Consider the following 57,223-nt stretch of genomic DNA (forward strand, 5'->3'; position numbering starts at 1 on the left):
GTGCTGTGGACACCCTCCACGGGGGACCTCCTCTTCGGTCGGTCGCCCGCGTCCGTGCGCTTGATCACACTCGCTGGGGGCACGCGCCGGGCCGAGCGGCGATCTCGCCGCGCTCGGCCGGGTCCGTCCGTGCCGGCTCCCCGTCATGTGCAGCGCCGGTCTTCGATCGAAGCACCCGGGTCGCGGCGGCACGCCGTCGACATCCGGAAGCCACTACCGAGGACCGGCCCGCAGGCGTCACGGGGACGCTTGTCGTTCTGTGCGGACGCGGGCCACTTACTCGGCTGTTCAGTTGTCTGGTAGGCCAGTCTGCTCACCGGCGGGCCCGGACGCGTCACGACGCGCCGTCCGCCCCCGGTCCCTATCGGGGAGGCCTTGCCCTGATATGGGAGGGAGTGGCGCTCTGCCACTCCCTCTCACACTATCGGCCGTGTGCTATCGGCGCAGGCCGAGGCGCTCGATGAGGCTGCGGTAGCGCGCGATGTCCTTGCTCATCAGGTACTTGAGCAGGCGGCGCCGGCGGCCGACGAGCAGCAGCAGCCCGCGGCGGCTGTGGTGGTCGTGCTTGTGGGTCTTCAGGTGCTCGGTGAGCTCACTGATGCGCTTGCTCAGCAGGGCGACCTGCACCTCGGGGGACCCGGTGTCCCCGTCGCCGGTACCGTACTCGGCGATGATCTGCTTCTTGGCTGCGGTGTCGAGCGACACGGCTCTCCTTTTCGTGGCTACGGGCACACGTGACGTGATTCCCACGAACGACCGTGTGTGCCTACAGTCGCCGTGACCGGCCAGTGGGCAGCGCGCAGCGCGCCGGAACCGGGCCGACACGTCAGGCTACCACCGCCGCGGAGGGCTTCGCGCTCACCGCGCCCCAGGTGCCGATCAGGCGTTCCCGCCGGTGAGACGGCGCGCCTCGGCGACGTCACGGTGCATCTGCTCGATCAGCGCCTCGATGGAGTCGAACTTGACCGTGTCGCGCAGCCGCGTGCCGAAGTCCACGACGACGTGCACGCCGTACAGGTCGAGGTCGTCGCGGTCCAGGGCGTACGCCTCGACGGTGCGCTCGACGCCCTCGAAGGTCGGGTTGGTGCCGATGGAGATCGCCGCGGGCCACCGCTCCCCCTCGTACGGCGAGGGGGACTGGGTGCACTCCAGCCACCCGGAGTAGACGCCGTCGGCGGGGATGGCGGTGAACGGGGGCGACTCGACGTTGGCCGTCGGGTACCCGAGCAGGGCCCGGCCCCGCTGGTGGCCGCGCACCACCACGCCCTCCACCCGGTGCGGGCGGCCGAGTGCGTCGGCGGCCTCCGCGACGTCGCCCGCGGCGAGCAGCTCGCGGACGTGGCTGGAGGAGATCGCCTCGCCGTCGCTGACCAGGGGCACCGCCTCGGCCACGAAGTCGTACTTCTCGCCGAGCTCGCGCAGGGTGTCGACGTTGCCCGCGGCCTTGTGGCCGAAGCGGAAGTTCTCCCCCACCACGACGCCCGCGGCGTGCAGGCGGTCCACCAGGACGGCCTGCACGAACTCGTCGGGGGTCATGCGGGAGAACTCCAGCGTGAACGGCAGCACGCACACCGCGTCCACGCCGAGGGCGCCGAGCAGCTCGGTGCGGTGCCGGGCGGTGGTCAGCCGCGGCGGGTGCGTGCCGGGGCGGACCACCTCGTCCGGATGCGGATCAAAGGTGATCACCACCGAGGGCACGCCGATGCGCCGCGCCATGGCGACCGCGCGCTCGACCATCCGCTGGTGACCGCGGTGCACACCGTCGAACACCCCGATCGTGACGACGGACCTGCCCCAGTCCCCGGGCACGTCGTCGAGTCCGTGCCAACCCTGCACCTCGACCTCGTTCCTGTGCTGACGGCCGCGCTCGCTGCCCCCAAGACTGCCATGAGCGCCGGGTTCGATGCGCCCCCGGCACGAGGGTAGCCGAGCGGCCCGCGCGGCCGGTCATGGGGACGTGCCCGGCGCGGCGTCACCCGGTGGCGCTCACAGGGACGCCTTGAGGCCGGAGCCGCACAGCGGGGCGACGACGGTCTCGCCGGGAGCGGCGCCCGGGAGGGGACGGCGGGCGGCGGCGTAGGCGACCGCGCCGGTGGGCTCCACCCACAGGCCACGCGCGGCCAGGGCGGCGTGGGCGGCGGCGATCTCGTCCTCCGTCACGGTCACCACGGCGCCGCCGGTCTCCCGGACGATCTCCAGCACGCGCGGGCCGCGCACGGGGGCGGCGATCGCGATGCCCTCCGCGACCGTGGGGCCGGGCCGCACCGGGCGCACCTCGCGCTCGCCCGCCGCGTACGCCGCCGCCACCGGGGCGCAGCGCTCGGCCTGCACGGCGACGATGCGGGGGACGCGCTCCACCAGCCCGGCGTCGCGGAGCGCGGCGAACCCCAGGTAGGCGCCGATGACCAGCGTGCCGTTGCCCGCCGGCAGCACCAGCGTGGCGGGTGCCGTACCGCCGAGCCGCTCGAAGATCTCCAGCGCGTAGGTCTTGACCCCGTCGTGGAAGTACGGGTTGTACACGTGGCTGGCGTAGAAGGCGCCGGTCTCCTCGACCCGGGCGGCGGCCGCGGCGGCGGTGTCCTCCCGGGAGCCCTGGACCACGGTCACCTCGGCGCCGTGCCCCCTGATCTGCTGGAGCTTCTTGCCGCTGGTGCCCTCCGGTACGAAGATCTCGGCCCGCAGGCCCGCTCTCGCGGCGTAGGCCGCCACGGCCGTGCCCGCGTTGCCACTGCTGTCGGCGACCACCCGTCCGGCGCCGAGCAGCCGGGCGAGGGTGACGAGCATCACCGCGCCGCGGTCCTTGAACGAGCCGGTGGGGGAGGCGTATTCGACCTTGAGCAGCAGCCCGGGCTCGCCGTCCGACGTGGCGCGGATCAGCGGCGTCAGGCCCTCGCCGAGGGTGAGGCCGAGGTCGGGCAGGACGAGCGCGCCGGCGTACCTCCACAGGGTGTCGTCGTCGAGGTCCGGCGTCCAGGTCAGCGGCACCGGGGCGAGGTCCAGCGGCCCGCCGCACTCGCACCGCCAGCGTGCCGCGGCGGGCGGGTAGGACCGCCCGCAGGCGCAGATGTAGTCCGGTAGGCCGTCGCGCATCGGGGAGCCTCTCACAGGAGCCGCGGGGACGTGATCAGCCTAAGGCAGCCCCAGCGGAACATTCTTCCGGTGGATCGGATATCGAAGGCTACTGGCGGGTAGCTATGTGGCGAGACGTCGACGGCAGGACCCGCCGCAGGAGGTGGCGATGAGCGATTACGACAAGGCACGCGAGGTCGCCGAGCAGGCCCGCGAGAAGGAATGGACGCGGCCGAGCTTCGGCAAGCAGCTTTTCCTCGGCGACTTCCGCCCCGATCTGGTCCACCCCGCGCCGCGGCTCAGCGAGCGGGACACCGAGAAGGGTGAGGAGTTCCTCGCGGCGCTGCGCCGTTACCTCGCCGAGAGCGTGGACCCGGCGCAGATCGAGCGGTCCGCGGTGATCCCGGACGAGGTGGTGAAGGGGCTCGGCGCGCTCGGCGCGTTCGGCATGACCATCGACGAGGAGTACGGCGGGCTCGGGCTCAGCCACCTGTACTACACGCGGGCCCTGATGATGGCCGCGTCGTGCTCCCCCGCGCTCAGCGCGCTGCTGTCGGCCCACCAGTCCATCGGCGTGCCCCAGCCGCTGCGGCTGTTCGGCACACCCGAGCAGAAGCAGCGGTTCCTGCCCCGGTGCGCGCGGGGTGAGATCTCGGCGTTCCTGCTGACCGAGCCGGACGTCGGGTCCGACCCGGCGCGGCTGTCCACGACGGCGGTGCGCGACGGCGACTCCTACGTGCTCAACGGGGTCAAGCTGTGGACCACCAACGGCGTGGTGGCCGACCTGCTGGTGGTGATGGCGCGCACCGGTGCCAAGATCTCGGCGTTCGTCGTGGAGGCCGGCTCCCCCGGCATCACGGTCGAGCACCGCAACGCGTTCATGGGGCTGCGCGGCATCGAGAACGGCGTCACCCGCTTCCAGGACGTCCGGGTGCCGGCCGGCAACCTGATCGGCCGTGAGGGACAGGGCCTGAAGATCGCGCTCACCACGCTGAACACCGGTCGCCTGTCGCTGCCCGCCACGTGCGCGGGCGCGGCCAAGTGGGCCGCCAAGATCGCCCGGGAGTGGAGCGGTGCGCGGGTGCAGTGGGGGCACCCGATCGGCGAGCACGAAGCGGTGGCCCGCAAGATCGCGTTCATCACCTGCACGGCGTACGCGGTGGAGGCGGTGGTGGACCTCGCCAGCCGCCTGGCCGACGACGAGACCAACGACATCCGCATCGAGGCCGCGCTGGCCAAGCTGTACGGCTCGGAGATGGCGTGGCGGGTCGCCGACGAGCTGGTGCAGATCCGCGGCGGCCGGGGCTACGAGACGGCCGAGTCGCTGCACGCCCGCGGCGAACGCGGCGTCCCCGCCGAACAGGTGCTGCGCGACCTGCGCATCAACCGCATCTTCGAAGGCTCCACCGAGATCATGCACCTGCTCATCGCCCGCGAGGCCGTGGACGCCCACCTGTCCGTCGCCGGCGGCCTGATCGACCCCAAGGCCGACATGAAGGCCAAGGGCCAGGCGTTGGCCAAGGCGGGCTCCTTCTACGCCCGCTGGCTCCCCACCCTGGTCACCGGCCCCGGCCAGCTCCCCACGTCCTACGCCGCGTTCGGCGCCCTGGCCGTCCACATGCGCTACGTCGAACGCACCAGCCGCAAGCTCGCCAGGGCCACGTTCTACGCCATGTCCCGCTGGCAGGGCCGCCTGGAACACAAACAGGGCTTCCTCTCCAGGATCGTCGACATAGGCGCCGAACTGTTCGCCATCACCGCCACCTGCGTCCGCGCCAAGGAGGACTCCCGCACCCACGGCCCCGCCCCCGTGGAACTGGCCGACACCTTCTGCCACCAGTCCAGACTCCGCTGCGAAGCACTCCTGTCCCGCCTGTGGGACAACTCCGACACCAGAGACGTCCGCCTGTCCCGCCACACCCTGGAAGGCCGCTACACCTTCGTGGAGGACGGCATCATCGACCCGTCCATGGACGGCCCCTGGATCGCGGCGTCCACCACACCCACAGGCAACGACGTCCATCGCAACATCCACTGACTCATGTCGTGGTAACGGATATCTCACTATCGGTTGCGGTACCGGATCGGCCCTACGAGACTCACTGTCGACGGACACGGAGGGGTGGGGGTCAGGGCTCCGATGGCGAAACGTTCCGTGCATCGGCGGGCGCCACGTCAAAGACGACCCCGCCGGTGGTGGGATCGGCCCGCCGTGAAATGGACGGGTAGCGCCATTGGAGCCCCTTTGCTGGTCGGTGTGCTTCTCCTCGCCGCCCAGCAGTCCTTCAGCCCTGAGCCGGAACCGGCCGGCGCCCCGGTGGCCCCGAGATCGTCGCGGGCGTCCACAGCCGGCCCCGGCCCGCCCCTCACGGTCGACCTCGTGCGCGAGGAACGCTTCGGCGACGGCAACAGTTGGGTCTTCCCCAAGGCGATGACCTTCACGGATCAGGAACTGGCGGAGCTCAACGCCCTGCCGCAGTACTCCGAAAAGCAGCACGAGTGGCTTCGGCGGCACGGTGCGGTGCCCCCGAGCCTCCTCCACGCGAAAGTGGTCATCCGCGGGAACGCCGATCGCCCTGTCCGTGTCGTTGGGATGAGAGCGGAAGCGGACTGCGGACCTCCCCTGACCGGGACGTACTTCGAAAGCCCCGGAGGCGGGGACGACGACAGTGTCGTCATCGGTTTCGACCTCGACAGCCCGGACCCTCGGGGCCAGGAAATCGTCGACTCCATCGAATGGCGCGGCGATTACTTCCAGAAAAAGACGATCTCGCTCGAACGGGACGAAGAGATCACCGTCCAGATCGTTGGGGTGACGGAGAAGCACTACTGCGAGTTCGTCGTCGTGATGGAGGTGCTCAGTGACGCCGCGCTCGTGAGACAGCGCGTCGACAACCACGGGCGACCGTTCAAAGTGTCGGCTGTAGTTGCCCACGACGACTCAGGGATCCCGCGGGTGGACTATCCGGCCTACGGGGCACTGTACGTGGGCGGCCTGGCCAGCCCGGGAACCAAAGGCAAGTGGACCAGGCGAGACCCGCGGGCCTACAGCGGTCCCTGAATCCCATTGCCCGGGTTCCCGGGCCGGTAGAGGCGGTCAGACGAAGACGGCCAGCGGGCGGGCGGTTCTGCCCTGTTCCTCCACGAGGGCCAGGAGGGTGCCGTCGGGGGCGAAGACGCCGATGGGGCCGGCTCCGAGGCCGGGGGCGGGGAGGCGGGCGCCGTGGGAGACCATCCTGGCCTGGTCCTCGGTGACGTCCAGGCGGGGGAAGGCGGCGGCTACCGCGTCGGCGATGGGGAGGATGGTGCAGTCGGACGTCAGTTGGTCGACGGTGCGGGCCATCGGGAGGTCGTAGGGGCCGACGCGGGTGCGGCGCAGGGCGGTGAGGTGGCCGCCCACGCCGAGGGTGGCGCCGAGGTCGCGGGCCAGGGAACGGATGTAGGTGCCGCTGGAGCAGCGGATGGTGGCGTCCACGTCGACCACGTCGCCGGGGCGGCGTATGCCGGTGACCTCGAAGGAGTGGACGGTGACGGGGCGGCCCTCGAGCTCCACCTCCTCCCCGGCCCTGACCCGCTTGTAGGCACGCTCGCCGTTGACCTTGATGGCGCTGACCTGGGGCGGGACCTGCGTGATGGGGCCGGTGAGCGCGGCGGCGCCGGACAGGACCGCGGAGTCCTCCACGTGGGAGGCGGGCACCGACGCCAGCAGCTCGCCCTCGGCGTCGTCCGTCGTGGTCGTCACCCCGAGGCGCATCGTCGCCTCGTACACCTTCTCGGTGAGGGCCAGGTGGCCGAGGAGCCGGGTGGCCTTCTCCACGCCGACGACGAGCACGCCGGTCGCCATGGGGTCCAGCGTGCCGGCGTGGCCCACCCGGCGGGTGCCCGCCAGGCGGCGCAGTTTGCCGACCACGTCGTGGGACGTCCACCCGGCGGGCTTGTCCACCACGATCAGGCCGCTCGGCGGCACCGGCCGCGCACTCGTCATCGTCGTTCGCTCCAGTGAACGTCAGTGAACGTCAGGGGGTGCGGGCGCCGAGCTCGGCCACGACCTCGCGGAACCGGGCCACGGTGCGGTCGGGCGGCTCGTGCGAGGTGTACCCGGCCGCCAGCGTGTGACCGCCGCCCCCGAGGAAGGTACAGGCGCGGCCGACGTCGACCCCGCCCTTGGACCGTGTGGAGACCTGCCAGGCCCCCTCGTCGTCCTCCTTGAGCACCACCGCGACGTCGGACCCGTCGGTGCGGCGCACCACGTCGATGATGCCCTCCACCTCGTCGTACGGCAGGCAGTACGCCGCACGGTCGGCCCGGGGCACGAACGTCCACACCATGCCGAGCCCGCCCGCGGCGTCCTCGTCCAGGGCGCACCGGTCCAGCGCGGCGCCGAGCACCTTGAGGTACCCGAACGGCGAGCGGTCCCACAGCTCGCGGGCGATCTCGTCGGTGCGCAGCCCGGACTCGACCAGGCGCGCCGCCATGCGGTGCACGGCGGGCGTGGTGCAGGCGTGCCGGAACGACCCGGTGTCGGTGACCAGCCCGGTGTACAGGCAGGTCGCGACGTCCCGCCCGATCGGCAGGCCGAGCCGGCCGATCAGCTCCTCCACCAGGGTCGCGGTGGACGCCGCGGAGGGGTCCACCAGCGGCACGGTGCCGAAGCCGGTGTTGGACGGGTGGTGGTCGACCACGATCAGCTCGCGGGCCTTGCCGGCGTTCGGCGCGAGCAGGCCCAGCCGGTCCACCGTCGGGCAGTCGAAGCTGATCATCAGGTCCGGCTCCGCGGGGTAGCGGGCGGGTGGCACCAGCAGGTCCTGGCCGGGCAGGAACCGCAGCAGCCGCGGCACCTCGAACCGCCGGTCGCCGAACGACGCCACGACGTCCTTGCCCGCGCCGCGCAGCGCCAGCCCCAGGGCGAGCATCGAGCCGAGCGCGTCGCCGTCCGGGGACACGTGGCACACCAGCGCCACCCGGCGGGCGTGGCCGATCAGCTCGGCGGCCCGCTCCCAGGTGGCGTGCGGCACGGGCGTGCGGGTATCCGGGCCGTCCATCACGGTGCGGCCGGGCGCATGTGGGACGTCCCGGCCTCTCCCGTCAGGTCGTCCTCCGCCAGGTCGCCGTCCTCGTCGTCCGGCTTGCGGTAGGGGTCGGGCTCGCCCGCGTGCACGGCGCCCTCGGCCTTCTTGGCGATCTCCTCGTCCCGGGCCCTGGCCTCGGCGAACAGGTCCTCCATGTGGCGGGCGTTGTCGGGGAGGGGGTCGTGGCTGAAGGTCAGCGTCGGGGTGTGGCGCACGCCGGTCTGGCGGCCGACCTCCGACCTGATGATGCCCTTGGCGCTCTCCAGGGCGGCGGCGGTGTCCGCGCGCTCGGCCTCGGAGCCGAACACGGTGTAGTAGACCGTCGCGTCACGGAGGTCGGCGGTGATGCGGGTGTCGGTCACCGTCACGAAGCCGAGGCGCGGATCCTTGATCCGGCGTTCGAGCATCTCGGCGACAACCTGCTGGATGCGGTCCGCAAGTTTGCGGGCGCGTGCTGCGTCCACGATCGCGTTCCCCCTCTTTGCCCTCTTTGCTCGCTTAACACGCTTAACGGCCAGCGGGAAACCGTGCTTCCCGAAGACCCTTAATCCTCGTCCCCGTTGTAGAGCGACCGCCGCGCGGACAGCAGCTCGATCTCCGGACGGGACGCGACCATTCGCTCGCACGCCTCCAGCACCTCACCGCAGTTGCCCGCGGACGCGGAGACGACCGCCACGCCGATCTCGGCACGGCGGTGCAGATCGAGATGCCCGGTCTCGGCCACCGCGACCGCCGGGAACCGGCGGCGCACCTCGGCGACGAGCGGGCGCACGACCGAACGCTTCTGCTTCAGCGAGCGAACGTCGCCCAGCAGGATGTCCAAGGTCAGAGCACCTATGTACATGGCAGTCGCCACGACGTCGTCGGCGGGGCGGGACGGCGTGGTGCCCGCGGGCGGACCCGCGGGCACCGATCGCCGTGGCCTCGCGTCAGACGCGCGGCTTCTCCCTCATCTCGAACGTCTCGATGACGTCGTCGATCTTGATGTCGTTGTACCCGACACCGATACCGCACTCGAAGCCCTCGCGGACCTCGGTCGCGTCGTCCTTGAAGCGGCGCAGCGACGAGACGGTGAGATTGTCGGCCACCACGACACCGTCGCGGATGATCCTGGCCTTGCTGTTGCGGGTGATCGTGCCGGCGCGGACCAGGCAGCCCGCGATGTTGCCGATCCGCGGGACCTTGAAGACCTCGCGGACCTCGGCGGTGCCGGTCTGGACCTCCTCGAACTCCGGCTTGAGCATGCCCTTCAGGGCCGCCTCGATCTCCTCGATCGCCTGGTAGATGACCGAGTAGTACCGGATGTCCACGCCCTCGCGCTCGGCCAGATCGCGTGCCCGGACCTCCGGGCGCACGTTGAAGCCGATGATGACGGCGTTGTCGTCGGCGATCGCCAGGTTGACGTCGTACTCGGTGATCGCGCCGACCGCACGGTGGAGCACCCGCAGGCGCACCTCGTCGCCGACGTCGATCTTGAGCAGCGCGTCCTCCAGGGCTTCCACCGAACCGGAGACGTCACCCTTGATGATGAGCTTGAGCTCGTCGACCTGGCCCTTCTCCATGTCCTTGAACAGCTCTTCCAGCGTGCGCCGGCGGCTGGACTTGGCCATGTCGGCGGTGCGCTGCCGCGCGGCCCGCTGCTGGGCGATCTGGCGGGCCATGCGGTCGTCGGAGACCACGATGAAGTTGTCCCCGGCGCCCGGCACGGCCGTGAGGCCGAGCACCTGGACCGGAGCCGAAGGCCCGGCCTCGGCGACGGTCGCGCCCGTGTCGTCGTGCATCGCCCGGACGCGGCCGAAGGCCTCGCCACAGACGATGGAGTCGCCGACCCGCAGGGTGCCGCGCTGGACCAGGACGGTCGCCACGGGGCCGCGGCCCCGGTCGAGGTGCGCCTCGATGGCGATGCCCTGGGCGTCCATGCTCGGGTTGGCCCGGAGGTCCAGCTCGGCGTCCGCGGTGAGCAGGATGGCCTCGAGCAGGTTGTCGATGCCGGTGCCCTGCTTGGCGGAGATGTCGACGAACAGCGTCGAGCCACCGAACTCCTCGGCCACCAGACCGTACTCGGTGAGCTGGGCCCGCACCTTGGTGGGGTCCGCGCCCTCCTTGTCGATCTTGTTCACCGCCACGACCACCGGCACGTCGGCCGCGTGGGCGTGGTTCAGCGCCTCGATGGTCTGCGGCTTCACGCCGTCGTCCGCCGCGACCACCAGCACCGCGATGTCGGTGGCCTGCGCGCCTCGGGCACGCATGGCGGTGAACGCCTCGTGACCCGGGGTGTCGATGAACGTGATCTTACGGTCGGCACCCTCGTGCACCGCGCCCACCTGGTAGGCGCCGATGTGCTGGGTGATGCCGCCCGCCTCACGGGCCACCACGTTGGTGTTGCGGATCGCGTCGAGCAGCTTGGTCTTACCGTGGTCGACGTGACCCATGACGGTCACGACCGGCGGACGGGACTCGAGGTCGCTCTCGTCGCCCTCGTCCTCGCCGAACTCGATGTCGAAGGACTCGAGAAGCTCGCGGTCCTCCTCCTCCGGGCTGACGACCTGGATGACGTAGTTCAGCTCGGCGCCGAGCAGCTGCAGGGTCTCCTCGTTCACCGACTGGGTGGCGGTCACCATCTCGCCGAGGTGCAGCATGATCTGCACCAGCGACGCCGGGTTCGCACCGATCTTGTCGGCGAAGTCGGACAACGAGGCACCACGCGGAAGGCGCAGCACCTGGCCGTTGCCGCGGGGGACCTGCACGCCGCCGATCGACGGCGCCTGCATGTTGTCGAACTCTTGACGCCTCTGGCGCTTGGACTTGCGCCCGCGGGTCGGCCGGCCGCCGGGACGCCCGAAGGCACCCGCCGTGCCGCCACGGCCACGCGCGCCGCCACCACCGGGACGGCCGGCGAAACCGCCGCCGCCACCGCCACCGCCGGCGCCCGCTCCGGGGCCACCGCCGGGACGGCCACCGGTGCCGGTGCGGGGACCGCCGAAGCCGCCACCGCCACCACCGGGACGGCCACCGCCGCCGCCACCACCGGGACGGCCACCGCCGCCACCGCCGGGACGGCCGGCGCCGGCCGGACGGCCACCGCCGCCACCGCCGCCGCCCTGGCCGGGGCCGGTCGGACGGGAAGGCATCATCATCGGGTTCGGCCGCGGGCCACCGGGACGCGGGCCACCGGCACCAGGGCCGGGACGCGGGCCGCCGGGGCCGGGCCCCGGACGCGGACCCGCCGCTCCGGGCGGGCCGGGACGCGCCGAAGCCGGACGCGGCATGCCGCCGTCGCGCGGGGCACCGTCACGACGCGGCTCGCGAGGGCCGCCGTCACGCCGTCCGTCGCGGGGACCGGCGTCACGCGGGCCACCGTCACGGCCGGGACCACCGTCACGGCCCGGACCGCCCTCGCGGCCCGGACGCGGCGGGCGCTGGCCCATGCCGCTCGCGTTCGAGGAGAACGGGTTGTTGCCCGGACGCGGGCCACGCGGGCCGGGCTTCGGCCCGCCGGGACGCGGCACGCCGGGACCACCCGGACGCGGGGCACCCGGACCGCCGGCGCCGGGACCACCCGCAGGGGCGGGACGCGGCGCGGGGGCGGGACGGGGACCCGGCTTCGGGCCGGGAACAGGACGGCCGCCGCCGGACGGGCGCGACGCGTCGGCGCGAGGGCCGTCGCCGCGGGGACCGTCACCACGCGGACCATCGCCACGGGGACCGTCACCACGGGGACCGTCACCACGGGGACCGTCACCACGCGGGACGTCGCCACGGGGACCGTCGGGCCTGGCCGCCTCGGGACGCGGCGCGTCGGTGCGCGGCGCCTCGAACCGCGGGGCCTCGGTGCGGGCCGGCTGCTCCGGGCGCGGTTGCGCCGGACGGGGCACCTCCGGACGCGGGGCCGCCGGACGCGGGGCCTCCTGGGCGGGCTGCTGCGCCGCCGGCTGCTGGTTGACATGGGGCATCGGGACCGGCGGACGCTGGCCCTGCTGCTGGACGGGGCCGGGCTGCGCCGGACCGGGTCGCGGACCCGGCCTCGGCCCCGGCTTGGGTGCCGCCTGGCCGTTGCCCTGCTGGCCGTGTGACGGCCGCGGACCTGGCCTAGCCGGCCCTCTGGACGACCTGTCGCCGCCCCTGGAATCGGAGGATCCTCTGGAGAACGCCTCCGTAAGCTTGCGGACCACCGGCGCCTCGATCGTTGAAGACGCCGATCGCACGAACTCGCCCATTTCCTGGAGCTTGGCCATCACGACCTTGCTCTCTACTCCGAACTCCTTGGCGAGCTCGTAGACTCGGACCTTCGCCACTGCACTCCCTTACTCGGCCCGGGAGGCAGGTGCCGCCGGACCGTCGCTACCTGGACGTACTCATCGCCGCATGCTCATCAGGCGCTCATCGCTATCTGACCCGCCTATCGACTCGGCGTCCTACATGACAGTTGGTAACCATTCACCCGGTCCTACTCTGCGTCAACCCCCGCGAGATGAACCCGCAGACACGACACATCGAGCGGCCCCGCGACCCGGAACGAGCGCGGGAACGCCCGGCGGCGCTCGGCGAGCTCCAGGCAGCGCAGGTCGGGGTGCACATAGGCACCACGGCCCCGCAACCTGCCCAGCCGGTCGGGGACGATGACACCCTCGACCGCCACCAGGCGGAGCAGCTCGGACTTTACCGTGCGAACCCGGCAGCCCACGCACGTTCTCAGCGGGGCCGCCCGGCCACCGTATTCAAGCTTACCTTGTGGAGGCATCGGCGGGGCCGACCGCGTCCCCCGCCGCCGTCGCCTGGGTATCGGGCCTGATGTCGATGCGCCACCCGGTGAGACGGGCGGCCAGTCGGGCGTTCTGCCCTTCCTTGCCGATCGCCAGCGAGAGCTGGTAGTCGGGCACCGTCACCCGGGCCACACGGCCGTCGAGATCGATCACCTCGACATGGGAAACCCGCGCCGGCGACAGGGCATTCCCGACGAACTCGGCGGGATCGTCGGACCAGTCGATGATGTCGATCTTCTCGCCGTGCAGCTCGGTCATCACGTTGCGCACCCGCGAGCCCATCGGGCCGATGCAGGCGCCCTTGGCGTTCACGCCGCCGCGCCGCGAGCGCACCGCGATCTTGGTGCGGTGGCCCGCCTCACGGGCGATGGCCGCGATCTCGACGGTGCCGTCGGCGATCTCGGGCACCTCCAGCGCGAACAGCTTCTTGACCAGGTTGGGGTGGGTGCGCGACAGCGTGACCGACGGCCCCTTGTGCCCCTTCTTCACCTGGACCACGTAACAGCGCAGCCGCTCGCCGTGGACGTAGTCCTCGCCGGGCACCTGCTCGTTGTGCGGCAGGATGGCCTCGATCTTGCCGAGGTCGACCAGGACCACACGCGGGTCCTTGCCCTGCTGGATGACGCCGGCCACGAGCTCCCCCTCGCGGCTGGCGAACTCGCCGAAGTTGATCTCGTCCTCGGCGTCCCGCAACTGCTGGAGTATCACCTGCTTGGCGGTGGTCGCGGCGATGCGGCTGAAGTTGCCGGGCGTATCGTCGTACTCCCGCAGCACCCGGCCCTCGTCGTCGAGCTCGGCCGCCCAGATGCTCACGTGGCCGGACCCGCGGTCCAGCTCGGCCCGCGCCTTGGCCGCCGCACCTTCGGTACGGAAATACGCGATGAGCAGGGCGTCCTCGATGGCCTTGACGACCAGGTCGAAGGAAATGTCCTTTTCTCGCTCCAGGCTGCGCAGGACGCTCATGTCAATGTCCACAAGGCTCCCCCCTAGCCCTCGTCGCCGTCGTCGTCGCCGGCGTCTTCCTCGTCGAACCGGTCCTCGTCGTCGAGCCGGCGGAACTCCACTTGCACCCGCCCCTTGCCGAGCCGCTCCCACTCCAGCCGGCGCGGGACGCCCGCCGCCTCCAGCTCGACGCCGGAGTCGTCGGCCGACATCACGCGGCCCTCGATCGAACCGCCGTCGCGCAGGTCGGCCCTGACCAGCCGGCCGGTGGCCCTGCGCCAGTGGCGGGGCTCGGTCAGCGGCCGGTCGACCCCGGGCGAGGTCACCTCCAGGACGTACGGGCTGCCGCCCATCACGTCACTGTCGTCCAGCGTCTGGGAGACGAGCTGGCTGACGTCGGCGACCTTGTCGAGGCTCACCCCGCCGTCGCCGTCCACGACGACTCTCAGGAGGCGTCGCCGGCCCGCGGGCATGATCGTGACGTCTTCGAGATCGAGACCCTCGGCGGCGGCGACGGGTGCGAGAAGCTTGATCAGGCGGTCACGTCGAGCATCGGCGCCCATGCTGACCTCCCAGGTGAAATTGTCGGCCCCCGCGCACGGCGGCCGAAGGCGTACCTCGCCCCAACGGTTCTCAAGCCTATCGACACCCGGACGTTGAAAGAGCGTCACTCGGTCACCCACCCGGTACCGCGCCGTACGATGCTATGTGCGAGTCCAGGACAAGACGTCACCTCGGGAGGCCGCACCGTGCGTCAGCGTGCCCTGACCCGGCGCGCCGTGCTGCGCGGCACCGCCGCCGGTGCGGTCGCCGCGGCCGCCGCCGGCTGCACTGCGCCCGCGCCCGCGCCGCCGAAGCCCGCACCCCCCGACCCTGAGACCGTGCTGCTCACCAAGGTCATCGCCGCCAAGGAGGAGATGGTGGCACTGTACCGCCGCGCCGCCGAATCCGGCGGCGGCCTGGCCGCCGAACTGCAGCCCTTCCAGCGCCGCCACGAAGCCCACCTGACCGAGCTGCGGCGCCGCCTGCCTCCCCGTGCCGCCTCCTCCTCCCCCGCCTCCTCCACCCAGCCGTCCCCGTCGCCGCCGGCCACTCCCACCCCCGCCCCGAAGGTGTCCCTGAGCCGCCTGCGCGAGCTGGAACGCGAAGCCGCCGCCACCCGCCCCCGCCAGATCGGCGGCGTCTCCCCCTCACTGGCGCAGCTCCTGGCCTGCATAGGCGCCTGCGAAGCAGCCCACGCCGTAGCCCTGGCGAGAGCGTCATGAGCCCCGTGAGCGCCCTGAACAAGGTCCTGGACGCCGAACACGCCGCCGTCTACGCCTACGGCGTCGTCGGCGCCCGCACCGCCGCCTCCCAGCGCGCCGCCGCCACCGCCGGCTTCAACGCCCACCGCGCCCGCCGCGACCAGCTCCGCGGCCTGATCACCACCAGATCCGGCACCCCCTCCGAGGCCGCCCCCGGCTACACCCTCCCCTTCCCCATCGTGACCAGCACCGACGCCGCCCGCCTCGCCGCCTACATAGAGGACCGCGTCACCTCCGCCTACCTGGAACTGACGTCGACAGAGGACCCGGACCTCCGCCGCCTGGCCGCCCACGCCATGCAGGAATGCACCATCCGCGCCTACACCTGGCGCCCCACCATCGCCGCTCTCCCCGGCTGGCCGGCCACCCCCACCCCCTCCTCGGCCCGCCCGAGCACCTCTCCCCCGGTGTCCCTGAACCAGTAGCCGTACCGGCCTCGACCGTTTCGACCGCCGTGGCCGGCGCCCCCCGGTGGTCCTTCGCCGGGCAGGCCCCCCGCGTCGTCGCGGCGGGCCTGCGGAACCGTGCGGGCGGCTCCCTGCCGCACACGGCTCAAGTCCGCCGGTAGGGCGATTCAGCTTTTCTGTGCATCGATGGACCGGCGGGCGGACCGGCGGACCGGTTCACGTCAGGGCTGGATATTGATGTAGGGGTCCCAGTAGTAGTAACCCTGCTTCTCGCCCTTGTGGTTGAGAATCATGAAACTGAAGTTGTAGGTGACCCTCCCGGTGTCAAGTACCTCGCACTCCCAGTAGTAGTTGTTGATTTTCTGGATCGTGGGGTTCAGCGGGTCCCGGCTGTTCGGCTGCGGCTCGTTGAGGACGATCGACCTCGGCACGGGGGTGCTGATCAGATCCTGTCCTGAAAGGGCGTTGAACCGGTAGAGGATGCTGGTGTACTCGGAGTTCAGGGACAGTGTCGTCTCACGCCACCTGATGATGTCCATGGGGGAGGCGTTGACCGTCAACTCGGTGCCCGGAGTGCTCCCGATCTGGTTCTGCCGGGTGGTCATGTAGATCAAGTTGCCGCTGTCGGGGATCGACGTGGGGCTGTTCGGATCAGTGTTCCTGCCGTATCTTCCGATAATGGTTTCCGCGTCGACGGCGATGAGGACGTTGATGAATTCCGACATACAGAAATTCTCCCTGTGGCGTCCGTAAAAGCAGACCCTGGTCCAGGATCCTGCAATCGCGACCTGATCGTGAATCGCCCTTACCGGAAATCTTGCCGAGCGGGTCAGCCATTGTCAATATTCATGCGGCATGATCCTGGAGGGGCTTTCCATAAGGGCGCCCGGCATGGATGTCAAGGGGTCGCGTCCCCTTCTTTTCCGGCAACATGATAATTGCCGTTCCGTATTGCCGTTAAGTGCGAGTCCATACACCGCAGGACAGGAAGAATAGAACCATCGATTCATGGACATCTCGATAAATATCGAGACTGGGATGGTGAATAAAGGCGGTCGCGTAAGCGGGTGCCGCTTGAGGCCAGGGACCGGGGATGCCACCGGCGGGGATCAGGGCGCGGCCACCACGCCGGCGCCGAGGTGACCGGAGTACGGGCGGCCCCAGCGGATGCGGGCACGTTCGGCCGGTGATGGGGGTGTGCCGCGTGGGTGGCGAGCGGGGGAAAAGGGGTGCTGAGCTATCCATGGGGATTTATCGGGATAGCTCTATGTTTGCAGTTCGTGGATCGGGTAGTTCGGGGGGCACCGGATACCACGGAGGAACACAATGGGCTGGAGTTACCGTAAGTCGATCAAGATGGGCCCGTTCAGGCTCAACCTGTCGCGGAGCGGTGTCGGACACAGCTATGGCGGTCGTGGATTCCGCGTCACCAAAACGGCTGACGGGCGGCGCACGATCACCGTGAATCTGCCGGGCGGCCTGCACTGGAAGAAGACGCTGGGCAGCAGCAAGAGCTGACACCCACGAGCCGGCCGGCCGCCCGTCCTGCCCGGGCCGGCCGGTCCTTTCCTCCCCGCCCTGACCGCCGGGTCACCCGGCGGGGGGCGGGCTCCAAGAGCGACCAGGCAGGCGACGGGCGCCCCCGGAAGCTTCCGGGGGCGCCCGTGGACGTTCGCACCGGCGGATCGGCGGTCAGGGCGCCTGGAGGGTCAGGAGCTGATCGCTTCCAGGACGCGGGTGGCGGCTTCGGTGAGCGGGATCTCTTGTTTCTCACCGGTGGTGCGGTCGCGGAGTTCCGCCACCCCTTGGGCCAGGCCCCGGCCGATGATGAGGATGGTGGGGACGCCCAGGAGTTCGGCGTCCGTGAACTTGACGCCGGGGGAGACGCCGGGGCGGTCGTCCACGAGGACGCGGACGCCCTGGGCGGACAGCTCCTCGGCCAGGCGGAGGGCCACCTCCACCTGGTTGTCCTTGCCGGTGCCGACGATGTGGACGTCGGCGGGGGAGACTTCGCGGGGCCAGACGAGACCCAGGTCGTCGTGGCGCTGCTCGGCGAGGACGGCCACGGCGCGGGAGACGCCGACGCCGTAGGAGCCCATGGTGATGCGGATGGGCTTGCCGTCGGGGCCGAGGGCGTCCAGGCCGGCGGCGTCGGCGTACTTGCGGCCCAGCTGGAAGATGTGGCCGATCTCGATGCCGCGGTCGATGGCGAGCGGGTTGCCGCATCGGGGGCAGGAGTCGCCGGGGCGGACCTCGGCGGCCTCGATGGTGCCGTCGGGCCGGAAGTCGCGGCCGGCGACGACGTGGGCGGCGTGGCGGCCGGCCTCGTTGGCGCCGGTCACCCAGGAGGAGCCGTCGACCACGCGGGGGTCGACGAGGTAGCGGATGCCGAGCTTCTTGAGGACCTGCGGGCCGATGTAGCCGCGCACGAGCCCGGGGTGCCGTTCGAAGTCGGCGGCCTCGAAGATCTCCGGGACGCCGGGCGACAGGGACGCCTCCAGCCGCTTGAAGTCGACCTCGCGGTCGCCGGGCACGCCGACGACCAGCGTCTCGGCGTCCTTGACGCCGGGGGTGCGCACCTTGACCACGACGTTCTTGAGGGTGTCGGCGGCGGTGATCCCGAGACCGTGGTGCTCGTTGACGTACGCGACCAGCGACTCGATGGTCGGCGTGTCGGGGGTGTCGAGCACCTGGAGCGGCGGGTGCGAGCCGGTCACGGCGGGCGGTGCCGGCGTGACGACGGCCTCGGCGTTGGCGGCGTACCCGCATTCGCGGCAGGCCACGAAGGTGTCCTCGCCGTTGGGCGCGGGCGCGAGGAACTCCTCCGACGCCGAGCCGCCCATGGCCCCCGACATCGCGAAGCAGATCTTGTACTCGATGCCGAGCCGGTCGAACAGCTTGATGTACGCCTCGCGGTGCTGCTCGTAGGACCGCTTGAGGCCGTCGTCGTCGAGGTCGAAGGAGTAGGAGTCCTTCATGACGAACTCGCGCCCGCGCAGGATGCCCGCCCGGGGCCGCGCCTCGTCGCGGTACTTCGTCTGGATCTGGTAGAGGACGACCGGGTAGTCCTTGTAGGAGGAGTACTCGCCCTTCACCATGTCGGTGAACATCTCCTCGTGGGTGGGCCCGAGAAGGTAGTCGGCCCCCTTGCGGTCCTTGAGCCGGAAGAGCGTGTCGCCGTACTCCGACCACCGGCCGGTGGCCTCGTAGTACTCGCGCGGCAGCAGGGCGGGGAACAGGACCTCCTGGCCCCCCATGGCGTTCATCTCCTCGCGCACCACGCGGGTGACGTTCTCCATGACGATCTTGCCGAGCGGCAGCCAGGAGTACACGCCGGGCGCGACGCGGCGGATGTAGCCGGCGCGGACGAGGAGCTTGTGACTCGGCACCTCGGCGTCCGCCGGATCCTCACGCAGGGTGCGCAGGAACAGGGTGGACATACGCAGCAGCACGGCTACTCCTCGGTCGCGGGGGCGGTGTGAAAGGTTCGGGAGGTCCCGTTGGTTGATACCTACGGATAGTCCTACAGGTTATCGAGTCCCCGGCGGTGGCCGCCCGCGTCGTGCGGCCCTCCGGCCGGACCCGGAGGAGAGGAGAGGGTAACGGTACCGGATTATCTCGACGCCTTCGCCGTGTGCGACTGGCCGGGAGCGCCGGGGTGAACGACAATCTGCACCATGACCCCGCGGGGCCGGTGAGCTCCGCTGAGGAAGGCCGCTAAGGAGGCCCGATGCCACTGCGCGTGGCGGTCGTGGGATCCGGTCCAGCCGGCATCTACACGGCCGAGGCACTGACCAAGCAGGCGGGTGGACCGGTCGAGGTCGATGTGCTGGACCGGCTGCCCACGCCGTACGGACTGGTGAGGTACGGCGTCGCCCCCGACCACACGTCGATCAAGTCGATCGCCGGCTACCTGCGCCGGGTGCTCGAGCAGCCCACGGTGCGGTTCCTCGGCGGGGTGGAGCTCGGGAAGGACGTCTCGGTCGCCGACCTGGCCGCCTGCTACGACGCGGTGGTGTACTGCACGGGCGCCATGGTGGACCGGCGGCTCGGCATCCCCGGCGAGGACCTGCCCGGCAGCGTGGCCGCCACGGACTTCGTGAACTGGTACTGCGGCCACCCCGACGTGCCTCCGGAGACGTTCTCGCTGGACAGCACGGACGTCGCGGTGATCGGGGTCGGCAACGTCGCGGTGGACGTGGTGCGGGTGCTGGCCCGTTCGGCCGAGGAGCTGCGCGCCACCGACGTGCCGCAGGAGGTGCTGGACCGGCTGACCAAGAGCCAGGTGCGCACGCTGCACATGATCGGCAGGCGCGGGCCCGAGCACGCCAAGTTCACGCTCAAGGAGCTGCGTGAGCTCGGCGACCTGGAGAACTGCGACGTGTCGGTGCGGCACGACGAGGCGGGCGACAGCGACGTGAGCGCGTTGTCGCGTCAGGTGCGGGGCAACGTCGAGGTGCTGCGTTCCTGGTGCGCGCGGGCGTCGGCGGGGCGGCCGCGGCGGCTCGACGTGCGGTTCTGGCTGCGCCCGGTGGAGATCCTCGGCACGGGCCACGTGGAGGGGCTGAAGCTGGAGCGCACCGTGCTGAAGGACGGCCGCGTCACCGGCACCGGGGAGTTCGAGGTCATCCCGGCGGGCATGGTGCTGCGCTCGGTGGGGTACCAGAGCGTGCCGCTGCCGGGGGTGCCGTTCGACGAGTCCACCATGACCGTGCCGAACGTCGCGGGGCGGGTCGCCGAGGGGCAGTACGTCGCGGGGTGGCTCAAGCGGGGCCCGACCGGGGTGATCGGCACCAACAAGTCCGACGCCGCCGAGACCGTGCGCACCCTGATCGCCGATCTCGCGGCCGGCCGCGAAGCGCCCGCGTCCCGGCTGGACGACGTGCTGGCCGCGCGCGGGGTGAGCCCGGTGACGTACGAGCAGTGGTTGTCCATCGAGGCGGCCGAGGCGGCTCTCGCGGCGTCGCTCGGCCGCGGTGAGCACGTCAAGCTGGTCGGCCTCCCCGCCATGTTCGAGGCCTGTGGCCGCACCTCCCTGCCCGGCCCCTCACTCTGATCGAGGGCGGTGGTCACGCGTCGGTGCCGTCCAGGGCGGCCTCGGCGCGGTGGAGGGCGGCGAGGAGGGTTCTGACGGTGGCGGGCTCGTCGAGCACGCCTCCCCCGGCGTCGCGGCGGGCCTGCCAGGCCGCGACGCGGGCGGCGTACCCGGCGTAGGTGGCGAGATGGAAGGCGTACACGGCGGCGTAGCGGCTCACCAGGTGGGAGGGGTGCATGTCCCACCCCTGGGAGAAGCCGTTGCGCAGTGAGTGGCGCACCGTCGCGGCGTGCGCCCGCCACAGCGCGTGCGCGTCGGAGGTGGCGTCGGAGGCGGGGGCGGCGGCCAGCGAGCCGTCCGACAGCTCCACGCCGGTGCCGGCGAGCGTGGTGCGCATGACCTCCCGCGCGTGGTCGCACGCCGGGTGGTCGAGGCGCTGCTCCGCGGGCGGCAGCCCGCACGCGGCGGTGTAGTCGAACACCCCGAAGTGCGCCGCCGCGAGCCGCCCGCCGAGCGAAGGCACGAGGTCCGGCGAGCGCTGGAGGAACAACACGGTCTGCGGCGCCTCCACCTGCATCTCGAACCGCAGTGTGTCGGCGGCCAGCCCGAGCCCCGTCTCCAGCCCGGCGAGGCACGAGGCGAACTGCCCGAGATAGGCCTCCATCAGCACCTTGGGGAAGGTCACCGCGAACCCGGGCGGCAGCTCGCCCACCCGGTCGAGGACACCGGTGAGGAACAGATCGAGCGTGCGCAGCGACCGGCCGGGGTCCCCGTCGGCGAACGACTTCACCCGGGGCCCCCAGCGGCGCGGCAACGTGCCGTCCGCGTGGGCCGCGGCCACCGCGCCGGCGGCGGCGACGGCGTGGGCGTCCTCCTCGGCGGCCGGCCGCACGCCGTAGCCGTCCTCGAAGTCGATCCGCAGGTCCTCGACGGGTTCGGCGGCCAGCTTGCGCGCCACCCGGCCCCGCACGTCCGCCGCGAGGTCGCCGGGCAGGCCGAACACCTCGGCGAGGGACCCGGCGGCGGGCAGGTGCCGCTCCAGCAGGCCGAGCGCCACGTCGCCCCACTCCCGCGCGGTGCCCGGCCCGAACCGGTCCGCGGGCACGTAGACGGTGTGCACCGGCTGCCAACCGCCTGGCGGCCCTGGGAACCGTTCCGACTGCTCCCGGTGCGCGGCGGCGAACCCGGGGACGTCGTCGTGGCGGCCGAGTGTGGTGCGCACGGTCAGACCGTGTCCACCAGCTCGCGCCACCGCCGCACCCGCTCGCGGTCGACGGGCGCCGACCACGACCCGCGTACGGCCCGGCCGACGTGGAAGGCCCGCACACCGTAGTCGAGCAGCGGGGGCACCAGGTGCGGCTCCAGGCCGCCGCCGGCGAGGATCAGCGGCGCGTCCCCGGCCTCGGCCCTGGCGCGCAGCACCGGCAGCCCGCCCGCGATGCCGGACGGGTCGCCGGAGGTGAGGACGGTGGCCAGGTTCGGCAGCAGGCGGATGGCCCGCCAGCCCGCCTGCACGTCGGCGGCGTGGTCGACCGCCCGGTGGAACGTCCACGGCAGCGGCGTCACCGCGTGGATCAGCGCCTCGGTCGCCGCGAGGTCCACCACGCCCGCCGCGTCGAGGAACCCGAAGACGAACCCGGCCGCGCCGGCGTCGGCGAGCGAGCGCGCGGCACGGCCGAGGCTTTCCAGTTCGTCCGGGGTGGCCGTGTAGCCGGGGTTGGACCGGAGCATCACCATCTGCGGCAGCGCGGACTGCTTGGTGATCGCTTCGACGGTCTCCGGTGCCGGGGTGAGTCCTCCGGTGGAGATGTCGGCCACGATCTCCAAGCGGTCCGCACCGCCGTCTTCTGCGGCCACGGCGTCGCGCACGTCGAGCGCGATCACCTCAAGCAGCGAACCGGTCATGGGTTCAGAGGTTATCCGACCGTCCTGTCCAGAGTTGGACCGCTACCAGATAGAACCCGGCGGCTGTCCGGAGTTGCCACTCTGGACCGGATCTGACCATGGTGACGCTCAGGCCGGTGAGTAGGACGGGCGTAGGGCCTGGGCCTCGGACGCGACCCTGCTGACCCTGCTCCAGCGCAGCGCGGCCTCGGCCGCGCCGGGCAGGCCGGCGGCCCGCTGGAACAGCGCGCCGGAGGCACGGTGCGGCAGGTCCACGGTGCGTACGTGCCGGAAGCCGAGCCGCCGGTAGTACCCCTGGAGGCCGGGGTTGTCCTTGGAGCAGTCCAGCCGCAGCCAGTCCAGCCCGGCCGCGGCCACGCGCAGCGCCGCCCAGTCGAGCAGGGTCTCGCCGAGCCCGCGCCCGGAGAACGCCCGGCCCACCGCCAGTTTGTGCACATAGAGCGCGGACTCCGGCCGGTCGGCCACGGTCCAGAACTCGGCGTCGGCGTTGTCGTCCAGGGCGAGCGTCGCCGCGGGCACCAGGCCCTCGCCGCCGGTGCCCTCCTCGGCGCCGTCCAGCACGAAAAGGGTCTGGGCTTCGATCAGCGGCTCGATCCGCGCGGCGGGGAAGCCGGCGGCCGGCCACTGCCGGATGCCGCGTCCGTGCAGCCAGCCCGCCGTGTCGGCCAGCAGCCGCAGGACTCCGGGGAGGTCGGCGGGGGTGGCGGTACGGAGCGTGAGCGACCTGGCCTGCTGGAGGGTGTGGGGAGACATGGAGGATCCTTTCGTGACCGCTGGTATCGCCTCGAACACGGAACGTGCTCGAACTTGGCGTACGGCTTTCTCAGTCAAAGCCCGGGTGAAGTCCGGTCACCGCACGCGTCACTGGCGTGTCCGGCCACGGCGGGACGCGGCGCGTGCGAGAGAGGGGGACCGGCCACCCCCACAGGGGCCGGTCGGGCCGGGCTCAGGTCAGCTCAGCGCGAGCTCGTACCTGATCAGATGCTTGTCGGCGGGCAGGACCGAGACGGCAACCCGGACCGGCAGGTCCTCTGAGTCGAAACCGACCCGGACATATACGACAACAGGCGTACCAGGTTCAAGTTGCAGCCGCGCGGCTTCCTCCGGAGTCGGCATACGCGCGGAGATGTCGTCGACGACACGGACCTGCCGATGGCCCAGCTCTTCCAGCACGCGGTTGGCGCCCCGCGTGATGTCCGCGGGCCGGGCGATCTCCGAATCGCGCACCAGCGTGTAAGGGAAGTAGGAGTCGTTGGTGTTGTAGGGCTGGTCGTCGACGAACCGCAGGCGGCGCCGCACCACGGCGACCGCGCGCTCCTCGAGCTGGAGCCGGGTGGCGATCTCCTCGGGCGGCTCCACGATGGAGACCTCGATCTCCTGGCTCGGCTTGCGGCCCTCTTTGCCCACCGCCTCGGCGAAGGCTTCTCTGCGGACGATCCCCGGGGCGGCGTTCAACTCGTCCTGCGGCCGCATCAGCAGGGCACGGCGGTCGCGGACGAAACTGCCGCGGCGGCGCATCCGGGTGATCAGGCCCTCGTTCTCCAGCTCGGCGAGCGCCAGGCGCACCGTGTTGCGGCTGACCTCGTGGCTGTCCATGAGGTCCATCTCCGTAGGCAGCTGGGCACCCGGCCCGAGCTCGCCGGAGTAGATCGCCTTGCGCAGCTCGCCGGCCACCTGCTGGTACAGCGTCGACCGTGCCAAATCTCACCTACGGTTGCGTCCTTTTGTACCTACGAATCTAGACGATCTCGATCTGACAGCAAACAACCCCTTGACCCGAGCCGCGCGGACCCGCATTATCCAAACGTTGGTACAAATCCATCAAAGAGTCGGCGAGGGGAGGGGCCTGTGCTGGCGGTCCGGGCGGGAACGGCATATCTGCCGTGGCATGATCCGCGGGAGGCGACGCGGTTGTTGCGTTACGCGTTGCACCGCGAGGGGTTCACGCACACCTACCAGAGCAGCGGCAACGGGATGGCCGTCCTCTCGGTGACCACCGAGCTGACCGTGTGGTGCAGGAAGGGCTCCTTCGTCTGGACCGAGGACGGCCTCACCGTCACTCACCCGTCCGGCGACCCCGCCGGCGCGGCCCAGCTCATCAAGCGTCATCTCCGCAGGCCGGCCGAGGAGGACCCCCAGGACATCTGGGAGGACGACTCCGCCGGGCGGCCGCCCCAAGGCTCCGTGCGCTGAACGTCCGCCAGGACCCCAACCCTCGCCGGGGTCCTGGCGGTCGCGCCGGGGCGGAACGTGTCCTGGCGGGTCCCCCACGCCCGCCAGGACACGTTTCCGTTATCGCGGCTGGTTTCCCATTCCCGGTGAAGTGCGCGGGAACACCGTCCCATCTCCATCCGGCATGACCGGTCCGGCATCGCCGTAAACCGACCGGTCGGTATGGACGGCTGGTATGCCGTGCGGCATCATCGGAGGGCATGACCCTTTTCTCCGTCGAAGGCAAGGCCGTCGTCGTCACCGGGGGCTCGCGCGGCATCGGCAAGATGATCGCGGCGGGGTTCGCCGCCGCCGGGGCGAGGGTCTACATCTCCTCGCGCAAGGCCGCCGACGTGGAGAAGACCGGGGCCGAGCTCGGCTGCGTCGCCGTCCCGGCCGACCTGTCCACCCCCGAGGGCGTCGAGACGCTGGCCTCCGCGGTCGCCGCGCGGGAGGACCGGCTGCACGTCCTGGTCAACAACGCCGGGGCGACCTGGGGCGCGCCGCTCGCCGACTACCCCGAGCACGCCTTCGACAAGCTCTGGGGCATCAACGTCAAGGGGGTGTTCCTCCTGACCCAGCGGCTCCTGCCGCTGCTGCGCGCCGCCGCCACGCGCGAGGACCCGGCCCGGGTGATCAACATCGGCTCGGTGGACGGCCTGCGCGTGCCCATCGTGGAGAACTACGCCTACTCGGCGGCCAAGGCGGGCGTGCACATGCTGACCCGCCACCTCGCGCGGGTGCTCGCCCCGGAGTCCATCACGGTGAACGCCATCGCCCCCGGGCCGTTCGAGTCGAAGATGATGGCCTACGTCCTCGACGACCCGCAGGGCAGGGCCGCGGTGGAGGCGCACGTGCCGCTCGGCCGCATCGGCCGGCCGGACGACATGGCCGGGGCCGCGATCTTCCTGGCCTCGCGGGCGGGCGCGTACCTGACCGGTGCGGTCATCCCGGTGGACGGCGGCGTATCCACGTGCTGACACAGAAACTTTCGCCGGATTTGTAACACAAACGGCAAAAGATCACTCTTGTCGTGGTTATCGGTTGATGCCACCGTGATCACATGGTCAAGCGTCTTCCGGCGATCCTGCCGGTCGTCACCGCGCTCGCGTTCGCCCTCACCACGGGCGTCGCCGACGCGCACCCCTCCCCCAAGCCGACCACTCCCCCGGCGTGCGACCCCACCGGGACCGCACCCGTTCACCTGAACAAGGTTCCCACCCCGGCCAGTGTCCTCGGGTTCGACCTCGGCTCCCGCGAGGTCACCTCCGCCGAGTCCGACACCCTGCTGGCCGCCATCGACCGGGCCACCGACCGCGTCGTCACCGGCACCCTGGCCACCACCGCCCAGGGCCGCCCCCTGAAGTACGCCATCGTCGGCAAGCCCGGCAACGTCACCAAGCACGGCCTCGCCGCCATCGAGAAGTCGATCAAGACGCTGCGCGAGCCTCTCACGCCGCCCGCGCTCGCCAAGCTGATCGCCGCGAGAACCCCCGCCGTCCTGTGGGTCACCGGCAACGTGCACGGCAACGAGGAGAGCGGCGCCGACGCCGCGCTCAAGACGCTGTACGACCTGTCCGACCGGGACGACTGCGCCGCGCGCCGCATCCTGGACAACGCGATCGTGGTCGTGCTGCCGGTGCAGAACCCCGACGGCCGCGAGGCCGACGACCGGCGCAACGCCTACGGCTTCGACATGAACCGCGACTGGTTCGCCCGCACCCAGCCCGAGACCGACGGCAAGCTGGAGATGCTGCGCAAGTACCCGCCGCAGGTCTACATCGACGCCCACGAGCAGGGTGGCACCGCGTACTTCTTCCCGCCGAACGCCGACCCGATCCACCACGAGATCGCCGAGCCCGCCTACTCGTGGATCAGCGACGTGTACGGCCCGGCGATGATCGACGAGTTCACCGAGCGCGGCATCCCGTTCACCAACCGGGACGTCTACGACATGTTCTACATGGGGTACGGCGACACGGTGCCCACCACCGGTTTCAACGCGGCCGGCATGACGTTCGAGAAGGGCAGCAGTTCCCCCATCGCGGCCCGCACCGCCGAGCAGGCCCTCACCCAGTGGGTGACCCTGTCGGCCGCCGCGGCCCGCAGGACGAGCATCCTCACCGCCTGGCACGGCATGTACGCCGAGGCGCTCAAGCAGGGCCTCGCGGGCGAGCTGGAGCCGAACCAGATCTACAACCCGGGCAACGAGATCATCACCCAGGTGCCGGACCGCAAGATCCGCAACTACTTCCTGCGCGCCGACGACCCGGCCAAGAAGGCGGCCGTCGACTCGATCGTGCGCAGGCTCCAGCGCATGGACGTGCGGGTCTACACGCTCACCAAGTCGCTCACCGTGCCGGACTTCAAGGAGTACGGCCAGGCCGAGGCGCGCACCACCCTGCCCAAGGGCACGTACTGGATCCCCATGGCGCAGGGCCAGAAGCACTGGATCCAGGCCATGCTGGGCGAGGACAGCTACACGCCGTTCCCCTACTTCTACGACGTGACCGCCTGGAGCCTGCCGCTGCTCGCCAACGTGTCCGGCGGGTCGTCCGGCGTGCCGCTGCACGTCCACGGCAGCCCCGCCAAGGACGTGGCGCCGGTCGTGTCGCCGCCCGCGCCCGCCGCCGCGCCGGCGATCGGCGTGCTGCGGCTGTCCACCTCCACCTCGGCGGTGGAGTCCACCGGCTGGCTGCGGCACCGGCTGGACCGCGACTGGAAGCTGCCGTACACGCTGCTGACCCCCGCGGACGTCGCGGCGGGCAAGCTCGCGGGCCTGGACGTGGTGCTGGCCCCGGCGGGCTCGGCGACCGCGGCCAACACCGCGCTCGGCCAGGCCGGCCGGGACGCGCTGCGCGCCTGGGTGAACGAGGGCGGCCGGTACGTCGGCTGGAGCGGCGGCGCCCAGCTCGCCTCCCTGGCCGGTGTCACCACCGCCACCTTCACCGCGGCCACATCGGACGTGCCCGGGTCACTGTTCCGGGTGAACGTCGCCAAGGGCCCGCTGTCGGCCGGCGTCGGCGCCACGGCCTGGCAGTTCTACTCCTACGACGCGCTGATGCGGCCGTCGGACCCGGCGCACGTGGTGGCGTCGTACCCGGCGGCCGGGTCGGCCGACTGGTTCGTGTCGGGCTTCCAGGTCGGCGCGGAGGAGCTGGGCGGCACGGCCGCGATGCTGGATGAGCCGCTCGGCGCCGGTCATGTGGTGCTGTTCGCCGGTGAGCCCAACTTCCGGGCGTTCACCGACGGCACGGCCCGCCTGCTGACCAACGCGATCGGCGCGGACCTGCCCGCCGGGCCCGCCGCGAAGGCACGTCTCGCCGCGCCGTCCGCCGCGCCGTCCGCGCTGCCCGCTTTCGAGTCGCCGATCCGGGTGACCGCCGGGGCGGCCGACACGGCGAAGGTCGCCCAGGTGCTGGCCGGGTTCGGCGCCCGGTGGACCGAGGAGGCGGCGCCCGGCGGCGCCGTCCGGCTGGTCGTGGACAACCCCGAAGGGTTCGGCCTGCACGAGCACCCGTGGGCGTCCCGGCTGCCGAAGGCCCTTCAGGACGCGGGGGTGCGGCCGCTGGCCGTCGTGCTGCCCTAGCCCCGTTTTCCGCACATCGCCCTCGACGACCTGCACGGATCACTCACCGCACCGAATATCACAGAACACCTGACCAGGGACATTCGGGCCCTGCGGAAAACAGGCCTAGCCACCGGCGCTCGCCGCCGCCCCGCCCGGTCACAGCAGGCCGAGCAGGGCGGCGGTGAGCCGGTCGGCCGCCCCCGGGGAGTCGGCGAGGTACAGGTAGGGCTCCACCAGCTCCAGCTCGATCACCGCGGGGGTGCCGTCCGGCAGGCGCACCAGGTCCACCCGGGCGTACAGCGGGGGCACGGCCAGGGTGGCGAGCACCCGCGCGGCCAGGGCGAGCTGGTCGGCGGCGGGCTCGCGGGCCGACGTGCCGAGGTGCCTGCCCTGCGGGGCCGCCGGGGCGAGCATGGCGTTGCGGCGGCGGGCGTGGCTGAACTCGCCGCCGAAGTAGACCAGGGAGGTCTCGCCCTCGGCCTCCACCATGGCGAGGTACGGCTGGACCATCGCCACCCGCCCGGCCGCGGTCAGAGAGCGGGCGTGCTCCTCCGCGGCGGAGCGGACGGCGGTGCGGACGGTGTCGCGTGCCCCGGCCGACACCGAGGGCTTGACGACGTACTCGGCGAGTTCCGGCAGTTCCACCGGCTCGCCCGGCCGGACCCAGGTGGTGGGGACCGTGGGCACGCCGAGGTCGCGCAGGTAGGACTTGTCGGAGTTGAGATCCAGCAGGCCGGCCGGGTTCAGCAGCCGCGTGGCGCCCTCCGCCTTGTACGCCCAGGCCACGAACTCGTCGCGGCGGTGCACGTAGTTCCACGTCGAGCGCACCACCGCGGCGTCGAAACGCTCCCAGCGGACGGCGGGGTCGTCCCAGCGGACGGCGCGGCCGTCGATCCCGGCCCGCGCCCAGGCGTCCAGCAGGACCGCCCGGTCGTCGTCCGGACCGTCGTAGGTGACATACGCGACCTTCAGCACAGCTCTCCCACCCTGGCCTGTCAGCATCGTGAGCATCGTACGGACATGTCGCGAACGGCACGTTCGCCGGTACGCGTCACCAGGCGTTTGGCTGTCAGGTTCTTCGAGAGGCGGTGGTGTGGGTAGACAAATATCATGATGGGGGGGATGTCATGAAGAACGTCGCCATGGTCGTCACGCTCGCCAGCATCGCCCTGTCCGGCACGCTCAGCGCGGCGAGCCCGGCCGGGGGTCCGCCGGGCGCCGAGGAGAAGACGTACGTCAGCCGCGACCAGTACAGGGTGCTCCTCGGCCAGTGCCGGTACGCCGACACCCCGGCCATGCGCGCGGAGTGCCGTACCCGGGTCGCGCAACGGTACGCCGTCGGCCGACAGGCCCGCGTCTCCCTCGACTGCCGCACCTACTCCAGCGTGACGGTCTGCGGCGAGCTCACTCTCAGCCCTCGCGAGCAGGCCTGCGTCCGCAGGGCCGTCGCCCAGGGCCTCACCGCGCGCCGCGCCGAGGTCGAGTGCTACGCCTTCTACTGATCCGCGACCCGCCGGCCCGTGCCCCGCTCGCCGTCACTTGGTGCCGTACACCGGTTCCGCGACCGGGGCCTCGGCGATGAGCTTGGCGACGGCCTCGCCCGCCTCCTCCGGGCGCCACCGCGCGCCCTTGTCCACGCCGGGGCCGTGCTGCCAGCCGGTGGCCAGCGAGATCATGCCGCCTTCCAGCTCGAACACCCGTCCCGTGACGTGCGCGGACTCCCGCGACCCGAGCCAGACGACCAGCGGGGCGACGTTGGCCGGGTCCATGACGTCGAAGCCCGTCTCCGGGGGCGCCACCATGTCGGCGAACACCTCCTCGGTGATGCGGGTGCGGGCCGCGGGGGCGATCGCGTTGACGGTCACGCCGTACCGGCCGAGCTCGGCCGCGGCCGTGTGGGTGAGCGCGACGATCCCGGCCTTGGCGGCGGCGTAGTTGGCCTGGCCGACGCTGCCGAGCAGACCGGCGCCCGAGGAGGTGTTGATCACGCGGCCGTCCACAGGGTCGCCGGCCTTCGAGCGCTCCCGCCAGTACGCGGCGGCGTGCCGCAGCGGCAGGAAGTGGCCCTTGAGGTGGACGCGCACCACGTCGTCCCACTCGTCCTCGGTCATCGAGACGATCATGCGGTCCCGGACGTAGCCCGCGTTGTTCACCAGCACGTCCAGCCCGCCGAAGGCGCTCACCGCCGTCTTGACCAGCCGCCCCGCGCCGTCCCAGTCGGCCACGTCGTCGCAGTTGGCGACCGCCTCGCCGCCGAGGTCCCTGATCTCCTCGACCACCTCACGGGCGGGCTCGCCGGAACGTCCCCCGCCGTGGGGCCCGGTCCCGAGGTCGTTCACCACCACCTTGGCGCCCTGGCGCGCGAACTCGAGAGCGTGCGCCCGCCCGATCCCCCGGCCCGCTCCGGTCACCACGACGACCCGGTCCGCACAGATAGCGCTCATTCACCGTTCCTCTTCCACAAGATCATGGGAAGTTTCCCGATAAATCACGCTTTATGTATATCCAGCGGAGTTGCCGCGAAGCCGCAACAATCCTGGCGTGTCGCGCGCGTGCGCCGGCGGGCCTCGCGACGTCCGGTCAGGCGCCGTCCAGAAGAGCCAAGAGGGTCTCGGCGGCGGCCTGGCCGCAGACGCGGGCGGCGCCGTGGGTGGCGATGTGGACGGCGCCGAGGTCGGTGCGGCCGGGCAGGCCCATCTCGACGACGGCGGCGTCCGGGCGGGCGGCGAGGAGCCGGTCGAGGGCGGCGGTCTGCCAGGGCACGCGGTGCGCGTCGCGGGCGACGATCACCAGCGGGCGCCCGGCCGCGGGGGTGAGCACGGCACTCCCCACAGCGGGGCCGAGGGCCGCCCAGGCGTCCTCCTCGAAGCGCGCCACGGTGGTGCCGGGGAGCAGCTTGGCCAGCGGCTCCCCCACTCCCCACGGGGTGTGCTTGTCGATCGCCAGGTTCATCACCCGCGCCAGCTCCACCACGTACGGCGCGGCGCCCCCGTGCGGCGCCTCCCAGCCCCGCCGGGTCACCCGCACCGCACGCCGCGCGGCGACCAGCCCGAGGGCACGGTCGGCCTCGGAGGTGGCGCCCGCGGACCTCCCGGCCCAGGCCGTCAGCTCCGCGGTGCGGCGGGCGGCGTCGGCGAGCCGCTCCTCGGTGAGCAGCCCCTCGGCGACCGCGTCGGCGACGGCCTCGCGGATGGCGACCACCACGTCCTCGCCCGCGTTCTCGCCGCCGACGCAGACCAGGTCGGCGCCCGCCGCCACGGCACGCGCGCTCGCCCCGCCGATGCCGTACCGCTCGGTCACCGCGGCCATCTCGATGGCGTCGGTGACGACGACGCCGCCGAAGCCCATCTCGTCGCGCAGCAACCCGGTCAGCACCCGGCGGCTCAGCGTGGCGGGCATGCCGGGGTCGCAGGCCGCGACGAGCAGGTGCCCGGTCATGATCATGCGCACGCCCGCCTCGACGGCCGCGCGGAACGGCCGCAGCTCCACCTCGCGCAGTCGCCCCGCGGTGGCCGTCAGCGTCGGCAGCCCGTGATGGGAGTCCACGCCGGTGTCGCCGTGGCCGGGGAAGTGCTTGGCGCACGCCGCGACCCCCGCCGCCTGGAGCCCCCGCACCCAGGCGGCGGTGTGCCGCGACACCAGCGCGGGGTCCGCGCCGAAGGACCGCAACCCGATGACCGGGTTGCGCGGATTGTTGTTGACGTCGGCGGAGGGCGCGAAGTCGACGTTCACCCCGAGGGCCGCGAGGTCGGCGCCGAGCCCGCGGGCGATCTCCTCGGTGAGCGTGACGTCGTCCACCACGCCGAGCGCGTAGTTGCCCGGCCGGGAGCTCCCGGTGCGCGCCTCCAGGCGGCTGACGTCGCCGGTCTCCTCGTCCACGCCGATGACGGCGTCCGGCCGCTCGGCGCGCAGCGCGGCGGTCAGCTCGGTGAGCTGGCCCGCGCCCGCGATGTTGCGGGAGAACAGCACGACGCCGGCGAGGCCCTCACCGAGGCGGCGGCGCAGCCAGTCGGGCGGCGTCTCGCCCTCGAACCCCGGCAACAGGACCGAATCGGCTAGACGCAGGAGCTCGGGGCTGCGCTTCATCACTCTCCTCGCCTGGCGGTGCGTGCGCGGCGCACGCGGGAACCGTGGGGCCCGCGCCGCGGACCTGACCCGGCCGCGCGTCCAGCGGGACGCAGGCCAATCTAATAGGAAAGTTTCCTATTTTCCATATCTCCGACCATTGCATTTCCCTGCACGGGTGGTCTCAGAGGCGCTCGATGATGGTAACAGCGGCCTGATCGAGACCCGTGGACACGACCTGCAGGCCGTACCGGCCGTCCACGCGCTCGAGCTCGTGCAGCAGCGACGTCAGCAGCCGGGCGCCGTGCGCGCCGAGCGGGCGGCCGAGCGCGAGGGCGCCGCCGGAGGGGTTGACCCGGTCGGGATCGGTCCTGGTCTCCCGCAGCCAGGACATCGCGAGCGGCGCGTACGCCTCGTCGGCCTCCACCACGTCGATGTCGTCGAGCTTCAGCCGTGCGGCGCGCAGCGCGTGATCGGTGGCGGGGATGGGGGCGGCGAACGGCGCGGCGGGGTCGCCGCCACGGGCGGACATGTGGCGCAGCCGGGCCCTCGGGGTCAGCCCGTGCGCGCGTACCGCCTCGGGGGAGGCGATCAGCAGGACGGCGGCGGCGTCGGCGGGCGGGGCGGCCAGGGCGGCGGTGGTGCGGTCGCCCTCCTCACGGGGCGGCAGGGTCGCCAGCTTCTCCGGGGTGACGTCGCGGCGCGGGATCTCGTCCTCGCGCATCCCGAGGGCGGGCACGAGCTCGCGGGCGAAGCGGCCCTCGTCCGCGGCGGCCACCGCACGGCGGTGGGACTCGATGAGGTACTCCTCCATGTCGCCCCGGGACAACTCCCAGCGCCGGGCGACCAGCTCGGCGGCGCGCCACTCGGAGGTCTCCTTGCCGCGGTACCTGGCGGCCCAGCCCTTGGAGCCGGCGGCGGGCGAGGGCTCGGGCGTGCCTCCCGGGATGGCGCTCATGTTCTGCACGCCGCCCGCGACGACAAGGTGGGCGTCGCCGGCGCGCACCGCCTGGGCGGCGAAGTGCACGGCCTGCTGGCCGGAGCCCGCCCCGTGGTCCACGGTCACGCCGGGGACCGCCTCGGGTAACCCGGCGGCCAGCCAGGCGACGCGGGCGACGTTGCCCGTGCGCGGGCCGGGGACGCCGGCGCCGCCGAGCACGACCTCGTCGACGGCCGCGGGGTCGGCCCCGGTACGATCCATCAGCGCGCGCAGCACGTGGGCCGCGAGGTCGGCCGGGTGCACCGCGGCCAGGCCGCCGCCACGCCGCCCGGCGGGGGTCCGCACCGCGCCCACGATGTACGCGTCCGCCATCACGCGCCGCCTTTCGGATCTTCCGGCCGCGCGGCGCGCGGCTTAACATTTCGGTCAACGGCAGCCTAACAAGCGCTTGGTAGCCTCTGGCACCGGGGGTGAGCTGCCGTCTCGTCCCCGTCAATAGGCGAACAAGCGATTGCGTGGAGGCTCATAATGGGGGACGTGAACACGCGAAAGAACTCCGGCGGCACGGTCGCGGACACGGCCGCGGACGGTTCGGCGCCGAGGCGCCAGGGGGGCACCCGGCGGGCGGGGTCGAGCGGCCCGGCCTCCGAGCGCCGCGACCACCTGGTCAAGCTGGCCGCCGAGCTCTTCGCGCGCAAGGGCTTCCAGGCGACCACGGTACGCGAGATCGCCGACGAGGCGGGCATCCTTTCCGGCAGTCTCTATCACCATTTCGACTCCAAAGAGACCATCGTCGACGAGGTCCTGTCCACCTTCCTCAAGGACCTCATCGGGCGCTACCGCGCGGCACTCGACCACGGCGCCGACGCCCGCACCGTGCTGTCCGAGATGGTGCGCATCGGCTTCAGCACGCTGGAGCCCCACCGCGCCGCCATCACCGTCATGCAGAACGACTGGAACTATCTGCGCTCGCTGCCGGGCGACCGGTTCGACTACCTCATCAAGGCCGAGGACGAGGTCGAGCGCATGTGGATCGAGCAGATCAAGCGCGGGCAGGCGGAGGGGCTGTTCCGGCCGGACGTCGATCCCAAGCTGACCTACCGCATGATCCGCGACACCATCTGGGTCGCCGTCCGCTGGTTCCGCCCCGGCGGGCGCCTCAACACGACCACCCTCGCCGAGCACTACATCACCGTGCTCTTCGACGGGCTCGCCACCGGGCACCGCACCAGCCAGTCCTGATCAGATAGCTCTGCTATCCAATCGGCGGTATGCTCGTCCCATGCGCATCTCCGAACTGAGCGCCACCTCCGGGGTCCCGGTCCCCACGATCAAGTACTACCTGCGCGAGGGCCTCCTCCCCCACGGCACCCCGACCGCCGCCACCCGCGCCGAGTACGGCGAGACACACCTGCGCCGGCTCCGGCTGATCCGCGCGCTCCTGGAGGTGGGCGGCCTGCCGGTGGCGGCCATCGCCAAGATCGTCGCCGCGGTGGAGGACGAGAGCGTCCCCGTGCACACGATGCTCGGCACCGCCCACTACGCCCTGGCGCCCGTCATCGAGACCTCCCCCGGCGACGAGGAACTCCGCGCCGCCCGCGCCCGCGTGGACGAGCTGATCGCGGAGCTCGGGTGGCAGATCACCCCCGACGCCCCCACCCGCACCGAGCTGGCGTGGATCCTCGCCCGCCTGAGCCACCTCGGCCGTCCCGCCCCCGAGGAGGACCTCCGCCACTACGCCCGGGTCGTCATGGACCTGGTCAGCGGCCACGAGATGGCCAAGGTCCCCTTCGACGGCCCGCGGGAGGCCGCCGTGGAGTCCCTGGTCGTCGGCACCGTCCTCTACGGCAAGGTCTTCGACGTGCTGCGCAGGCTCGCCCACGAGTCCGCCTCCGCCCGCCTGCTCGGCGCCTGACCGAGGAGCCACAGGGCGGCGCGCCGGAGCAGGGTGCGGTGGGAGTCGCTGTCGTAGGAGCGGGTGTCGTGGCCGAGGGCGTCGTAGACGAGGCGGCCCCGGCCCATCTGGCGGGTCCAGAGCAGCGGCTGCCCCTGGGAGACGGCGAGGGGCCGGATGCCGGGGAGGAGGACCAGGTCGGTGTAGACCTCGTCGAACAGCGTGAAGTCTTCCAGGCCGGAGACGAGGGGATCGTCCCCCTGGAGGTGGACCTCGACGTCCCCCAGGGGCGGGTGGTAGGACGCGCCCCAGCGCCAGGTGGCGCCGAGCATGTGGTACCAGTACGGCCAGTCGTCGAAGCAGATCGACGCCGAGTGCATGGCGAGCACCCCGCCCCCGCGTTCGACGTGGTCGAGCAACGCGGCACGCGCCACGGGGTGCAGCCGGAAGACGGAACCGCCCTGCGCCGCCGACCAGCCGTCGTCCCCGTGGCAGCGCAGCGCGTTGACGGTGATCAGATCGACGGCCGGCCGCTCACGCAAGGCCCCCGCGATGTCCTCGGTGACGGTGGACTCGACGCCCACCTCCGCCAGCACCTCCGCCAGGGCCGCCGACGTCGCCGGGAAGTCATGAGCGACCCCCCCGGACAGGATCAGGTTCGTCGCCACCCCGCAAGCCCATCACGAACCAGCCCCAGCCGCCACACCCGTGCCATTAAGACCCGCCCACCGGCCCCGGCCCGGGGTTGTTAGGCTCGCGCCCAGTAAGCGCTCCCTTTCGCCAGGAGGTCCCGATGGCCGCACAGGGACACTGCGCCCCCCGCTTCAGGCGGGTCCGCGAAGTCTTCGAGCAGAACTTCGCCGCCGGAGAGGAACTGGGCGCCGCCTTCGCGGTGTACCTGGACGGCGAGCCCGTGGTGGACCTCTGGGACGGCGTGGCCGACCGCCACACAGGCCGCGAGTGGCAGAAGGACACCCCCGTCCTCACGTACTCCTGCACCAAGGCCGTCACCGCGACCGTCCTGCTCCGCCTGGCCGAACGAGGCGCGGTGGACGTCACCGCCCCCGTCGCCGGCGTCTGGCCGGAGTTCGCCGCCGCGGGCAAGGCCCAGGTGACGGTCGAGCACCTGCTCACCCACCAGTCAGGCCTCCCGGTCCTGGAGCACCCGATCCCGGCGCAGGACCTCGGCGACCTCCCCGCCATCGCCGCCCACCTGGCGCAGCAACCCCCCTTGTGGGCCCCCGGCACGGCCCACGGCTACCACGCCCTCACCTACGGCTTCCTGACAGGCGAGGTGGTCAGAAGAGCCACCGGCAAGACCGTGGGAACCCTCCTGTCCGAAGAGATCGCCACCCCCCGGGACCTGGACATGTGGCTGGACGCCCCCGAGGACGTCATCCCCAGGGCCGCCCGCCTCTCCGCAGGCGACCGCACCCCCACCCCCAGGAAGAGCGAGGTCCTACCCGCGCGCCCCGCCGCGGCCGCCCCCGCGCCGGCGGAGGACGAGGTCCCGCCCGCCCGGCGCGGCCCCGCGGCCGGGACGGACGCACGGCGGTTCCCGGGAACGGGCACCGAGGCGACGGCGGGCACCGGGACGGGGGTCGAACGGGCGGTCGCGGACGCCGTGGTCATGTCGGAGGGGCCGGGGAGAGCGGGGAACCCTCGGGACGTGGCCGTGCTGGCGGCGTTGGACAAGGACAGTCTCATGAGCAGGGCCATGGGCAATCCGAATCCCAACCTGCTGAAGGGCGGGGCCAACCACCCGGTGATCATGCGGGCGGGGTGGCCGGCGATGGGGCTGGTCACGACGGCGCGGGCGCTGGCGGGGTTCTACCGGGACCTCGTGGCAGGTGAGCTGCTCGCACCGGAGACGTTGCGGGACGCGACGCGCCGCCGCGTCCAGGGGCCGGACCGGGTGCTGGTACTCGACAGTTCGTTCGGGCTCGGGTACATGCGTCCCTCCCTCACCTTCCCGGTGCCGCGGGCGGCCCAGGAGAGCGCGTTCGGCCACACGGGACTGGGTGGGTCGCTGGGCCTCGGCGACGTCCGTCACCGCCTGGGCATGGCGTACACCATGAACAGGCTGTCCCAGGCGATCACGGGGAGCTTGCGCGCCTACCGGCTCACCGAAGCCGTCTACGCCTGCCTGGAAAAGGACTGACCACCCCAAAAAGGGTGCGTTCCACCACCCACAACCTTGCACTATGCCCAACAGGCATACCTTCCGTAATCGAATCGTCACCGGGGCGATCCGCTGTTCCCGTGACAATCCGCCCATCCAATGAGACCTTCGTCTAGGACAGGGAGCGGCAACTCCGAGGGGACGACGATGAACGCCTGGTCCGTTCCTGGTTACCGGGAAGAACGCGTGCTCGGCACGGGTGGAAGCGGCAGGGTCGTGCTCGCCACCTACGAGGAGACCGGCGCCCACGTCGCCATCAAGTACTTGTCGGACGAGTTACGCTCCGACCCCCGCTTCCTCGCCGCGTTCCGCGAGGAAGCCCGCACGATGGTCGAGATCGACAACCCCAACATCGTGCGCTTCTACGAGTACGTCGAGAGCCCTCTCGGCGCCGCCATCGTCATGGAGCTCGTGGACGGCGTGGCCCTGCGCCGCGTCCTGCTGGAGAACGGCTCCACCAGCCCCGAGGCCGCCCTGGTGGTGCTGAAGGGCTCCCTGCTCGGCCTGTCCGCCGCGCACGCCTCGGGCGTCGTGCACCGCGACTACAAGCCCGAGAACGTCCTGGTCCAGGCGGACGGCGTCAGCAAGCTCGCCGACTTCGGCATCGCCACCCCGGCCGGCGTGCCTGGCATGTCCGCCGGCACCACCACCTACATGGCCCCCGAGCAGTGGAACGGCGGCCCCGCGACCCCCGCGACCGACGTCTACGCCGCCACCTGCGTCTTCTACGAGTGCCTCACCGGCCGCAAGCCGTACCGCGCCGACACCGCCGCCGCCCTGCGCCACCAGCACCTGAACGCCGCCATCCCCGTGGACGCGGTGCCCGCCTCGGTGCGCACGCTGGTCACCCGGGGCCTGGCCAAGAACCCGGCCGACCGCCCCACCACCGCGCGGGCGTTCGTCGGCGAGCTGGAGACGGCCGCCCGTGCGGCGTACGGCCAGGAGTGGGAGCAGCGGGGCCGCCGCCACCTGGCCGAGCTGGCCGCCCTGCTGGCCCTCGGCTTCCCCCTGGCGCGCCCGGCGCCGGACACCAGCACCAGCCTGGCCCGCACCGTCCTCCAGAACCCCCTCAAGTACGCGCCCCGCGTGCTCGCAGGCGCCGGCGTCGTCGCGGCCGGTGTGATCATCGCGGTGCTCGCCGCCAACCGCGGCACCCCGGTCCAGGGCGTGTCGCTGGCCACCTCCCCCAAGCCGACCCCGGCCGTCGTCGAGACCGTCATCGACCCGGCCCCCACCGCCACGCCGTCGCCGAGCGCCGAGCCCACCGGGACCGGCCCGGCCGTGGTGATCACGCCGAACCCGACCGGCGGCACTCCCGGCCCGTCCGCGTCCCCCACCGACGGCGCGACCACCGGCCCGACCACCGGCCCCACCCCGGCGCCGACCACGACGTCCCCCGCCCCCTCGCCCACCCCGCTGCGGGTGAGCGGCCTGGCCGTGGCCGGGTTCGACGGCAACGCGGCCACCGTGCGGCTGCGCGCCACCACCGCGCAGAACGTCACCCTCACCGCGCGCTTCGCGCAGGGCTCCTCCGCCAGCTCCCTGACCCCGGTGAGCACCCGCACCCTGGTGCTGACCGGCGCCACCACCTACTCCCGGGTCGTGGACGGCGGCTTCACCGCCCCCGCGTGCGGCACCACCGTCGTCCGCCGGGTCACGGTGTCCACCAGCCCCGGGTCGTCGGACGGCACGGCGGAGCGCACCGCCGAGGTGAAGGGCCCCGAGTGCCCGCCGCCCGCGGTCGAGAACGTCTCGGTGGACTGGAACGGCCGCAGCGCCGGCGTCGGCGTGCGCGCCGCGGGCCCGGGCCCGGTGCGGGTGGCCGTGGAGTTCACCCGCAGGGAGGGCGAGGGCGCGGCGCGCGTGGTGGACCAGGCCTCGCGCACCCTGACCGGCGACACCACGTACGCGTTCACCGTGTCGGGCGACCTCGGCGAGGTGGCCTGCGGCACCACGGCGATGTTCGGGGTGCGGGTGACCACCGACCGGCCCGCCGCCAACGGCACGGTGTTCAAGGAGACCCGGGTGTCCGGGCCCAAGTGCGCCCCGCCGGCCGTCGCCATCACGTCGTGGAACGGCGGCACGGTCACCGTGCGGGTCACCAGCGCCACCCGGGACGCGGTCGCGCTGAGCGCCGCGTTCGTGCAGTCGGTCACCGCCGGGGAGCGCACCACCACCCGTGAGGCGTCCCGCTCGGCCACCCTGTCCGGCGGCACCACCTACACCCGTTCGTTCAGCGTGCGGTTCCCGGTGCCCGCGTGCGGCTACGTGGACACCCGGCGGGTCACCGTGCGGGTCTCCTCCGCCCTCGGCACGGGCAGCGACTCCGGCAGCTTCACCCGCCGCGGCCCGGCGTGCCCGGACCCGGAGCCGACCGAGGAGCCCACGCAGGAGCCGACCAAGGAGCCGCCGTCGCCGGAGCCCACCCGGGAGCCGACGCGCAGCCCGAGCCCCGAGGGCGGCGACGGCACGATCCTGAACCTGAAGCTGAAGGTCAAGCTGAAGCTCACCCTGTGACCCGAGCCCGCCTCCGGGCGGCGACCCCACGATGGAGGACAGTGTGCCGCAGCACGCCCAGAAGGTCGGCAACGTGCTGATCCCGGTCGGCGACCTGGACAAGGCGATCGCCTTCTACTCCGAGGCCCTCGGCCTCGCCGTGAAGTTCCGCGACGGCGACCGCTTCGCCGCGCTGGACGGCGGCGGGGTCACCGTGGCCCTGGTGGCCGGTCCCGAGCAGGTCGCGGGGGCGGTCACCGCCCCGTCGTACAAGGTGGGCGACATCGAGGCCGCGGTGAACGACCTGACCGGCGCGGGCGCCGAGCTGGTCACCGGCCCCGAGGCGGGCCCGCACGAGACCCGCGCGGTGCTGCGCGACCCCTCGGGCAACGTCCTGGTGCTGTACTCCCCCATGTGACCGGCGGGTCCGTGCGCCGGGTCACGGGGACGGCATCGGGCCGGCGACCGGCCGGCGACCGCCGACCGGCAGGGGGTGCTGGCCGAGGGCGGGCGGGCCGTACGCGAGGGAGAACCAGATCGTCTTGCCGAGGCCGGTCGCGACGGGGACCACTCCCCAGCGGTCGGTGAGGGCGGCGACGATGCGCAGGCCCCGGCCGTGCTCGCGGTCGGTGCCTGCCTCGCGGATGCGGGGCCAGCCGGGGCCGCGGTCGGTGACCGCGCCGGACAGCACGCCGCCCGCGGCGCTCAGGGTGAGCAGGATCGGGGGGCCGCCGTGGATGAGGGCGTTGCCGAGCAGCTCGGAGACCACTAACACCACGTCGTCGGCGATACCGGGCATCTGCCACCCGATCAGGGTGTCGCGCACCAGCGCACGGCATTTCGCCGTGACGCTCGGGTCGGCGGGCACCTCCCAGCGGACCTCACGATGGCGGGGCGGAGTGCTGGTCATCATGATCTCCCGGGCCCTTTCACGCTCAGGACGGCTCGGCCGCATGACGGCCTTCCGTCACCGGGCGGCGTCGGCCCGGTGACGTGGCGGACCTTTACCTTCCGGTGGACGGCATGCGCGCCAACAGGCGGCCGCGTGGTGGGCGTCTGTAGGCCGCGGCCCCTTTTCCCGCGCCCACGCGGCCGGTGGTGACAGAAACCGGTGGTCTGAGCGCCGATTACCGGCAACCCTCCGTAGCCGCCACGATCCTTTGGCTACTCTCGGTGTCGGCAGTACGCATCCACGGGGGTCGGAGGGTACGCGATGCCACGTAAGCCACGCAGTCTCAAAGAGGAGATGGACCGCCTCACCGCGGAGCTCCGCGAACGCGGCGCGACGTGGACCGAGATCGCCCAGGAGTTCCGCAGGCGCTTCCGCCTGAACGCCCGGCAGGCGTTCCGCGAGGCGCACCGGTACACCCAGGAGCGGGTCGTCGAGGAATGGAAGACACGCTGGCCGGCGGAGCCGTTCAGCGTGCGCAAGCTGGGCTCGTGGGAAGCCTGGCCCGGGCTCACCGGGAACGAGCCGCCGCTCGCCGGACTGAACCGCCTGGCCCGCATCTACCGGTGCCGGGCCTGCGACCTGGTGGACGGCGAGGACCACACCGCCGCCGACGAGAACCTCGCGGTGACGCGCAGGCGCTCGGCACCGCCGGCCCTCACCGGCATTTCCTTCAGTGACATCAAGGGCATCCTGCCGGGCGAGCCGCTCACCGGCGCGATGCCCCCAGGAGAACAGCGTGATCGGGAGTTCGAACAGCTCGTCCACGCATTCACGGATTGGGCAACCCAGATGAATCGACGTGACGTCCTCGCCCTGATCGGGGCGGCCGCCACCTCCGCATACGCCGCGCCGTCCATGGACCGGCCGAACGGCGAAGAGTCGCAGCGGCTCACGCTGGCGGCGGCAGACCCGAGCCGGGTGGACGAGGCGACGGTCGGCCACATAGAGGCGGCGCTGCGCCACTGCATGCGCCAGGAGGACGCGCTCGGGCCGCAGGCGATCGTGGCCACCGTGCTGGCCCAGCAGCACCTCGTCACGTCGCTGCTGTCGGCCGGGGTGGACGACCGCATGCGCGGCAGGCTGCTGTCGCTGCTGGCGGACATCCGGCGGTGCGTCGCGTGGATGTTGTTCAACCTCAACGACTTCCGCGGCGCGGACTACTACTACGCGCAGGCCAGGAACGCCGCTCACCAGGGTGACGACGACGCGATGTGCAGCATGGTGCTGGCCAACTGGAGCCAGCTCGCCACGTGGCGGGGCGACCCGCGCCTCGGGGTGGAGCACGCGCTCGGGGCGCTCGCCTGGGCGCAGCGGGCGGGCAGCAGGATGCTGACGGCGTACGCCTGCGACGTCGGCGCCCGGGCGTACGCGGCGGTGGTGCGGCGTTCCCCGAAGAGCGAGCGGCGCAAGGACCAGGCGCGGTGCTTCCGCTCGGTGGACCAGGCGCAGCGCGAGCTGGCGAGCGCCGACGAGAGCGACCCCGCCGCGGGGCTGGTCCCCTTCTACGGCGAGGGCCAGCAGCTGTCCACCCGGGCCGGGTGCCTGCTGGACACCGGTGACCCGGCGCAGGCGCTGGAGGTCGCGGCCACCGCGGCGGCGGGCATCGACCCGTCGTTCGTCCGCAACGTCGCCTACATCCGGCTGAAGACCGCGCAGGCGCACCTCGCGCTGCGCCACATCGAGCAGGCGTGCGAGGAGCTCGGCGAGGCGGCGCGGCTGGCGCGGCACAACACCTCGCCGCGGCTGGTGCGCTCGGTCGTGGAGACCCGCGAGCAGCTCAGCCCGTGGCAGCGCACCGGCAGTGTCGCGGCCCTGGACGAGCGGCTGCACGCGGCCCGCCTCATCGCCTGACCGCCCGTTTACCTGACCGCTTTTCCCGGATTCCTCCACTTATCCGGTCCTTATCTCGATTGGATAACTTCCCTGACACGGCACGCTGATCGCGGCCGTGCAGGGGAAATCGGGGAGGGCGAGAATGGGCCTCACATCGGCAACGCTGATGATCCTGGTGACGGCGCTCGCGGTGGGGGGTCTGGTGTGCTCGGCACTGTGGCTCTGGCCACGGCTGAGCGCCCGCACCTGGGGCGCCGTGGCGGGGCGCGTCGGGGTGCTGGCCGGCACGCAGGCACTCACACTGATGGCGATCGGCCTGCTGGTCAACAACTACTTCGGCTTCTACGGCTCCTGGGGCGACCTGCTCGGCACCCACGCGGTGCCGGCGCCCGGGGTGCGGGAGGGCGGACGGGCCGGGACGCTCCGCGGCGAGGAGGTGCGGCCGGAGACGAATCTCCGGGTGATCCGCACCGCGAATGTCCATATCAACGGAAATTTCCGGCGGTCCGCGGGACAGTTGAAAGAAGTGATGATTCCCGGCCCCTCGACGGGGTTGAGCACGCTCGCCTACGTTTATCTGCCTCCGCAGTATTTTGCCAAAGAATACGCGCGTACCCGGTTTCCGGTGATCGTCGGGCTGACCGGATACCCGGGTGACCCGCGCAACCTCATCAGCCGCATGAACATGCCGGCGGTCGCCGCCCGGGCCATCGAGGAGGGGCGCATGCCGCCCACCGTGCTGGTGCTCACCCGGCCGACCGTCGCGCCGCCGCGCGACACCGAGTGCATGGACGTGCCGCGCGGGCCGCAGGTCGAGACGTTCTTCACCAAGGACCTCAAGGAGGCCGTCGCCCGGTCGCTGCGGGTCGCCACCACACCCGCCGCCTGGGGCGTGCTCGGCGGGTCCACCGGCGGCTACTGCGCGCTCAAGCTGAGCATGCGCCACCCGGAGGCGTACTCCGCGGCCGTGTCGCTGTCGGGCTACTTCCAGCCGCCGGTCGACGCGACCACCGGTGACCTGTTCGGCGGCAGCCGGCGCCTGCGCGAGGAGAACGACCTCATGTGGCGTCTCGCCCACCTGCCCCACCCGCCGGTGTCGGTCCTGGTGGCCAGCAGCAGGCAGGGCGAGTCCAACTACCTGTCGACCCTCCGCTTCCTGGACGCCGTCCGCCCGCCCATGCGCGCCGCGTCCCTGATCCTGCCGAGCGGCGGTCACAACTTCACCACCTGGAACCGGGAACTCCCGCAGGCCCTCCCGTGGCTCGCCAACCGCCTCACCACCCGCGCCGGGGCCCGTCCCGCCGCCCCGGACCCCGAGCTCGTGCCCGCTCCCCGCCGCCCGGGGCCGTCGGGCTGACGGCGTCACCGCTCCCCCCGGCCCAGCACAGCCGACCTCCTTGCGGGGAGATGTCGGATTTAGTCATGTTTGAGTAAAGTTTTCAGCCGAACGGTAAGAGGTGGCGCTGAGCTTCATCGCCTCGGAACCCCGGCGGCGTAAGGGTTTCCGTCTCCCTGCGACCGGCAGAGCCGCGTGCACAGCGGAGGTTTGCCGGACTTGGCGCCCTTTTGACCTGCGCTTTTCCTGGCTAACGTGCCCTTCCAACCTGTTGTTCCCCGGCGCGGCCCCAGCGTCGGCAGCACGTGGAAGGATCCCTCGACTTCCCATGTCCCCAGAACTGCACAACATGATCCAGTTGCTCAGGTCCCAGCTCGGCTACACCGAGCAGGGCGGCGGCTACACGAAGTTCGGCGATTGGTACGGCAACACGGTCGAGTTCGACTCGGACTACTCCGCCCAGCCCTGGTGCGACATGTTCCTGTCGTGGGCCGCGCACCAGCTCGGCTACGACGAGTGGTTCGGCCAGTTCGCCTACACCGTGGCCCACGCCGAGTGGTTCGCCTCGCACGACGCCTTCGGCGACACGCCCAAGCCGGGAGCGGTGGTGTTCTTCGACTGGAGCGGCGGCAGCAGCGTGGACGGCATCGACCACGTCGGCATGGTGATCGACGTGGACGGCGACACCATCCACACCATCGAAGGCAACGTGGACGGCCAGTACGTGCGCGAGAAGACCCGCGACCAGAGCTACGTCGTCGGCTACGGCTACCCCGACCAGGTCAAGGCCCAGATGGACGCCGAGTCGATGGCCGCCGCCCCCTCCCCGGCCCCCGGCGTCAGCAAGGCCGTGCACGCCTCGCACCTTCCCGCCACCCACGCCGTCACCGGCGCCGGCCCCTCCGGCGTCGTCGCCGCCGCGTACACCCCCGGCCCGGAGCCGGCCCTGCCGGGCGGCGTCGCGCTCCTCATCCCGCTCCTGCTCGCCCTGCTGGCCGTCACCGCCTGCCTCAAGGCCCGCCTCAGCCGGTAGGACGCCTCAGCGGCGGTACCCGCTCCAGCCGGCGGCACCCGCCTCAGCCGGTGATCTGCCCCGCCTTCACGCCCCGCACGAAGGCCGCCCACGCGCCGGCGGCGACCGCCAGCACCGGCCCGTGGCCCCTCTTGGAGTCGCGCATCAGGTAGACCGGCCCGTTCCCCGGGCTCACCCCCCCGCGCACCACCGCCACCTCGACACACTCGCCTCCGGTGGTCGCGCTGCGCGAGCTCTTCCGCCACCGGACAGGGGCCTGGTCCATGGGGTCTCCTTCGTCGGGGGCCGTCACGTCATCTGGTCGGCCAGTCGCGAGATCAGGGCACGGGACTCCTCCGGGTCGAGCGCCCGTGCGCACAGATGATCGAACAGCCGGACATATGCCTCTTTGTCGGCCTGCCTTTCGAGATACAGGCTTCCCTGCCGGTATTCGACGTACACCACATCCCGGTCCCCCTCCTCGGGGAACCCGAGCACGGTGAACGCGCCGTGCATGCCCGGGTGTGCCCCCGCCGCGAACGGCAGCACCTGGACCGTGGTCTCCGGCGTCTGCGACACCTTGACCAGGTGCCGCAACTGCTCCCGCATCGTGGCCCGGCCGCCGACCTCACGCCACAACGCGGCCTCGTTCACCACGGCCCGCGCGCACGGGGCGTCGCCGGCGGCCAGGCGCTCCTGTCGCTTCATCCGTACCGTCACCTGCCGCTCGATGTCGTCCTGCGACACGTCCGGCAGCTCGGCGGTGAACAACGCGCGGGCGTACGCCTCGGTCTGCAGCAGGCCGCCGATCACCTCCGCCTGGTAGGCGCTGATCGAGGACGCCTCCTCCTCCAGGCCCACGTAGACGTCGAAGCCCTGGTGGAACGTGTCGGCGTACTGGTACCACCAGCCGCGTCTGCGGGCCTCGCGGGCCAGGGCCATCAGCTCGTCCCGCAGCGTGCCGGTGACGCCGTACAGCTCCAGCAGCAGCGAGACGTCCGCGGGGCGGGCGGTCGCCGAGCCGTTCTCGATCTTCGTGACGGTGGCGGGCGCGCAGCCGACCCACTCCGCCACCTCCTCGCGCGTCCGGCCCGTCCCCTGCCGCAGACGTCGCAGTTCTGCGGCCAATCTCCGGCGACGCACCGTCGGGCTCGTTCGGCTTGCCATGATGTGCCTCCTGAAGGGCAATTCGTCGACGCAAGAGAACAGGGCTCGGAACAGTTCCGACAGCACCGCTTTACAACCAGCGACACCAGAGTCATCATCGCAAAGTAATCAGATGACTGCGTAGAGTTTCGACTAATGAATTCCCTGGTCAACGGTTCGAGGGACCGATGACCTGGAGAAGAGAGCGAGGACGTCAATGGCGACGGTTCAGCTACTCGGCGACTTCACGTTCCCCGGCAAGGTGGACGAGGTCTCCCCCGCCCGCCGCACGGTGCGCCGGGCCGCCGCCGCCCACCTGAAGGTGCCGGAAAGATCACAACGGACGGTCCTCGACACCGTGGAACTGCTCACCTGCGAGGTCATCACCAACGCCCTGCGCCACACCGTCTCCGGCCTCGACGGCGGCGAGGTCCGCGTCCGAATGCTCGCCACCGAGGACACCTTCCGCGTGGAAGTCCTGGACCAGGGCGCCATCGGCTCCATCCCCGAGATCTGCGCCCCCGACCCCATGTCCGAATGCGGCCGCGGCATGTTCCTCGTCGAGGCCCTCGCCAAGGAGTGGGGCGCCATCCGCAACCGCACCGGCACCCGCACCTGGTTCGAGGTCCCCTTCTAGGCGATCCCGGCGGAGCGCAGGAGGGGTAACCATCCCGGAATCCAGGGATTGGCGCGACAAAACCAACCGGATACTGTACGACGCGTGCCGGCAGAGATCGCCGCCCGGGTGGGCCTGACCGAGGACGTCTCGGCCCGCCGGCGCCGGACCTGCCGCGGGGGGCGATGAGGGGTGGACGAGCACGGTTCCGGGCGTCCCGCCATGCTCCGCGCCGTCGAGTCGGCCCTGCTCAGGCCGCCGGTGACGATCCTCGTGCACGGTGAGGCCGGCATCGGCAAGACGCATCTGCTGGCCGAGGCCGAGGCCCTCGCCAAGGGCATGGGGTACCGGGTGCTGCACGGCCAGGCGCGCGACTTCGGCAGCGGTCTCGCGTACGCCTCGCTGACCGACGCGCTCGGCGCCCTGCACTCCGACCCGGCCGCGCGGGAACCGCTGCGGGAACTGCTTGAGGCGATCGACCAGGCCGCGCTCGGCACCGCCGGTTCGGCGCCCGCGGTCCGCACCGCCAACCTGCTGGAACGGCTGCCGGGCCGCACGCTGCTCGCCGTGGACGACCTGCACCTGGCCGACGCGGACACGCTCGGCGTGTTGTCCTACCTGCCGCGCCGGGTGCGCGACCTCACGGTGGCGGGGACGGCGCGGCGGCTGCCCGCGATGGACGCCGACCTGGTCGTCCGGCTGGAACCCCTGTCGCTCACCGAGGTCACCGCGCTGGTCACCGGCCTGCTCGGCCGCACCCCGAGCGAGACGATCGTACGCCAGGTGCACAAGGCCAGCCGCGGCAACCCGTGGTTCGCACGCGAGGCCGTGCTCACCCTGGTGCAGGGCGGCGCCGTGCGCTCCGAGCACCCGGCGTCGCGGCGCGGCGCCATCCTCACCCGGCTGTTCCAGCGCGACCAGGGCGGCAGGAACCTCGCCCGCGTGCTGGCCGCGCTGCGCCGCACCCGTCCCGCCGGGCCGGACGACCTCGGCGCGCTGGCCGAGGTGGCGGGGCTCGGCGCCGGTGAGGCCGAGCGGGCGTTCGACGGGCTGGTGCGCGACGGCATCGTGGTCGCCACCGACGACGGCGCCTTCGAGTTCGCCCACCCGCTGGTCGCCGAGGCGCTGTACGCCGACCTCGGCCCGGCCGAGCGGCGACGCGTGCACGCCAGGATCGCCGAGCTGCTGCGGCGGCAGGGCCTCAGCGGCACCCGGCGGGTACTGGAGTGGGCCACGCACGTCGCGGCGGGCGGCCCGGGCTCCGAGGCGCTGGCCGCGACGCTGCGCGCCGCCGAGCTGACCCGCTGGAAGGCGCCGCTGTCGGCAGCCCACTGGTACGGCCGGGCCGCCGAGCTCGCCCCGCCCGAGGAACGGGGCGTGCTGCTGTCCCGGCAGGCGCTGTCGTACTGGAAGGGGTCACGGCCCGCGGAGGCCCTGCGCGCCGGGCAGGAGGCGCTGGCCGTGCTCGCACCCGGGCGGCGGCACACCAGGACCGCGCAGACGATGGTGAACGCCGCGCACGCCATGGGGCAGTACGAGCTGGCGGTGTCGATCGCCGCCGGGCAGTTGCCCGCCGCCGACGACCGCACGGCGCTGCTCGCCCAGCAGGCCGTCGTCAGCACCCAGCTCGGCCTGGACACCACCGGGCTGGCGGCCGAGGCGTGGCGCGCGCTGCCCGAGTGCCCGCCGCAGGACCTGGTGATCGCGCTCAGCGCGCTGGCGGGGAACGCCATCATCAACGGGCGGTGGGAGGAGACCGAGCGTGCGCTGGACACCATGCTGTCGGCGTCCGCGGCGCTGCCCCCCGCCGCGCGGCTCGCCGCGCTGGAGTCCGCGGCGCACCTGCTGGCCGGGGGCGGCGTGCGCGGCCGCACCCTCGACCTGCTCGCCCAGGCCGAGGAGATCTACCGGGGCCTCGGCTGGCACGACATCGCGGGGCAGCACGTGCGCACCATGGCGGTGGTGCGGCGCCTCGGCGGCGAATGGGAGCACGCGCTGCGCGACATCCGCTCCGACGCGGTGGCGCTCACCGAGGCCGGGTTGTGGGAGAACCTCGCGCTGCTGCGCAACATCGAGCTGGAGATCCTGCTCGACCAGGGCCGCTACGACGAGGCCGAGCCACTGCTCGCCGACCCGCCGCCGGGCTGCGTGCTCCAGCTCTCCCTGCGGGCGGTGTTCCGCGCCAGGTGCGCCGTCGGCCGCGGCGACCGCGCCACCGCAGGCCGCCTGCTGGACGAAGCCGTCGCCACCGGCCCGCCGGACGTGCTGCACCGGGCGTACGGCATGCGGGTGATCATGCACGGCGTCGCCGGGGAGATCGGCCCCGCCCAGGAGGCCGCCACCGCCCTGGACGAGGTGGCCAGGACCGGCACGCCGCGCGCCCGCCTGGTCGCCGACCTCGCGGTGGCCGCCGCCTTCCACGACCGCGACCGCGCGGAAGCCGCGCTGGAGGCCGCACGCGCCGACGGCCTGAAGTTCGAGGAGGCCCGCGCCCGCCTGATCCTCGGCCACCTCGGCGACCCAAGCCAGATCGTGCGCGCTCACACACTCTTCACCGACCTCGGCGCCACCCCCTGGAGCAACCGCGCCGCCGACGCGCTGAAGGCCGCGGGCCTCGCGCCCGCCACCGTGGCCCCGCTGACCCCGGCGGAACGCCGCGTGATCGAGCTGGTGGCCGGCGGGTTGTCCAACCCCCAGATCGCCGAGGAGCTCCACTACAGCCGCAAGACCGTGGAGGTCTACCTGACGCGCGTCTACGCCAAGACCGGCCTGCGCTCCCGGGTGGAGCTGGCGGTGGCCTTCGAACGGGGCGAGGTGTGAGCCCCGGCGCGGGCCGGCCCCGTAGCTGTAGGGAACTCCCTACTGACGCCGTGGGACCGTTCCGCGCCAGGGTGGGAGCATGACATCGCCGATCCTCGATCTCGCGGACGACGTCTGGTGCGGAGCGGTGTCACCGCGGGAGATGCCGCTGCGTGACCTGCGCTCGAGGGGGGCGCAGGAGGTCGCCGAAGGTGTGGTCATGTGGCCCGCCTTCGGCAATGTCTACGGCATCCGCGGCGACGGCGGCCTGGCTCTGTTCGACACGGGGAACGTCGTGGACGCGCAGAACGCGCACACGGCGATCCGGGGGTGGTCGGACGAGCCGGTCCGCTACGCGATCTACTCGCACGGGCACTTCGACCACGTGGCCGGCATGGCGCCGTTCGACGCCGACCCCGGCCCGCGGCCGAACGTCGTCGCGCACGAGAACGTCGCCGCGCGTTTCGCCCGGTACGCCAGGACTGCGGGCTACAACACGGTCATCAACCAGCGCCAGTTCGGCTTCAGCACACTGGCCTGGCCGACGGCCTACCGCACCCCCGACCTGACCTACCGGGACCGGCTGGCGATCACACTCGGCGACGTGACGCTCGAGATGCGCCACGCCAGGGGTGAGACCGACGACGCGACGTGGGCGTACCTGCCCGAACGCGGCGTGCTGCTCACCGGCGACCTGTTCGTGTGGGTCACGCCGAACGCCGGGAACCCGCAGAAGGTGCAGCGCTACCCCGACGAGTGGGCGGTCGCGCTGCGGGCGATGGCGGCGGTGGACGCCGAGGTCCTGCTCCCCGGGCACGGGCTGCCCGTCGTGGGCGCCGCCCGGGTCCGGCAGGCGCTGATCGACACCGCCGACTACCTCGACAGCCTGGTGGACCAGACCCTGGACCTCATGAACGCCGGGGCGCGCCTCGACGAGATCCTCCAGGCCGTGCGTCCGCCCGCGGAACTCTCCGGCCGTACCTACCTGCAGCCGTACTACGACGAGCCGGAGTTCGTCGTGCGCAACATCTGGCGGCTGTACGGCGGGTGGCACGACGGCAACCCGGCGCACCTGAAGCCGCCCGCCGACGCGGTCCTCGCCGGCGCGCTGGCCGAGCTGTCCGGCGGCGCCCGCCCCATGGCGGCCCGCGCCGCGCGGGCCGCGGCCGACGGCGACCTGCGGCTGGCGTGCCAGCTCGCCGAGTTCGCCATGCAGGCCGACCCGGCCGACGTCCAGGTGCACGAGGTGCGCGCCCGCGTCTACATGCTGCGGGTGCAGGAGGAGACCTCCATCATGGCCAGGGGCCTGTTCACCTGGGCCGCCGCGGAGTCGCGCAGCGCCACCACGCAGGAGGACCTGCTGGACGTCTACCGCGACCTCGCCGACGGGGAGCTGTGGTGGGTGCCCCCGGTGTCCGCCGAGGACGAGGAGTGACCAGGGGTTCAGAACAGGACGGACATGAACGTGTCGACCTCGCGGAAGCCGGCCCGGCGGTACGCGGCGCGGGCGGCGGTGTTGAAGTCGTTGACGTAGAGGGTGACGGTCGGCGCGAAGTGGCGCAGGGTGATGTCGACGATGGCCGCCATGCCGGCCACGGCGTGCCCCTGGCCGCGGTGGTCGGGGTGCACCCAGACGCCCTGGATCTGGCAGGCCTGCGGGGTGACGGCCCCCACCTCGGCCTTGAAGATCACCTTGCCGTCCTCGATGCGGGCGAACGATCGCCCGACGCGGATCAGCTCGGCCACCCGGGAACGGTACAGCGCGCCGCCGTCACCGAGGTCCGGCGAGATGCCGACCTCCTCGGTGAACATCGCCACGCATGCGGGGAGCAGCGTGGCGAACTCATCCGGCCGGACCTGGCGCACCAGAGGGTCCCGCGGCACCGGGGAAGGCGCCGACGTCGCCATCACCGGCTGCGCCCAGCGGATGGCACGCGCGGCCCCCCAGTAGGGCTCCAGCCGTTCCCACAACTTCTCCACCGCGTCGGCCGGCCCCACGATGGACGAGCAGCGACGCCCCTGCCTGCGCGCACGTTCGGCGAACGCCTGAACCGCTTCGGCTCCCGCATTGACCGGCACGAGATTGGCCCCGGCGTAGCAGAGCGAGGTCAGCCCGCCCCGCGGACCCACTCCCCACATCTGACCGCCGAGCCGCGCCGGATTGAGCCCGACGGACCGCACCCGGGAGGCGACGAAAACGTTCGCGACCGGATCCGTGTCCAGGAGCGCGAGCACCTCTTCACGATCATGATCGTCGAGCACGCGCGACGCCGATGTACGCAGCATCACGCGCCCAGCCTACGCGACCATCACCATTTTTTAACGAACCGACCCCACCCCCTCCCATCACGATCCGGTCCCCGGCCCCGTCCCTGGGGGCCGGCGGTGCTAGGGGGTGCGCAGCGGTGGGGACAGGGTGTGGAGGAAGGACTTGGCGAGCTGGGTCTTGCGGGTGGGAGCCGGGGGAACGGGGCGAGGGAACGGGGTGGCGGGGCAGGTGGCGTCGGCGTTGCGGGTGCGGGTCCGGGTGGTGGGGCCGGGAAGGGTGGCGTCGCGTAGGTAGGTGGCGAGGTGCTCGTCCACGCAGGAGCTCGCCCCCAGGGAGACACCGTGGTTGCCGCCGCCTTCGACCACCAGGCGGGAGGTCGGGAAGCGGTCGCGGACGCGGAGGGCGCCGCCGAACGGGGTGGCGGCGTCGTGGCGGGACTGCACCAGCAGGATGGGCGGGAGGCCGGCGACGTCGCCGACGCGCACGGGGGTGCCGCCGCGCACGGGCCAGAAGGCGCACGGGGCGTTGTACCAGGCGTTCGCCCAGGCCATGAACGGCGACTTGGCGTTCACCTCGGTGGTGTCGGCCACCCAGCGCGACCAGTCGCGCGGCCACTCGGCGTCGCGGCACTGCACCGCGAGGTACACCGCGTAGTTGTTCTCCGCGGCGGCGTCGTGGTCGACGTGGCGCCGGTACGCCCCCACCAGCCCCTGCGTGCGGCCGTTGCGTACGTAGGAGGAGAACGCGGAGGCGAACGTGGGCCACACCATGTCGGTGTAGCCGCCGACGGTGAAGATGTCGTCAAGCTCGCTCGGCCCGATGAGCCCTCCCGCGGGCTTGGCGGCCAGCTTGGCCCGCATGCCGTACCACGCGGTGGAGACGGCCGCCTCGGTGCGGCCGAGATGGTAGACGTCGTGGTGGCGGGCCACCCAGGTCAGGAAGTCGCGGTGGCGCCGGTCGAAGGCGTGGTCCTGGGCGATGTTGGCGTCGTACCACACCCCATCGGGGTCGACCACGCTGTCGAGCACCAGCCGCTTCACCCGGTGCGGGAACAGCGTGGCGTACACGGCGCCGAGGTAGGTGCCGTAGGAGTAGCCGAGGTAGCTGATCTTCTCCTCGCCGAGCGCGCGCCGGACGACGTCCATGTCGCGCGCGGAGTTCTCGGTGGTCATGTGGGGCAGCACCCAGCCCCAGCGGGTGCCGCACGCGGTGGCGTACTCCTTGGCCCGGGCGAGCAGCGGTGCCTGGGCCGCTTCGTTCTTCGGCACCTGGTCGTGGCGCGGCGCGGCGAAGTGCTTCTTCGGGTCGACGCAGCTCAGCGCCGGCTCACTGCTCCCGACGCCGCGCGGGTCGAAGCCGATGATGTCGTAACGCGCCGCGACGTCCTTCGGCAGGGCGGCGGCGACGTACCGCGCGAGGGCGACGCCGGACGCGCCGGGACCGCCCGGGTTGACGAGCAGCACCCCGAGGTGGGCCTCCGTGCCGGACGCGACACCCTTGACGCGGTTGATCGCCAGGGCGATGGTCGGGCCGTCCGGCCTGGTGTGGTCGAGGGGGACGCGCACGACGGCGCACTGGACCGCCGACGCCTTGGCGCCGGGACAGGCCCCCCACGACACACCGTCCCCCGCCCGCGCGGCCTGCGCCCGCGCTCCGCCGGTGAGCCCGCCTAGCAGCACCGCCATGCCGGCCACGACACCGAGAACCCGCTTCACCCGTCACTCCCCCACCGCCGGTGGCGCCCCCACGGGCGTGCCGGCCGGCCTCGATCGGTCTCATCGCCGTGTAGTCACGCGACCACAAGGCGTAGTGACGGCAACGTTATCACCGGTCCCGCCCTGCTCAGGGCCACCTGTGGACAGGCGATTCGGCCACCATCGGCCACAGGACGGCGGGTTTGCGGGGCACCCGGAGACGCTGAGAGACGAAGCAGGGACGGGGCGGGGCGAAGCGCGTCAGGACGGAGCGCGCTGGAGGGCGACCATGGCGGCGTCGTCGCCGAGTCTGCCGCCGACGTAGGACAGCAGGTCCGCGCGTACGTGCTCAAGCAGCGACTCGGGGCCGTTCCCCGACCACTTGGCCACCCGTTCGGCCAGGGGGTAGAACACCCCCTCGGGGTCACGGGCCTCGACGACACCGTCGGTGTACAGCAGCAGGGTGTCCCCGGCCTCGAAGGGGAACATCGCCACCTGGCACGCCAGGTGGGACAGCTCACCGAGACCGAGAGGGACGGTGGGCCGGGACACGCCGAGGAAGTGGACCTCGCCGGGACGCACCAGCAGGGGCGGCGGATGCCCACAGTTGATCATGAGGAGCACGGGCCGCTCGTCCGGCACCTCCAGCACGGTCGCCGTGATGAAGTTCTCGATCACCTCGGGGCACTGCGCGAGCCGCTCGGCGTACTCGGCAGCGACGCTCTCCTCCAGGTGCCCGACCACCTCGGGCAACGTGCGCCGCCGCCGCGCGGCCTCGCGGAACGCGCCGAGGAACAGGGCCGCGTCGGACACCGACGGCATGCCCTTGCCCCGCACGTCCCCGATCACCAGCCGGGCCCCGGAGTCCACCCGGACCGCCGCGTACAGGTCGCCCCCGATCTGGGCCTCCTCCTCCGCCGCCAGATAGACGGAGGCCACGTTGAGCGGCCCGAGCCGCCTCGGCAACGGGCGCAGCAGGGCGTGCTGGGCCGCCTCGGACACCGACCGCACCCGGATCAGCTCCTGTTTGTGACGGTCGCGCACGAAGGAGAACACCACCAGGAACGCGGTGACCACGATCAGCGCCAGCAGCTCCGCCCGCATGATGAGCGTGCCGATCAGCTCGTCCAAGAGGTCGAGCAGCAGGTGGGCGAGGATGGCCAGGCCGCCGATGAGGGCCGTGAGCCGCGGCCCCGCGAACGACGCGGTGATGGCAGGCGCCGTCACCAGCAGCGGGGTGAGGCGCACCTCCCGCGGCACCACCAGTTCGAGTATGATGATCACCACGATCAGCGCGAGCGGTATCGCCACCAGGACGTGGCCCGGCCGCCACGCCAGGTGCTTGCCCGGCATGCGAACCCGAGGTCGCACTCTTCTTGCTTACACCCCCCGCTCGGCACGCAGGAAGACCACTCCCGCCCCCCGTCAGCCCACGCGGGCCGTACCTACCAGGTCGAAGGGTACGCGCCGGCGGCTCCCGGCCACCACGGGGCCACCTGCCTCCCCACAGGCGGGTCAACCCACGCCCACCCACGGGCGAGCACCGGCCGCGCCCAGGGATCGCGTCAGCTCAGGACCCCCCATGGGCGAGGCAGGAATCGCCGGCCTCGCCCAAGCGCACGTCAGCTCACGACCATCCCCGGGCAGTCGCCGAGCACCCCCCAGGGGGAGTCAGCTCACGACCACCTGGGGCCCTGTGCCGCTCTCGGCGTCCTCCACGGGGCCCATCTCGTCGGCGAGGCGCAGGGCCTCCTCGATGAGGGTCTCCACGATCTGGGACTCGGGGACGGTCTTGACGACCTTGCCCTTGACGAAGATCTGGCCCTTGCCGTTGCCGGACGCGACGCCGAGGTCGGCCTCGCGGGCCTCGCCGGGGCCGTTGACGACGCAGCCCATGACCGCGACCCGCAGCGGGACCGGCAGGCCCTCCAGGCCGGCCTGCACCCGCTGGGCCAGGGTGTACACGTCGACCTGGGCGCGGCCGCACGAGGGGCACGACACGATCTCCAGGCCACGCTTGCGGAGGTTGAGCGACTCGAGGATCGCGATGCCGACCTTGACCTCCTCGACGGGGGGCGCCGACAGCGACACCCGGATGGTGTCGCCGATGCCCTCGGCGAGCAGGGCGCCGAACGCCACCGCCGACTTGACCGTGCCCTGGAACGCGGGCCCCGCCTCGGTCACCCCGAGGTGCAGGGGGTAGTCGCAACGCTCGGCGAGCAGGCGGTAGGCCTGAACCATCACCACCGGGTCGTGGTGCTTGACGGAGATCTTGAGGTCGGTGAAGCCGTGCTCCTCGAACAGCGAGCACTCCCACAGCGCCGACTCCACCAGCGCCTCGGGGGTGGCCTTGCCGTACTTGGCCATGACGCGATCGTCCAGCGACCCGGCGTTGACGCCGATGCGGATGGGCACGCCCGCCTGGCCGGCCTCGCGGGCGATCTCGGCGACCTTGTCGTCGAACCGCTTGATGTTGCCGGGGTTGACCCGGACCGCCGCGCACCCGGCCTCGATGGCCTGGAAGACGTACCGCGGCTGGAAGTGGATGTCGGCGATCACCGGGATCTGCGACTTGCGTGCGATGATCGGCAGCGCCTCGGCGTCGTCGTTGGACGGCACCGCGACCCGCACGATCTGGCAGCCGGAGGCGGTCAGCTCGGCGATCTGCTGCAACGTGGCGTTGACGTCGGCGGTCACCGTGGTGGTCATCGACTGCACCGACACCGGGGCGTCACCACCCACCGGCACCGAGCCCACCATGATCTGCCGGGTGACCCGCCGCTCGGCGATCGGCTTGGTCCGTACCGACGGAATCCCCAGATCAACAGATGTCATATTTTCCAGCACCTTGGTGTTCGGCGACACGCTGAGACGACCCCAGTCTAGGTACCCCACCGGACCGGACCGCGCCGTAGCCCCGGAAACACGGCCCATTCAGGCCACCGCGGGCGCCCCCGCGGACCCCGGTCAGGCCACCACCAGCTCCCCCGCGCGGGCCCGCGCCCAGGCGTCCGCGGCGAGCACCTCGGCCACCGACTCGGCCGGGGTGACCGTGTGCTCGGCCACGACGGCCGCCACGGTGTCCACGATGCCGGTGAACGGCAGCCGCCCGGCCAGGAACGCCGCGACGCACACCTCGTTGGCGGCGTTGTACACGGCGGGCGCGGTGCCGCCCTCGGTGCCGACGTGCCGGGCCAGGGCGACGGCGGGGAACGCCTCCTCGTCCAGCGGCTCGAACGTCCAGGTCTGCGCGGTGGTCCAGTCGACCGGCCGGGCGGCGCCGGCGACGCGCCCCGGCCAGCCGAGGGCGAGCGAGATCGGCAGCCGCATGTCGGGCGGGCTGGCCTGCGCCACGGTGGAGCCGTCCACGAACTCGACCATGGAGTGGATGATCGACTGCGGGTGGACGACCACGGTGATGCGGTCGAAGGGGATGTCGAACAGCAGGCTGGCCTCGATGACCTCCAGGCCCTTGTTCACCAGGGTGGCGGAGTTCAGGGTGATCATGGTGCCCATGTCCCACGTGGGGTGGCGCAGCGCCTGCTCGGGCGTGACGTCCGCCAGCTCGTGACGCTTGCGCCCCCGGAACGGCCCTCCGCTCGCCGTGACGACGAGCCGCCGCACCGCCGCCGGGTCGTACCCGGACGGCCCGGCGGCCCACAGGCACTGGGCGAGCGCGGAGTGCTCGGAGTCGACCGGCAGCAGGCGCCCCG

At 72.3% G+C, this 57,223-nt stretch carries 52 protein-coding genes (2 of these 52 running past the window's edge); 21 read left to right on the forward strand and 31 right to left on the reverse strand.

Annotated elements, in window-relative coordinates; translation table 11 throughout:
* The 4 genes from ABGB17_RS13875 to ABGB17_RS13890 all read right to left on the reverse strand — a co-directional run.
* A protein-coding gene (locus ABGB17_RS13875) for a polyribonucleotide nucleotidyltransferase (RefSeq protein ID WP_347629245.1) crosses the window boundary here: on the reverse strand, positions 1-20 show its start. Its footprint begins 2,305 nt before the window's first position; only the first 20 of its 2,325 coding nucleotides appear in the window; its start codon is at positions 18-20; its stop codon lies beyond the left edge, outside the window.
* Between the two features lie 415 nt (positions 21-435).
* Positions 436-705, reverse strand: a complete 270-nt coding sequence (gene rpsO, locus ABGB17_RS13880; RefSeq protein ID WP_347629247.1) for a 30S ribosomal protein S15 — start codon at positions 703-705, stop codon at positions 436-438.
* A 174-nt stretch (positions 706-879) separates the two neighbouring features.
* Entirely contained in the window at positions 880-1,836 is a 957-nt protein-coding gene (locus tag ABGB17_RS13885; protein WP_347629249.1) for a bifunctional riboflavin kinase/FAD synthetase, read from the reverse strand.
* Between the two features lie 150 nt (positions 1,837-1,986).
* The gene (locus tag ABGB17_RS13890; protein ID WP_347629251.1) at positions 1,987-3,090 is read right to left on the reverse strand and encodes a pyridoxal-phosphate dependent enzyme; all 1,104 of its coding nucleotides are present in this window, start codon (positions 3,088-3,090) and stop codon (positions 1,987-1,989) included.
* 148 nt (positions 3,091-3,238) lie between these two features.
* Between ABGB17_RS13890 and ABGB17_RS13895 the strand changes: the two genes are divergently transcribed.
* Both ABGB17_RS13895 and ABGB17_RS13900 read left to right on the forward strand, forming a co-directional pair.
* Positions 3,239-5,107: an acyl-CoA dehydrogenase family protein gene (locus tag ABGB17_RS13895; RefSeq protein ID WP_347629253.1), complete on the forward strand. Its 1,869-nt coding sequence runs from the start codon at positions 3,239-3,241 to the stop codon at positions 5,105-5,107.
* A gap of 219 nt (positions 5,108-5,326) precedes the next feature.
* A complete protein-coding gene (locus ABGB17_RS13900) occupies positions 5,327-6,130 on the forward strand; it encodes a hypothetical protein (RefSeq protein ID WP_347629255.1) in 804 nt (267 codons plus the stop codon).
* A 36-nt stretch (positions 6,131-6,166) separates the two neighbouring features.
* Here the strand turns inward: ABGB17_RS13900 and truB are convergent, their stop codons facing one another.
* The 8 genes from truB to rimP form a co-directional block, all read right to left on the reverse strand.
* Positions 6,167-7,054, reverse strand: a complete 888-nt coding sequence (truB, locus tag ABGB17_RS13905; protein WP_347629257.1) for a tRNA pseudouridine(55) synthase TruB — start codon at positions 7,052-7,054, stop codon at positions 6,167-6,169.
* 31 nt (positions 7,055-7,085) lie between these two features.
* The gene (locus ABGB17_RS13910; RefSeq protein WP_347629259.1) at positions 7,086-8,084 is read right to left on the reverse strand and encodes a bifunctional oligoribonuclease/PAP phosphatase NrnA; all 999 of its coding nucleotides are present in this window, start codon (positions 8,082-8,084) and stop codon (positions 7,086-7,088) included.
* Positions 8,085-8,110: 26 nt separating this feature from the next.
* Positions 8,111-8,605, reverse strand: coding sequence for a 30S ribosome-binding factor RbfA (gene rbfA, locus ABGB17_RS13915; RefSeq protein ID WP_347629376.1), 495 nt, complete (start codon positions 8,603-8,605; stop codon positions 8,111-8,113).
* A 77-nt stretch (positions 8,606-8,682) separates the two neighbouring features.
* The gene (locus ABGB17_RS13920) at positions 8,683-8,982 is read right to left on the reverse strand and encodes a DUF503 domain-containing protein (protein WP_347629378.1); all 300 of its coding nucleotides are present in this window, start codon (positions 8,980-8,982) and stop codon (positions 8,683-8,685) included.
* 85 nt (positions 8,983-9,067) lie between these two features.
* Entirely contained in the window at positions 9,068-12,433 is a 3,366-nt protein-coding gene (infB, locus tag ABGB17_RS13925) for a translation initiation factor IF-2 (RefSeq protein WP_347629260.1), read from the reverse strand.
* Between the two features lie 152 nt (positions 12,434-12,585).
* Positions 12,586-12,822, reverse strand: a complete 237-nt coding sequence (locus ABGB17_RS13930; RefSeq protein WP_347629261.1) for a YlxR family protein — start codon at positions 12,820-12,822, stop codon at positions 12,586-12,588.
* Between the two features lie 40 nt (positions 12,823-12,862).
* Entirely contained in the window at positions 12,863-13,864 is a 1,002-nt protein-coding gene (nusA, locus tag ABGB17_RS13935) for a transcription termination factor NusA (RefSeq protein WP_347629263.1), read from the reverse strand.
* Between the two features lie 23 nt (positions 13,865-13,887).
* Complete coding sequence (gene rimP, locus ABGB17_RS13940) at positions 13,888-14,406, reverse strand: ribosome maturation factor RimP (protein WP_347629265.1); 519 nt, start codon at positions 14,404-14,406, stop codon at positions 13,888-13,890.
* Positions 14,407-14,592: 186 nt separating this feature from the next.
* Here rimP and ABGB17_RS13945 point away from each other — a divergent pair, with 186 nt between their 5' ends.
* Both ABGB17_RS13945 and ABGB17_RS13950 read left to right on the forward strand, forming a co-directional pair.
* On the forward strand, positions 14,593-15,108 hold the full coding sequence (locus ABGB17_RS13945; RefSeq protein ID WP_347629267.1) for a hypothetical protein: 516 nt from the start codon (positions 14,593-14,595) through the stop codon (positions 15,106-15,108).
* A complete protein-coding gene (locus ABGB17_RS13950; RefSeq protein ID WP_347629269.1) occupies positions 15,105-15,572 on the forward strand; it encodes a ferritin-like domain-containing protein in 468 nt (155 codons plus the stop codon). Before ABGB17_RS13945 ends, ABGB17_RS13950 begins: the two co-directional genes overlap by 4 nt.
* Before the next feature lie 203 nt (positions 15,573-15,775).
* On the opposite strand, the gene ABGB17_RS13955 is transcribed toward ABGB17_RS13950, so the two are convergent.
* The gene (locus ABGB17_RS13955; RefSeq protein WP_347629271.1) at positions 15,776-16,279 is read right to left on the reverse strand and encodes an inclusion body family protein; all 504 of its coding nucleotides are present in this window, start codon (positions 16,277-16,279) and stop codon (positions 15,776-15,778) included.
* Between the two features lie 601 nt (positions 16,280-16,880).
* Between ABGB17_RS13955 and ABGB17_RS13960 the strand changes: the two genes are divergently transcribed.
* Positions 16,881-17,072: a DUF4236 domain-containing protein gene (locus tag ABGB17_RS13960; RefSeq protein WP_347629274.1), complete on the forward strand. Its 192-nt coding sequence runs from the start codon at positions 16,881-16,883 to the stop codon at positions 17,070-17,072.
* A gap of 191 nt (positions 17,073-17,263) precedes the next feature.
* Here the strand turns inward: ABGB17_RS13960 and ABGB17_RS13965 are convergent, their stop codons facing one another.
* A complete protein-coding gene (locus tag ABGB17_RS13965) occupies positions 17,264-19,006 on the reverse strand; it encodes a proline--tRNA ligase (RefSeq protein WP_347629276.1) in 1,743 nt (580 codons plus the stop codon).
* Between the two features lie 278 nt (positions 19,007-19,284).
* On the opposite strand from ABGB17_RS13965, the gene ABGB17_RS13970 reads away from it, so the two are divergent.
* Positions 19,285-20,610 (forward strand): FAD-dependent oxidoreductase, encoded by a 1,326-nt coding sequence (locus tag ABGB17_RS13970; protein ID WP_347629278.1) that lies wholly within the window; start codon positions 19,285-19,287, stop codon positions 20,608-20,610.
* A gap of 13 nt (positions 20,611-20,623) precedes the next feature.
* On the opposite strand, the gene ABGB17_RS13975 is transcribed toward ABGB17_RS13970, so the two are convergent.
* From ABGB17_RS13975 to ABGB17_RS13990, 4 genes are all read right to left on the reverse strand, one after another.
* Positions 20,624-21,811, reverse strand: coding sequence for an aldolase (locus ABGB17_RS13975; RefSeq protein ID WP_347629280.1), 1,188 nt, complete (start codon positions 21,809-21,811; stop codon positions 20,624-20,626).
* A gap of 2 nt (positions 21,812-21,813) precedes the next feature.
* Complete coding sequence (locus tag ABGB17_RS13980; RefSeq protein WP_347629282.1) at positions 21,814-22,494, reverse strand: copper homeostasis protein CutC; 681 nt, start codon at positions 22,492-22,494, stop codon at positions 21,814-21,816.
* A 108-nt stretch (positions 22,495-22,602) separates the two neighbouring features.
* The gene (locus ABGB17_RS13985; RefSeq protein ID WP_347629284.1) at positions 22,603-23,247 is read right to left on the reverse strand and encodes a GNAT family N-acetyltransferase; all 645 of its coding nucleotides are present in this window, start codon (positions 23,245-23,247) and stop codon (positions 22,603-22,605) included.
* Positions 23,248-23,445: 198 nt separating this feature from the next.
* On the reverse strand, positions 23,446-24,195 hold the full coding sequence (locus ABGB17_RS13990; RefSeq protein ID WP_347629286.1) for a GntR family transcriptional regulator: 750 nt from the start codon (positions 24,193-24,195) through the stop codon (positions 23,446-23,448).
* 147 nt (positions 24,196-24,342) lie between these two features.
* Between ABGB17_RS13990 and ABGB17_RS13995 the strand changes: the two genes are divergently transcribed.
* From ABGB17_RS13995 to ABGB17_RS14005, 3 genes are all read left to right on the forward strand, one after another.
* Positions 24,343-24,687: a hypothetical protein gene (locus ABGB17_RS13995; RefSeq protein WP_347629288.1), complete on the forward strand. Its 345-nt coding sequence runs from the start codon at positions 24,343-24,345 to the stop codon at positions 24,685-24,687.
* A 239-nt stretch (positions 24,688-24,926) separates the two neighbouring features.
* On the forward strand, positions 24,927-25,685 hold the full coding sequence (locus ABGB17_RS14000) for an SDR family oxidoreductase (RefSeq protein ID WP_347629290.1): 759 nt from the start codon (positions 24,927-24,929) through the stop codon (positions 25,683-25,685).
* 83 nt (positions 25,686-25,768) lie between these two features.
* Positions 25,769-28,294, forward strand: coding sequence for a M14 family zinc carboxypeptidase (locus ABGB17_RS14005; RefSeq protein WP_347629292.1), 2,526 nt, complete (start codon positions 25,769-25,771; stop codon positions 28,292-28,294).
* Positions 28,295-28,432: 138 nt separating this feature from the next.
* Here ABGB17_RS14005 and ABGB17_RS14010 read toward each other — a convergent pair whose 3' ends face one another.
* The gene (locus ABGB17_RS14010; protein ID WP_347629294.1) at positions 28,433-29,278 is read right to left on the reverse strand and encodes a hypothetical protein; all 846 of its coding nucleotides are present in this window, start codon (positions 29,276-29,278) and stop codon (positions 28,433-28,435) included.
* A 125-nt stretch (positions 29,279-29,403) separates the two neighbouring features.
* Between ABGB17_RS14010 and ABGB17_RS14015 the strand changes: the two genes are divergently transcribed.
* Positions 29,404-29,778: a hypothetical protein gene (locus tag ABGB17_RS14015; protein WP_347629296.1), complete on the forward strand. Its 375-nt coding sequence runs from the start codon at positions 29,404-29,406 to the stop codon at positions 29,776-29,778.
* A gap of 33 nt (positions 29,779-29,811) precedes the next feature.
* Here the strand turns inward: ABGB17_RS14015 and ABGB17_RS14020 are convergent, their stop codons facing one another.
* From ABGB17_RS14020 to ABGB17_RS14030, 3 genes are all read right to left on the reverse strand, one after another.
* Positions 29,812-30,720 carry an SDR family oxidoreductase gene (locus tag ABGB17_RS14020; protein WP_347629298.1) on the reverse strand — a complete coding sequence of 303 codons (909 nt, stop codon included), beginning with the start codon at positions 30,718-30,720 and terminating at the stop codon, positions 29,812-29,814.
* Positions 30,721-30,856: 136 nt separating this feature from the next.
* Complete coding sequence (locus tag ABGB17_RS14025) at positions 30,857-32,362, reverse strand: glycoside hydrolase family 3 N-terminal domain-containing protein (RefSeq protein ID WP_347629300.1); 1,506 nt, start codon at positions 32,360-32,362, stop codon at positions 30,857-30,859.
* Between the two features lie 163 nt (positions 32,363-32,525).
* Positions 32,526-33,653, reverse strand: coding sequence for an acetyl-CoA C-acyltransferase (locus ABGB17_RS14030; RefSeq protein ID WP_347629302.1), 1,128 nt, complete (start codon positions 33,651-33,653; stop codon positions 32,526-32,528).
* Positions 33,654-33,818: 165 nt separating this feature from the next.
* Here ABGB17_RS14030 and ABGB17_RS14035 point away from each other — a divergent pair, with 165 nt between their 5' ends.
* Both ABGB17_RS14035 and ABGB17_RS14040 read left to right on the forward strand, forming a co-directional pair.
* On the forward strand, positions 33,819-34,523 hold the full coding sequence (locus ABGB17_RS14035) for a TetR/AcrR family transcriptional regulator (RefSeq protein WP_347629304.1): 705 nt from the start codon (positions 33,819-33,821) through the stop codon (positions 34,521-34,523).
* Positions 34,524-34,563: 40 nt separating this feature from the next.
* Entirely contained in the window at positions 34,564-35,196 is a 633-nt protein-coding gene (locus ABGB17_RS14040) for a MerR family transcriptional regulator (RefSeq protein ID WP_347629306.1), read from the forward strand.
* Here the strand turns inward: ABGB17_RS14040 and ABGB17_RS14045 are convergent.
* Positions 35,124-35,843, reverse strand: a complete 720-nt coding sequence (locus ABGB17_RS14045; protein WP_347629308.1) for a ThuA domain-containing protein — start codon at positions 35,841-35,843, stop codon at positions 35,124-35,126. The genes ABGB17_RS14040 and ABGB17_RS14045 overlap by 73 nt on opposite strands.
* A 125-nt stretch (positions 35,844-35,968) precedes the next feature.
* On the opposite strand from ABGB17_RS14045, the gene ABGB17_RS14050 reads away from it, so the two are divergent.
* The 3 genes from ABGB17_RS14050 to ABGB17_RS14060 all read left to right on the forward strand — a co-directional run bounded on the left by ABGB17_RS14050 (position 35,969) and on the right by ABGB17_RS14060 (position 40,271).
* A complete protein-coding gene (locus tag ABGB17_RS14050) occupies positions 35,969-37,336 on the forward strand; it encodes a serine hydrolase domain-containing protein (protein ID WP_347629310.1) in 1,368 nt (455 codons plus the stop codon).
* Between the two features lie 168 nt (positions 37,337-37,504).
* Positions 37,505-39,874 (forward strand): serine/threonine-protein kinase, encoded by a 2,370-nt coding sequence (locus ABGB17_RS14055; RefSeq protein WP_347629312.1) that lies wholly within the window; start codon positions 37,505-37,507, stop codon positions 39,872-39,874.
* Between the two features lie 43 nt (positions 39,875-39,917).
* The gene (locus ABGB17_RS14060; RefSeq protein ID WP_347629315.1) at positions 39,918-40,271 is read left to right on the forward strand and encodes a VOC family protein; all 354 of its coding nucleotides are present in this window, start codon (positions 39,918-39,920) and stop codon (positions 40,269-40,271) included.
* Between the two features lie 21 nt (positions 40,272-40,292).
* Here ABGB17_RS14060 and ABGB17_RS14065 read toward each other — a convergent pair whose 3' ends face one another.
* Positions 40,293-40,763: an ATP-binding protein gene (locus ABGB17_RS14065; RefSeq protein ID WP_347629317.1), complete on the reverse strand. Its 471-nt coding sequence runs from the start codon at positions 40,761-40,763 to the stop codon at positions 40,293-40,295.
* A gap of 336 nt (positions 40,764-41,099) precedes the next feature.
* Here ABGB17_RS14065 and ABGB17_RS14070 point away from each other — a divergent pair, with 336 nt between their 5' ends.
* The 3 genes from ABGB17_RS14070 to ABGB17_RS14080 all read left to right on the forward strand — a co-directional run bounded on the left by ABGB17_RS14070 (position 41,100) and on the right by ABGB17_RS14080 (position 45,007).
* The gene (locus ABGB17_RS14070; protein WP_347629319.1) at positions 41,100-42,656 is read left to right on the forward strand and encodes a hypothetical protein; all 1,557 of its coding nucleotides are present in this window, start codon (positions 41,100-41,102) and stop codon (positions 42,654-42,656) included.
* Positions 42,657-42,780: 124 nt separating this feature from the next.
* Positions 42,781-43,995 carry an alpha/beta hydrolase-fold protein gene (locus tag ABGB17_RS14075; protein ID WP_347629321.1) on the forward strand — a complete coding sequence of 405 codons (1,215 nt, stop codon included), beginning with the start codon at positions 42,781-42,783 and terminating at the stop codon, positions 43,993-43,995.
* A gap of 307 nt (positions 43,996-44,302) precedes the next feature.
* A complete protein-coding gene (locus tag ABGB17_RS14080; RefSeq protein WP_347629323.1) occupies positions 44,303-45,007 on the forward strand; it encodes a CHAP domain-containing protein in 705 nt (234 codons plus the stop codon).
* Between the two features lie 43 nt (positions 45,008-45,050).
* On the opposite strand, the gene ABGB17_RS14085 is transcribed toward ABGB17_RS14080, so the two are convergent.
* Positions 45,051-45,272 carry a DUF397 domain-containing protein gene (locus ABGB17_RS14085; protein ID WP_347629325.1) on the reverse strand — a complete coding sequence of 74 codons (222 nt, stop codon included), beginning with the start codon at positions 45,270-45,272 and terminating at the stop codon, positions 45,051-45,053.
* A 23-nt stretch (positions 45,273-45,295) separates the two neighbouring features.
* A complete protein-coding gene (locus ABGB17_RS14090) occupies positions 45,296-46,153 on the reverse strand; it encodes a helix-turn-helix transcriptional regulator (protein WP_347629327.1) in 858 nt (285 codons plus the stop codon).
* A 196-nt stretch (positions 46,154-46,349) separates the two neighbouring features.
* Here ABGB17_RS14090 and ABGB17_RS14095 point away from each other — a divergent pair, with 196 nt between their 5' ends.
* From ABGB17_RS14095 to ABGB17_RS14105, 3 genes are all read left to right on the forward strand, one after another.
* A complete protein-coding gene (locus tag ABGB17_RS14095; RefSeq protein ID WP_347629330.1) occupies positions 46,350-46,769 on the forward strand; it encodes an ATP-binding protein in 420 nt (139 codons plus the stop codon).
* A gap of 171 nt (positions 46,770-46,940) precedes the next feature.
* The gene (locus ABGB17_RS14100) at positions 46,941-49,568 is read left to right on the forward strand and encodes a LuxR C-terminal-related transcriptional regulator (protein WP_347629332.1); all 2,628 of its coding nucleotides are present in this window, start codon (positions 46,941-46,943) and stop codon (positions 49,566-49,568) included.
* Positions 49,569-49,647: 79 nt separating this feature from the next.
* Entirely contained in the window at positions 49,648-50,982 is a 1,335-nt protein-coding gene (locus ABGB17_RS14105) for an alkyl sulfatase dimerization domain-containing protein (protein WP_347629334.1), read from the forward strand.
* A gap of 8 nt (positions 50,983-50,990) precedes the next feature.
* On the opposite strand, the gene ABGB17_RS14110 is transcribed toward ABGB17_RS14105, so the two are convergent.
* The 5 genes from ABGB17_RS14110 to dxr all read right to left on the reverse strand — a co-directional run.
* Positions 50,991-51,833 (reverse strand): GNAT family N-acetyltransferase, encoded by an 843-nt coding sequence (locus tag ABGB17_RS14110; protein ID WP_347629380.1) that lies wholly within the window; start codon positions 51,831-51,833, stop codon positions 50,991-50,993.
* Positions 51,834-51,935: 102 nt separating this feature from the next.
* Positions 51,936-53,531: an alpha/beta hydrolase gene (locus ABGB17_RS14115; RefSeq protein WP_347629336.1), complete on the reverse strand. Its 1,596-nt coding sequence runs from the start codon at positions 53,529-53,531 to the stop codon at positions 51,936-51,938.
* A gap of 240 nt (positions 53,532-53,771) precedes the next feature.
* Positions 53,772-54,881 carry a PP2C family protein-serine/threonine phosphatase gene (locus tag ABGB17_RS14120; protein ID WP_347629338.1) on the reverse strand — a complete coding sequence of 370 codons (1,110 nt, stop codon included), beginning with the start codon at positions 54,879-54,881 and terminating at the stop codon, positions 53,772-53,774.
* Between the two features lie 300 nt (positions 54,882-55,181).
* A complete protein-coding gene (gene ispG, locus ABGB17_RS14125) occupies positions 55,182-56,345 on the reverse strand; it encodes a flavodoxin-dependent (E)-4-hydroxy-3-methylbut-2-enyl-diphosphate synthase (RefSeq protein ID WP_347629340.1) in 1,164 nt (387 codons plus the stop codon).
* 132 nt (positions 56,346-56,477) lie between these two features.
* Positions 56,478-57,223 carry the 3' portion of a 1-deoxy-D-xylulose-5-phosphate reductoisomerase gene (gene dxr / locus ABGB17_RS14130; protein ID WP_347629342.1) on the reverse strand. The gene runs 466 nt beyond the window's last position, so the window shows 746 of its 1,212 coding nt (coding positions 467-1,212); its start codon lies beyond the right edge, outside the window; its stop codon occupies positions 56,478-56,480.

Origin of the sequence: Sphaerisporangium sp. B11E5, from assembly GCF_039871875.1 — a bacterium.
Taxonomy (GTDB): Bacteria; Actinomycetota; Actinomycetes; order Streptosporangiales; family Streptosporangiaceae; genus Sphaerisporangium.

Coding starts and splice junctions, on each gene's coding strand:
- ABGB17_RS14005 (WP_347629292.1), top strand. CDS start 25,769: ATGGTCAAGCGTCTTCCGGCGATCCTGCCGGTCGTCACCGCGCTCGCG.
- ABGB17_RS14050 (WP_347629310.1), top strand. CDS start 35,969: ATGGCCGCACAGGGACACTGCGCCCCCCGCTTCAGGCGGGTCCGCGAA.
- ABGB17_RS14000 (WP_347629290.1), top strand. CDS start 24,927: ATGACCCTTTTCTCCGTCGAAGGCAAGGCCGTCGTCGTCACCGGGGGC.
- ispG (WP_347629340.1), bottom strand. CDS start 56,345: ATGACATCTGTTGATCTGGGGATTCCGTCGGTACGGACCAAGCCGATC.
- ABGB17_RS14070 (WP_347629319.1), top strand. CDS start 41,100: ATGGACCGCCTCACCGCGGAGCTCCGCGAACGCGGCGCGACGTGGACC.
- ABGB17_RS14095 (WP_347629330.1), top strand. CDS start 46,350: ATGGCGACGGTTCAGCTACTCGGCGACTTCACGTTCCCCGGCAAGGTG.
- ABGB17_RS13920 (WP_347629378.1), bottom strand. CDS start 8,982: ATGTACATAGGTGCTCTGACCTTGGACATCCTGCTGGGCGACGTTCGC.
- ABGB17_RS14085 (WP_347629325.1), bottom strand. CDS start 45,272: ATGGACCAGGCCCCTGTCCGGTGGCGGAAGAGCTCGCGCAGCGCGACC.
- ABGB17_RS14065 (WP_347629317.1), bottom strand. CDS start 40,763: ATGACCAGCACTCCGCCCCGCCATCGTGAGGTCCGCTGGGAGGTGCCC.
- nusA (WP_347629263.1), bottom strand. CDS start 13,864: ATGAGCGTCCTGCGCAGCCTGGAGCGAGAAAAGGACATTTCCTTCGAC.
- rimP (WP_347629265.1), bottom strand. CDS start 14,406: ATGGGCGCCGATGCTCGACGTGACCGCCTGATCAAGCTTCTCGCACCC.
- ABGB17_RS13890 (WP_347629251.1), bottom strand. CDS start 3,090: ATGCGCGACGGCCTACCGGACTACATCTGCGCCTGCGGGCGGTCCTAC.
- ABGB17_RS14075 (WP_347629321.1), top strand. CDS start 42,781: ATGGGCCTCACATCGGCAACGCTGATGATCCTGGTGACGGCGCTCGCG.
- ABGB17_RS14030 (WP_347629302.1), bottom strand. CDS start 33,653: ATGGCGGACGCGTACATCGTGGGCGCGGTGCGGACCCCCGCCGGGCGG.
- ABGB17_RS14080 (WP_347629323.1), top strand. CDS start 44,303: ATGTCCCCAGAACTGCACAACATGATCCAGTTGCTCAGGTCCCAGCTC.
- ABGB17_RS14110 (WP_347629380.1), bottom strand. CDS start 51,833: ATGCTGCGTACATCGGCGTCGCGCGTGCTCGACGATCATGATCGTGAA.
- ABGB17_RS14015 (WP_347629296.1), top strand. CDS start 29,404: ATGAAGAACGTCGCCATGGTCGTCACGCTCGCCAGCATCGCCCTGTCC.
- ABGB17_RS13955 (WP_347629271.1), bottom strand. CDS start 16,279: ATGTCGGAATTCATCAACGTCCTCATCGCCGTCGACGCGGAAACCATT.
- ABGB17_RS14040 (WP_347629306.1), top strand. CDS start 34,564: ATGCGCATCTCCGAACTGAGCGCCACCTCCGGGGTCCCGGTCCCCACG.
- ABGB17_RS13895 (WP_347629253.1), top strand. CDS start 3,239: ATGAGCGATTACGACAAGGCACGCGAGGTCGCCGAGCAGGCCCGCGAG.
- ABGB17_RS14090 (WP_347629327.1), bottom strand. CDS start 46,153: ATGGCAAGCCGAACGAGCCCGACGGTGCGTCGCCGGAGATTGGCCGCA.
- ABGB17_RS13985 (WP_347629284.1), bottom strand. CDS start 23,247: ATGTCTCCCCACACCCTCCAGCAGGCCAGGTCGCTCACGCTCCGTACC.
- ABGB17_RS13970 (WP_347629278.1), top strand. CDS start 19,285: ATGCCACTGCGCGTGGCGGTCGTGGGATCCGGTCCAGCCGGCATCTAC.
- ABGB17_RS13960 (WP_347629274.1), top strand. CDS start 16,881: ATGGGCTGGAGTTACCGTAAGTCGATCAAGATGGGCCCGTTCAGGCTC.
- truB (WP_347629257.1), bottom strand. CDS start 7,054: ATGACGAGTGCGCGGCCGGTGCCGCCGAGCGGCCTGATCGTGGTGGAC.
- ABGB17_RS14025 (WP_347629300.1), bottom strand. CDS start 32,362: ATGAAGCGCAGCCCCGAGCTCCTGCGTCTAGCCGATTCGGTCCTGTTG.
- ABGB17_RS13980 (WP_347629282.1), bottom strand. CDS start 22,494: ATGACCGGTTCGCTGCTTGAGGTGATCGCGCTCGACGTGCGCGACGCC.
- ABGB17_RS14105 (WP_347629334.1), top strand. CDS start 49,648: ATGACATCGCCGATCCTCGATCTCGCGGACGACGTCTGGTGCGGAGCG.
- ABGB17_RS14010 (WP_347629294.1), bottom strand. CDS start 29,278: ATGCTGACAGGCCAGGGTGGGAGAGCTGTGCTGAAGGTCGCGTATGTC.
- ABGB17_RS14055 (WP_347629312.1), top strand. CDS start 37,505: ATGAACGCCTGGTCCGTTCCTGGTTACCGGGAAGAACGCGTGCTCGGC.
- ABGB17_RS14020 (WP_347629298.1), bottom strand. CDS start 30,720: ATGAGCGCTATCTGTGCGGACCGGGTCGTCGTGGTGACCGGAGCGGGC.
- ABGB17_RS13950 (WP_347629269.1), top strand. CDS start 15,105: ATGAGCCCCGTGAGCGCCCTGAACAAGGTCCTGGACGCCGAACACGCC.